This window comes from Zunongwangia mangrovi (assembly GCF_900112105.1).
GTDB classification, from domain to species: domain Bacteria; phylum Bacteroidota; class Bacteroidia; order Flavobacteriales; family Flavobacteriaceae; genus Zunongwangia; species Zunongwangia mangrovi.
In genome coordinates this window covers 1-57,671 of the sequence record NZ_FOKV01000007.1, presented here as the reverse complement: position 1 = coordinate 57,671, position 57,671 = coordinate 1, and the positions used below count along the sequence as shown (strand labels likewise).

General features: G+C 34.7%; 45 protein-coding genes and 1 tRNA gene (1 of these 46 running past the window's edge). 19 read left to right on the top strand and 27 right to left on the bottom strand.

Annotated features, from left to right (window positions below; all coding sequences use genetic code 11):
* Positions 1-99: the 5' portion of a peptide-methionine (S)-S-oxide reductase MsrA gene (msrA, locus tag BM201_RS14140; protein ID WP_092543747.1), read on the bottom strand. The gene continues 438 nt to the left of window position 1, outside the view; the window shows 99 of its 537 coding nt (coding positions 1-99); its start codon is at positions 97-99; its stop codon lies beyond the left edge, outside the window.
* A gap of 179 nt (positions 100-278) precedes the next feature.
* Here msrA and BM201_RS14135 point away from each other — a divergent pair, with 179 nt between their 5' ends.
* The 9 genes from BM201_RS14135 (at position 279) to BM201_RS14095 (ending at position 10,880) form a co-directional block, all read left to right on the top strand.
* Positions 279-938, top strand: coding sequence for an ABC transporter ATP-binding protein (locus BM201_RS14135; RefSeq protein ID WP_092543745.1), 660 nt, complete (start codon positions 279-281; stop codon positions 936-938).
* A 47-nt stretch (positions 939-985) separates the two neighbouring features.
* The gene (locus tag BM201_RS14130) at positions 986-1,750 is read left to right on the top strand and encodes a TIGR02757 family protein (RefSeq protein WP_092543743.1); all 765 of its coding nucleotides are present in this window, start codon (positions 986-988) and stop codon (positions 1,748-1,750) included.
* Positions 1,751-1,846: 96 nt separating this feature from the next.
* Entirely contained in the window at positions 1,847-3,058 is a 1,212-nt protein-coding gene (locus BM201_RS14125) for a sensor histidine kinase (RefSeq protein ID WP_092543741.1), read from the top strand.
* A gap of 147 nt (positions 3,059-3,205) precedes the next feature.
* The gene (locus BM201_RS14120; RefSeq protein WP_092543739.1) at positions 3,206-5,131 is read left to right on the top strand and encodes a BatA domain-containing protein; all 1,926 of its coding nucleotides are present in this window, start codon (positions 3,206-3,208) and stop codon (positions 5,129-5,131) included.
* The gene (locus BM201_RS14115; RefSeq protein ID WP_092543737.1) at positions 5,128-6,381 is read left to right on the top strand and encodes a dihydroorotase; all 1,254 of its coding nucleotides are present in this window, start codon (positions 5,128-5,130) and stop codon (positions 6,379-6,381) included. Before BM201_RS14120 ends, BM201_RS14115 begins: the two co-directional genes overlap by 4 nt.
* Before the next feature lie 10 nt (positions 6,382-6,391).
* Positions 6,392-6,727, top strand: coding sequence for a hypothetical protein (locus BM201_RS14110; protein WP_245758648.1), 336 nt, complete (start codon positions 6,392-6,394; stop codon positions 6,725-6,727).
* Entirely contained in the window at positions 6,727-7,386 is a 660-nt protein-coding gene (locus tag BM201_RS14105; protein WP_092543733.1) for an alpha/beta hydrolase, read from the top strand. Before BM201_RS14110 ends, BM201_RS14105 begins: the two co-directional genes overlap by 1 nt.
* Before the next feature lie 205 nt (positions 7,387-7,591).
* Complete coding sequence (pta, locus tag BM201_RS14100) at positions 7,592-9,685, top strand: phosphate acetyltransferase (RefSeq protein ID WP_092543731.1); 2,094 nt, start codon at positions 7,592-7,594, stop codon at positions 9,683-9,685.
* Between the two features lies 1 nt (position 9,686).
* Complete coding sequence (locus BM201_RS14095; protein WP_092543729.1) at positions 9,687-10,880, top strand: acetate/propionate family kinase; 1,194 nt, start codon at positions 9,687-9,689, stop codon at positions 10,878-10,880.
* A 74-nt stretch (positions 10,881-10,954) separates the two neighbouring features.
* Here BM201_RS14095 and BM201_RS14090 read toward each other — a convergent pair whose 3' ends face one another.
* From BM201_RS14090 to BM201_RS14070, 5 genes are read right to left on the bottom strand one after another with little or no spacing between them, the layout of a single operon-like run.
* The gene (locus BM201_RS14090; RefSeq protein WP_092543727.1) at positions 10,955-11,371 is read right to left on the bottom strand and encodes a DUF6624 domain-containing protein; all 417 of its coding nucleotides are present in this window, start codon (positions 11,369-11,371) and stop codon (positions 10,955-10,957) included.
* Complete coding sequence (locus BM201_RS14085) at positions 11,368-11,595, bottom strand: hypothetical protein (protein WP_092543725.1); 228 nt, start codon at positions 11,593-11,595, stop codon at positions 11,368-11,370. Before BM201_RS14085 ends, BM201_RS14090 begins: the two co-directional genes overlap by 4 nt.
* A gap of 60 nt (positions 11,596-11,655) precedes the next feature.
* Entirely contained in the window at positions 11,656-12,882 is a 1,227-nt protein-coding gene (locus BM201_RS14080) for a hypothetical protein (protein ID WP_092543723.1), read from the bottom strand.
* Positions 12,883-12,923: 41 nt separating this feature from the next.
* Positions 12,924-13,424: a hypothetical protein gene (locus tag BM201_RS14075; protein WP_245758647.1), complete on the bottom strand. Its 501-nt coding sequence runs from the start codon at positions 13,422-13,424 to the stop codon at positions 12,924-12,926.
* The gene (locus BM201_RS14070) at positions 13,414-14,184 is read right to left on the bottom strand and encodes an MBL fold metallo-hydrolase (protein ID WP_092543721.1); all 771 of its coding nucleotides are present in this window, start codon (positions 14,182-14,184) and stop codon (positions 13,414-13,416) included. Before BM201_RS14070 ends, BM201_RS14075 begins: the two co-directional genes overlap by 11 nt.
* Before the next feature lie 102 nt (positions 14,185-14,286).
* Here BM201_RS14070 and BM201_RS14065 point away from each other — a divergent pair, with 102 nt between their 5' ends.
* From BM201_RS14065 to BM201_RS14055, 3 genes are all read left to right on the top strand, one after another.
* On the top strand, positions 14,287-15,744 hold the full coding sequence (locus BM201_RS14065) for a nicotinate-nucleotide adenylyltransferase (protein ID WP_092543719.1): 1,458 nt from the start codon (positions 14,287-14,289) through the stop codon (positions 15,742-15,744).
* Between the two features lie 274 nt (positions 15,745-16,018).
* A complete protein-coding gene (locus tag BM201_RS14060) occupies positions 16,019-18,343 on the top strand; it encodes a TonB-dependent receptor (RefSeq protein ID WP_092543717.1) in 2,325 nt (774 codons plus the stop codon).
* 54 nt (positions 18,344-18,397) lie between these two features.
* A complete protein-coding gene (locus tag BM201_RS14055) occupies positions 18,398-19,114 on the top strand; it encodes a DUF4198 domain-containing protein (protein ID WP_092543715.1) in 717 nt (238 codons plus the stop codon).
* A 228-nt stretch (positions 19,115-19,342) separates the two neighbouring features.
* Here BM201_RS14055 and murA read toward each other — a convergent pair whose 3' ends face one another.
* The 3 genes from murA to BM201_RS14040 all read right to left on the bottom strand — a co-directional run bounded on the left by murA (position 19,343) and on the right by BM201_RS14040 (position 21,751).
* Entirely contained in the window at positions 19,343-20,656 is a 1,314-nt protein-coding gene (gene murA / locus BM201_RS14050; RefSeq protein ID WP_092543713.1) for a UDP-N-acetylglucosamine 1-carboxyvinyltransferase, read from the bottom strand.
* 15 nt (positions 20,657-20,671) lie between these two features.
* Positions 20,672-21,310: a DUF4290 domain-containing protein gene (locus tag BM201_RS14045; protein ID WP_092543711.1), complete on the bottom strand. Its 639-nt coding sequence runs from the start codon at positions 21,308-21,310 to the stop codon at positions 20,672-20,674.
* A 147-nt stretch (positions 21,311-21,457) separates the two neighbouring features.
* Positions 21,458-21,751: a DUF493 family protein gene (locus BM201_RS14040; protein ID WP_092543708.1), complete on the bottom strand. Its 294-nt coding sequence runs from the start codon at positions 21,749-21,751 to the stop codon at positions 21,458-21,460.
* 88 nt (positions 21,752-21,839) lie between these two features.
* Between BM201_RS14040 and BM201_RS14035 the strand changes: the two genes are divergently transcribed.
* The 5 genes from BM201_RS14035 to BM201_RS14015 all read left to right on the top strand — a co-directional run bounded on the left by BM201_RS14035 (position 21,840) and on the right by BM201_RS14015 (position 26,372).
* Positions 21,840-22,379, top strand: coding sequence for an AAA family ATPase (locus tag BM201_RS14035; RefSeq protein ID WP_092543706.1), 540 nt, complete (start codon positions 21,840-21,842; stop codon positions 22,377-22,379).
* Between the two features lie 2 nt (positions 22,380-22,381).
* Positions 22,382-24,283 (top strand): RecQ family ATP-dependent DNA helicase, encoded by a 1,902-nt coding sequence (locus BM201_RS14030; RefSeq protein WP_092543704.1) that lies wholly within the window; start codon positions 22,382-22,384, stop codon positions 24,281-24,283.
* Position 24,284: 1 nt separating this feature from the next.
* Positions 24,285-25,229 carry a methionyl-tRNA formyltransferase gene (gene fmt / locus BM201_RS14025; RefSeq protein ID WP_175487050.1) on the top strand — a complete coding sequence of 315 codons (945 nt, stop codon included), beginning with the start codon at positions 24,285-24,287 and terminating at the stop codon, positions 25,227-25,229.
* Between the two features lie 184 nt (positions 25,230-25,413).
* Positions 25,414-25,686: an HU family DNA-binding protein gene (locus tag BM201_RS14020; RefSeq protein WP_084842084.1), complete on the top strand. Its 273-nt coding sequence runs from the start codon at positions 25,414-25,416 to the stop codon at positions 25,684-25,686.
* A 125-nt stretch (positions 25,687-25,811) separates the two neighbouring features.
* Positions 25,812-26,372: a YqgE/AlgH family protein gene (locus BM201_RS14015; protein ID WP_092543938.1), complete on the top strand. Its 561-nt coding sequence runs from the start codon at positions 25,812-25,814 to the stop codon at positions 26,370-26,372.
* Positions 26,373-26,407: 35 nt separating this feature from the next.
* Here the strand turns inward: BM201_RS14015 and BM201_RS14010 are convergent, their stop codons facing one another.
* Together BM201_RS14010 and BM201_RS14005 are read right to left on the bottom strand one after the other, a co-directional pair.
* Positions 26,408-27,253, bottom strand: coding sequence for an aminotransferase class IV (locus BM201_RS14010; protein WP_092543700.1), 846 nt, complete (start codon positions 27,251-27,253; stop codon positions 26,408-26,410).
* Between the two features lie 52 nt (positions 27,254-27,305).
* Positions 27,306-27,695 (bottom strand): START-like domain-containing protein, encoded by a 390-nt coding sequence (locus tag BM201_RS14005; RefSeq protein ID WP_013071941.1) that lies wholly within the window; start codon positions 27,693-27,695, stop codon positions 27,306-27,308.
* 172 nt (positions 27,696-27,867) lie between these two features.
* Here BM201_RS14005 and BM201_RS14000 point away from each other — a divergent pair.
* A tRNA-Met gene (locus BM201_RS14000) sits at positions 27,868-27,941 on the top strand.
* Between the two features lie 628 nt (positions 27,942-28,569).
* Here the strand turns inward: BM201_RS14000 and BM201_RS13995 are convergent.
* The 13 genes from BM201_RS13995 to BM201_RS13930 all read right to left on the bottom strand — a co-directional run bounded on the left by BM201_RS13995 (position 28,570) and on the right by BM201_RS13930 (position 48,702).
* Positions 28,570-28,851, bottom strand: coding sequence for a hypothetical protein (locus BM201_RS13995; protein WP_092543698.1), 282 nt, complete (start codon positions 28,849-28,851; stop codon positions 28,570-28,572).
* Positions 28,852-29,366: 515 nt separating this feature from the next.
* Entirely contained in the window at positions 29,367-31,769 is a 2,403-nt protein-coding gene (locus BM201_RS13990) for a phosphocholine-specific phospholipase C (protein WP_175487049.1), read from the bottom strand.
* Positions 31,770-31,891: 122 nt separating this feature from the next.
* On the bottom strand, positions 31,892-33,367 hold the full coding sequence (locus BM201_RS13985; protein ID WP_092543694.1) for a SusD/RagB family nutrient-binding outer membrane lipoprotein: 1,476 nt from the start codon (positions 33,365-33,367) through the stop codon (positions 31,892-31,894).
* Positions 33,368-33,390: 23 nt separating this feature from the next.
* Positions 33,391-36,546 (bottom strand): SusC/RagA family TonB-linked outer membrane protein, encoded by a 3,156-nt coding sequence (locus BM201_RS13980; protein ID WP_092543692.1) that lies wholly within the window; start codon positions 36,544-36,546, stop codon positions 33,391-33,393.
* A gap of 1,077 nt (positions 36,547-37,623) precedes the next feature.
* Entirely contained in the window at positions 37,624-39,057 is a 1,434-nt protein-coding gene (locus tag BM201_RS13975; RefSeq protein ID WP_092543690.1) for a DUF1593 domain-containing protein, read from the bottom strand.
* A gap of 314 nt (positions 39,058-39,371) precedes the next feature.
* The gene (locus BM201_RS13970; protein ID WP_092543688.1) at positions 39,372-40,247 is read right to left on the bottom strand and encodes a hypothetical protein; all 876 of its coding nucleotides are present in this window, start codon (positions 40,245-40,247) and stop codon (positions 39,372-39,374) included.
* Between the two features lie 324 nt (positions 40,248-40,571).
* Entirely contained in the window at positions 40,572-41,450 is an 879-nt protein-coding gene (locus tag BM201_RS13965) for a hypothetical protein (RefSeq protein WP_139219242.1), read from the bottom strand.
* Positions 41,419-41,784, bottom strand: coding sequence for a hypothetical protein (locus BM201_RS13960; protein WP_092543684.1), 366 nt, complete (start codon positions 41,782-41,784; stop codon positions 41,419-41,421). Before BM201_RS13960 ends, BM201_RS13965 begins: the two co-directional genes overlap by 32 nt.
* A gap of 21 nt (positions 41,785-41,805) precedes the next feature.
* Positions 41,806-42,138 (bottom strand): hypothetical protein, encoded by a 333-nt coding sequence (locus tag BM201_RS13955; protein ID WP_092543682.1) that lies wholly within the window; start codon positions 42,136-42,138, stop codon positions 41,806-41,808.
* Between the two features lie 253 nt (positions 42,139-42,391).
* Positions 42,392-43,411: a hypothetical protein gene (locus BM201_RS13945; RefSeq protein WP_092543678.1), complete on the bottom strand. Its 1,020-nt coding sequence runs from the start codon at positions 43,409-43,411 to the stop codon at positions 42,392-42,394.
* Between the two features lie 7 nt (positions 43,412-43,418).
* Positions 43,419-44,060, bottom strand: a complete 642-nt coding sequence (locus BM201_RS13940) for a hypothetical protein (RefSeq protein ID WP_139219240.1) — start codon at positions 44,058-44,060, stop codon at positions 43,419-43,421.
* Between the two features lie 24 nt (positions 44,061-44,084).
* Positions 44,085-45,584, bottom strand: a complete 1,500-nt coding sequence (locus BM201_RS13935) for a RagB/SusD family nutrient uptake outer membrane protein (RefSeq protein ID WP_092543674.1) — start codon at positions 45,582-45,584, stop codon at positions 44,085-44,087.
* A 10-nt stretch (positions 45,585-45,594) separates the two neighbouring features.
* A complete protein-coding gene (locus BM201_RS13930) occupies positions 45,595-48,702 on the bottom strand; it encodes a SusC/RagA family TonB-linked outer membrane protein (protein WP_092543672.1) in 3,108 nt (1,035 codons plus the stop codon).
* Between the two features lie 617 nt (positions 48,703-49,319).
* On the opposite strand from BM201_RS13930, the gene BM201_RS13925 reads away from it, so the two are divergent.
* Positions 49,320-50,168: an AraC family transcriptional regulator gene (locus tag BM201_RS13925; RefSeq protein WP_092543670.1), complete on the top strand. Its 849-nt coding sequence runs from the start codon at positions 49,320-49,322 to the stop codon at positions 50,166-50,168.
* Between the two features lie 195 nt (positions 50,169-50,363).
* Here BM201_RS13925 and BM201_RS13920 read toward each other — a convergent pair whose 3' ends face one another.
* From BM201_RS13920 to BM201_RS13910, 3 genes are all read right to left on the bottom strand, one after another.
* Positions 50,364-52,442 carry a family 43 glycosylhydrolase gene (locus tag BM201_RS13920; protein WP_245758646.1) on the bottom strand — a complete coding sequence of 693 codons (2,079 nt, stop codon included), beginning with the start codon at positions 52,440-52,442 and terminating at the stop codon, positions 50,364-50,366.
* A 157-nt stretch (positions 52,443-52,599) separates the two neighbouring features.
* Positions 52,600-54,591, bottom strand: coding sequence for a glycoside hydrolase family 97 protein (locus BM201_RS13915; RefSeq protein ID WP_245758645.1), 1,992 nt, complete (start codon positions 54,589-54,591; stop codon positions 52,600-52,602).
* Between the two features lie 183 nt (positions 54,592-54,774).
* Positions 54,775-57,468 (bottom strand): DUF5695 domain-containing protein, encoded by a 2,694-nt coding sequence (locus tag BM201_RS13910; RefSeq protein ID WP_175487047.1) that lies wholly within the window; start codon positions 57,466-57,468, stop codon positions 54,775-54,777.
* Between the last annotated feature and the right edge of the window lie 203 nt (positions 57,469-57,671).

The following is a 57,671-nucleotide window of genomic DNA, read 5'->3' as shown; positions in this document are numbered from 1 at the left end:
AAAGCCAGAAATCACATTACTTACACCTTCTAATCGCTGAAAAACAGCTTCTGTACACCAAAAACATCCTGCAGCTAATGTTGCTACTTTCTCTTTCATAACAAAAATGATTTTTTCAAATGTAAGGCATCGCTTAAAAAACGCATAGGCTATTTGGCTAATTTTAGCAAATGTTACGATAAATATTTATTACTGAAATTGCACAATTTCAATTAAAAATATTTTAAGCTTGGGGGTGGCGATTTATTTGGCTAATTTTCGGGCACTTTACAGAGCTTATGATAACTATTGAAAATATTCATAAATATTATGGCGATTTACATGTTTTAAAAGGTGTAGATCTTCATATTGAAAAAGGCGAAATTGTCTCGGTTGTAGGGGCTTCAGGTGCCGGGAAAACCACTTTACTTCAAATTTTGGGAACTTTAGATTTGCCTGAAAAAAATAAAGCTTCAAAATTAATTATTAATGAAACCGATATTTATGGCTTAAACCGAAAAAACCTGGCTAAGTTTAGGAATGATCATATTGGTTTTATCTTTCAATTTCATCAATTATTACCAGAATTTACTGCGATAGAGAATATTTGTATCCCGGCTTTTATAAAAAACACACCAAAAGCTGAAGCTGAAAAGCGAGCAATGGAACTTTTGGGGTTTTTGGGTTTACAAAATAGAGCGCATCATAAACCTTCCGCCTTAAGTGGTGGTGAGCAGCAAAGAATTGCAGTTGCCAGGGCACTTATGAATAATCCTGCCGTAATCTTTGCCGATGAACCTTCTGGAAATTTAGATAGTGAATCTGCAGAGAATTTGCACCAATTGTTTTTTAAACTAAGGGATGAATTTGGGCAAACTTTCGTAATTGTAACGCACAATGAAGAGTTAGCCGATATGGCCGATAGAAAACTTACCATGGTAGATGGTGAAATTGTGTAATTTTCGCATCAATTTTCGACTGAACATTGCATTAAAAAGATAAGTTTTTGAAGAAAAGCGAGTTAAAAGAATTTCTGGATTTTAAGGTAGATCAATATAACAATCCGCAATTTATTGGTACAGACCCTATTCAGATTCCGCATCAATTCAGTAAAAAAGAAGATATCGAAATTGCAGGATTTTTAGCGGCAACCATTGCCTGGGGAAATCGAAAAAGCATCCTGAAAAACGCCAATGATCTTATGCAGCGTATGGAAAATGCTCCGCATGATTTTATTCTGAATTTCAGTAAAAAAGACATAGAAGGTATGGAAGGTTTTGTACACAGAACCTTTAATAGCATCGATCTTTGCTATTTTATGCTGGCGCTTCAAAATATTTATAAAAATCATAATGGTTTAGAAGCGATCTTCAATACCCATGCTTCGGCAAATTCGCTTCAACCAGCGATTCACGAATTCAAAAAGATCTTTTTTGAACTTCCGCATGAAAAACGCACGCAAAAACACGTAAGCGATCCACTAAAAAATTCCGCAGCAAAACGTATAAACATGTATTTGCGATGGATGGTAAGAAAGGATAATTGCGGTGTCGATTTTGGGATCTGGGAATCGCTATCTCCTTCACAACTTAGCTGTCCGCTCGACGTACATTCGGGTAACATCGCCAGAAAATTAAAGCTGCTTAAAAGAAAACAAAATGACGCAAAAGCTTTGGCCGAATTAGATACAGCTTTGCGAAAGCTAGACCATCAGGATCCTGTAAAGTATGACTTTGCTTTATTTGGTTTAGGAGCTTTTGAAAAATATTGATCCTAAAGTGACAATATCAATTCCAAAATAATTGTTAATTTTGCCTTAACAATTGATATTGTTTCAGTTTTTCACATTAAAAATTGATAAATCCCAATGATTCAGCCAGCTAAGCCAATAAATGAAAAAGAGCGGTTAAATGCACTTAACTCAATCGAGCTTCTTAAAGGAATCTCTGAAGAGGAATTTGACAATATCACCAAACTGGCTTCTTACATTTGTAAAACACCTATTTCGTTGATCACGCTTGTGGAAGACGAAACAAACTGGTTTAAATCGAATCACGGTGGCCCACCAATTGCAGATACTGAACGAAAATTTTCTCATTGTGGTCATGCGATCTTAGAACCGCAAGATCTTATGGAGGTCGAGGATATGCGTAAAGATCTTAGATTTAGAGACAATCCCTTTACTACAAATCCAGATCTGCCCATACTTTACTACGCCGGGATGCCTTTAATTGATAACGAAGGCTTTGCCCTGGGAACCTTATGCGTTTTAGACACCAAAATAAATAAGCTTAGTGAAGAGCAAAAAGCAGCTCTAAAAACTTTGGCAAAACAGGTTGAAAAACTTTTCGAATTACGCCGAAAAAACCTGTATTTAGAGCAAATAAAACAGCAGCTAGACGACCACAACTCGTTACTAAAAGATTTTGCCGGTGTTGTTTCTCACGACATGAAAATGCCTTTGGCTAATATGATCATTACAGCAGATCTTCTTAAAGCCAGGTATAAAGAAACTGTAGATGAGAAAGGCCAGGAATTACTGGCTAATCTTAAAAAATCGGCTTTAAAACTAAGCGATTATATCAACGGAATTTTAAATCACTACGAAAGCGATCGTATCGTCGCATCAGAAGAAGAAGAATTCGATTTGCATCATTTGCTGGAAGATATTATCGATTTGCTGAATATTAATGACAATTGCGAAATCAACTTTCCGCCAGAAAATATGTTCCTAAAATGTAATAGATCGGCTTTGGAACAAATTTTCATTAATTTGATAAACAACAGTATTAAATACAACAACAAGGATAAAATTGTAATTGATATTGAAAGTTCGATGGACGACAACTATTATCATTTCACGGTAACTGATAACGGAATTGGTATTCCTGAAGATCAATTATCTAATATCTTTAAACTTTTTAAAACGCTTTATATTACCGATAGACAGGGTAATCAAGGAAACGGCATCGGGCTCTCCACGGTTAAAAAACTGGTGGAATCTCTTAACGGAAAGATTAGCGTATCTTCTGTACTGGGTGAAAACACAAGTTTTAAATTCGACATCAAACGCGCTTAATTTTAGTTAAATTCACTAGAAATTTTACTGAAAAGAGATGCATAAACTCTCGATTATCGCATAAATTAACTGCGCCACATTTAATCTCGATTATCAAGTTTTCCTGCAACACAATTTCTTTATATTTGAAGAATATTAAAAACCGGTATGCAGTTTAAACATCCAGAACTTCTATATGCGCTAATTTTACTGGTTATTCCCTTTATCGTTCATTTATTTAAGCTTCGTAGATTCCAAAAAGAGGCTTTTACCAACGTTAAATTCCTTAAAAAAGTAGTTCAGGAAAATCGCAGAAGCAATCAGCTTAAAAAATGGCTAATTCTTGCAGCGCGTACTTTAGCCTTGGCCTTTTTAATTCTTGCCTTTGCTCAGCCATTTATTCCCTCGGGGAAAACGGCCAAGCAAAGTACTTCTACCCTGCTCTATCTGGATAATTCGTTTAGCATGCAGCTGCGTGGCGAACACGGGCCAATGCTGCAGCATAATATTCAGCAACTTTTAGAAAATAATCAGGAAAACCAGGCTTTTGGATTGTTTACCAATTCTAATGACTTCGGAATAATTTCTCCTGCAGAAAATCAATCTGAACTTCAGGACATCGATTACAGCTCAAATTCGATGAATTTCGACTTAATTAATTTAAAAGCGCGACAGTTTTTTAATGAGCATCCGGCAGATGTGCAAAAGCTGGTTTTAATTTCAGATTTTCAGCAAAACTTTGGCGATCTAAATAAGCTTGAAAACGTAGAATATCACTTTGTAAAAAATGAAGCCCAAAATATCGCGAATATCAGTATAGATTCGGCCTTTGTAATCGATAAAAACCTAAATCAGATTACATTAAAAACCAAATTTAGCACTACTGAAAAATTAGATCGCGATATTCCTATAAGTCTGAAAAACGGCGAGCAGATTTTAGCAAAAAAGAGCATCAATTTTAAAGAAAATAAGCAACAGGAAATCGAATTTCGATTGCAGGCCGAAGAAATTGAAAACGGAATAATCTCCATTGAAGACAACGGACTTTATTACGATAATGAACTATTTTTCAGTTATGCTGAAACGCCAAAAATCAATGTTTTAAGCGTTTCTGGAAGTGATGCCGACTTTCTCAGCCGAATTTTTACTGAAGACCAATTCATCTACACCAATTTTGTCGAAAATAAGGTTGATTTTAGTGCTTTTAGCGCAGCAGATTTGATCATTCTAAACGAAGTAGATCAAATAAATACCGCTTTACAAAACCAGGTGCTGGAAAAAGCGAAACAAGGAACTTTGGTTTGCATTATCCCGGCTTCTACTCTTCAGCTTCAAAATTATAATCCTTTTTTATCGAATCTTGGCTTACCAACGATTCAGAGTAAACAAAACAGGGAATTATTAATTACTGAAATTGCTTTTGAACATCCACTTTTTGAGGATACTTTTGAAAAAGAGATTAGTAACTTTCAATATCCTGAAGTACAAAGTTTTTTTAATTTTAACCGGGATGCTTCAGCGGCCTTACGATTTCAAAATAGGAACGCCTTTTTAATGAATTCTGGCAATAGCTATTTATTTTCAGCAGGCATAAATCAGGATAACTCCAACTTTCAAAATTCGCCATTAATTGTTCCTGTTTTTTATAATTTAGGAATTTCAGCCTTAAAAACACCAAGCTTATATTTTGAAGTTGGCAAAGAAAACACCTTCGATGTAAACATTGCAGGAAGTGGTGATCAGGTAGTCGAAATTCAGCAAAATTCAGAAGAAAGTTTTATTCCGCTTCAACAAAATACTGCAGATAAGATTACGGTAACTACCACAGATCTGCCCGAAAATGCAGGAAATTACAGGATAACATATCAGCAAAACAGAATTTTGCCAATTAGTTATAATTATCCAAGAAGCGAAAGTGATCTTAATTATCTGGATATTAACGAATTTGAAAATATCGAAAAACAAACCGATCTAAATATGTATTTCGAAAGTGCAAAAGCTGCCCAACAAATCGATGTGCTTTGGAAATGGTTTATTATTTTTGCATTGATCTTTTTAAGCATAGAAATGCTCCTCTTAAAATTCTTTAAATGAAGCTACTTATAAAATCTGCCACAATCGTAGACCAGCAAAGCGATTATCATTTAAAACAAGCCGATATTCTTATGGAAGATGGCATTATTAAAAAAATTGGAACTGCTATTGAAGCTAAGGCCGATAAAGTAATTGACATCGACGGATTGCATGTTTCGCAAGGATGGTTTGATACCAGTGTGAGTTTTGGGGAACCGGGTTACGAAGAACGTGAAACCATAGAAAACGGACTAAAAACGGCTGCACTTAGCGGTTTTACAGACGTTGTTTTAAATGCGCAAAGTAATCCTACGATCGATAATAGTGCGGCATTATACTCGGTAAAAGCAAAAGCCCATGCAAATGCTGTAAATCTATTGCCAACCGGTGCATTAACGGTAAAAGCCGAAGGTATAGATCTAGCCGAACTTTACGATATGAGCAATGCCGGTGCAGTGAGTTTTGCAGATTATAAGAAACCGGTAAGCAATCCCAATCTTCTAAAAATTGCCCTGCAATACGCACAAAATTTTGACGGATTGGTGCAATCTTTTCCGTTAGAAAAGAAAATTTCCGGTAAAGGAATTGTAAACGAGCATCATAACAGCACACTTTTAGGTTTAAAAGGAATCCCTAATCTTGCTGAAGATTTACAAATTGCACGTGATCTTTATCTTTTAGAATATACCGGCGGGAAACTTCATATCCCAACCGTTTCTACAGAAAAATCTGTTGCGCTAATTAAAGAAGCTAAGAAAAAAGGCCTGGATGTCTCCTGTAGCGTTGCCATTCACAATCTGGTATTAACCGATGATTTACTTAGCGAATTTGATACTCGAGCAAAAGTATTACCTCCGCTAAGGACAAAAAGTGATACAAAAGCTTTAATTGAAGGATTAAAAGAAGGAACGATCGACTTTGTAACCAGCGATCACGATCCAATTGATATCGAAAATAAAAAAGTAGAATTTGATAATGCCAGCTACGGAAGTATTGGTTTAGAAAGCGCTTTTGGAGCTTTACAAACTATTTTTTCTACGGAAGAAACTATCGAGATCTTAACCCGTGGAAGAGCTCGTTTTAAAGCTGAAAGTTCTAAAATTGCTGAAGAAGAATCGGCTAAACTGAGTTTCTTTTTACCTGAAGAGAAATATACTTTCGAGAAATCTGATATTCTTTCTACCTCACAAAACAGTATATTTTTAGGTCAGTCTTTAAAAGGAAAAGCGATTGGGATCTTCAATAATAATCAATTAATTATTAAAGAGTAATTCTGAAATAATGGATCAAACCCAAGATACTTCCAGTAAAGGAAAAACTCCTGCTATCGTAGCATATTTAACGATCATAGGTTTTATCATAGCTATATTTATGAATATGGATGATAAAAATAAACTGGCTAGTTTTCATATTCGACAGGCCTTTGGAGCTCATATTATTTTTTATTTATTAGGTGCAGTAGCTTCTACATTTAGTAATTTATTTGTTCCAACTGCATTCTATTTAGTTTCAGTAATAATCTGGTTATATGGTCTTATTGGAGCAATTCAGGGAGAATTTAAAATGATCCCCTATATCGGAGTTTATTTTCAAAAATGGTTTAAATCGATCACTTAATGCAAACTGCAAATCTTTCTTTAGAACATCTTATTAAACAACCAAAAGGACAAACTGAAAAAGCTCCCGTTGTATTTATGTTTCATGGCTACGGAAGCAATGAACAGGACCTTTTTAGTTTTGCCGGAGAATTACCTGAAGAGTTTTTTGTGATCTCGGTAAAAGCGCCTTACCCAATGCAACCTAGTGGAAACGCATGGTACGCAATTTATTTTGATGATGTAAACGGGAAATTTAGTGATGATGATCAAGCAATCGAATCCAGAGATCTAATCGCGAAATTTATAGATGAAGCAATCGAAGCTTATCCCATAAACAAAAATAAAGTTACGCTCCTAGGTTTTAGTCAGGGAAGTATTTTAAGTTATGCTGTTGCCCTTTCTTATCCAGAGAAAGTGAAAAATGTTATTGCACTAAGCGGCTACGTGAATAAAGCAATCATAAAAAATGGCTTCGAAAATAACGATTTTGAGCATTTAAATTTTTACTGTTCTCACGGAACGGTAGACCAGGTAATCCCAATAGAATGGGCTAGAGAAACCAAACCTTTCCTGGATCAATTAACCATCAAAAACACCTATTCTGAATTTCCCGTAGGTCACGGTGTCGCTCCACAAAACTTCTTTGAGCTCAAGGAATGGTTGGAGAAGAATGGGTAGTTAATTTTTGAACTTTTCCCTCTCTATTAAAGTTATTTTAACTTTATAATATGACATTTATTAGGTTTCATGCTTCAAATTACTGGTAAATTTGTATCACTTCTAATAAAATAGGAGTGTTTTGAAACTAATTTAATTGTTAAATATCCCCACTAAACAGGGAATTAGCATCAAAATCTCACTAATGTGAGAAAAAATAATCACTATGAATAAAGGTATCTACATTGCTACCATGGAGGAAGACAGCGGAAAGTCTTTAATCTCCCTGGGGTTAATGCAAACACTTTTGGGAAAAACCGATAAAGTAGGATATTTTAGACCCATCATCGACGATTTCCCCGAAGGTCAAAAAGACAACCACATTGAAACCATTCTTTCCCATTTTGATATCGAAATCCCTTATGAAAAGGCATACGGAGTTACCCGTAAAGAGTTAGTCGATAAAAGAAACGAAGGCAAAGCTGGTGAAATTATCGACGTTATTATTCAGAAATACAAGGATCTGGAAGAACAGTTTAATTTTGTTTTGGTTGAAGGAACCGATTTTTCTGTGAAGGGAAATGTATTTGAGTTCGACACCAACGTAACGGTTGCAAAAAACCTGGGATTACCAACAATCATTATTTCCAGCGGAAAAGGTAAAAGTCAGCAAGAACTGGTTGATGCGCTAAACTTCGCGTATAGTTCTTTCAATAATCGTGACGTAAAAGTTATTGGCGTTGTTGCCAATAAAATTCAGGAAGAAAATATAGAAAAGGTCAAGGTAGATCTGGACAAATTTTTCCCTAAAGAGGTCGAAGTTTCTATCGTACCTATGATCAATACTCTTTTACATCCAACTATAAAGGAAATCGTAGAAGAGTTAGATGGTAGAGTTCTTTTTGGCGAAACACACCTAAATAACCAAACCGGAAGTTTTGGCGTTGGAGCCATGCAGCTTAGAAATTATATTACCAAACTTAAGGAAAATAGTCTCGTGATCACGCCTGGTGATCGTGCCGATATTATTCTTGGTGCTTTGCAGGCTCATATTTCGGCTAATTATCCACCAATTTCTGGAATCATTCTAACGGGTGGTTTAATTCCTGAAGACAGTATTTTAAAGCTTATCGAAGGACTTTCTCAAATTGTACCCATCGTTTCAGTAAAAGGAGGAACCTTTAATGTAACCAACCAGATTGGAAGCATAAAATCTCAAATTTATAAAGACAGTAAGCAAAAGATCATGACATCCCTGGCGGTGTCTGATAAATACCTGAATCTTGATAGCCTTACCGAAAAACTATTCAATTTTCAGCCAAAAGCGCTTACGCCAAAAATGTTTCAGTATAGCCTTTATAAGCGTGCGCAGCAATCTAGAAAACGCATTGTACTTCCCGAGGGAACAGACGAGCGAATTCTTATTGCAACTATGCGTCTAATTGCTTTGGACATTGTAGATATCACGCTTCTTGGAAATATCGATAAGATTAAAAATAAGATTGCAGATCTTGGTTTAAATATCGATCTAAGTAAAGTTAGCGTGATCGATCCCGTACATTCCGATAAATATGAAGACTATTCTGAAACCTTCTACGAGCTTAGAAAACATAAGAATGTAAATATGGATATGGCTCGCGATATGATGGCAGATGTGTCTTATTTTGGAACCATGATGATCCATAAAGGTGATGCCGATGGGATGGTTTCAGGAGCTGCACATACCACTCAGCATACCATTAGACCGGCCCTTCAGTTTATCAAAACAAAACCAGGTGTATCTGTAGTTTCTTCAGTATTCTTTATGTGTTTAGAAGATCGCGTTTCAGTATTTGGTGATTGTGCAATTAATCCAAATCCTAATGCTGCAGAGCTTGCTGAAATCGCTATTTCTTCCGCAGAAAGTAGTAAAGCCTTTGGTATCGAACCAAAAATTGCGATGCTGTCTTACTCTTCGGGAACTTCTGGAAAAGGTGAAGATGTAGATCGCGTTCGTGAAGCTACAGAAATTGTAAGAAGTAAACGCCCAGATCTTAAGATTGAAGGTCCTATTCAGTACGACGCTGCAGTAGATGCTACGGTAGGAAAAAGTAAACTACCAGATTCTGAAGTTGCAGGACAGGCCAGTGTACTTATTTTCCCAGATCTTAACACCGGGAATAACACTTACAAGGCTGTACAACGTGAAACCGGAGCTTTGGCTATTGGCCCAATGTTACAGGGGCTTAACAAACCTGTAAACGATCTTAGTAGAGGCTGCACCGTAGACGACGTATTTAACACCGTAATAATAACTGCGATCCAGGCACAAGGAATTTAATATGAATATTTTAGTAATCAACTCAGGGAGTTCTTCCATAAAATACCAACTTATAAAAATGCCAGAAGAAACTGTGGCAGCAAGCGGACTCGTAGAACGTATTGGTCTAGAGGGTTCTTTGCTTCACTACAAAGCTGGCGAAACTAAACTCACTAAAGAAATAAACATCCCTAATCACGAAACTGGTTTAAAACAAATTACCCAATTTTTAATGGATAAAGAAGTGGGTGTTGTTGAAGATGAAAAACATATCCAGGTTGTGGGACATCGTGTGGTGCACGGCGGAAAAAGTTTTTCTAAAACCGTTGAAGTTACCGAAGATGTAAAAGCAAAAATTAGAAATCTTTTTCCTTTAGCTCCCTTGCACAATCCTCACAATTTAAGAGGAATCGAGGTTGCTGAAAGTGTTTTTCCTGAAGCAAAACAAGTGGTAGTTTTCGATACGGCTTATTTTCAAACCATGCCTCAAAAAGCTTATCAATATGCAATTCCGAAGAAATTTTTAGAGGATCATGATGTTAGAGCCTATGGATTTCATGGAACCAGCCATAAATATGTTTCTGAAAAAGCAATTGAATATTTAAACGAAAAAGGACTTCCTTCAGAAAAGATCATAAGCGTTCACCTTGGTAACGGTTGTAGTATTACCGCTATCAAAAACGGAAAAGCCATCGATCACTCTTTAGGAATGGGACCTGCAAACGGATTGATAATGGGAACTCGTGCAGGTGATATCGACCAATCGGTTATCTTTTATCTAATCGATAAACTTGGTTATACTGCTGAAGAGGTTAATAATATTTTACTTAAGGAAAGTGGAATGTTAGGCCTTACCGGCTATAGTGATATGCGAGATATCGAAGAACGATCTGCTGAAGGTGACGAAGATTGCAGACTTGCACTGTACATCAACGGTTATAAGATCAAAAAATATATTGGCTCTTATATCGCGGCCATGAATGGTGTAGATGCTGTTATTTTTACCGCCGGAATTGGCGAAAACAGTAGCGTGATTAGAAAAATAGCTTTAGAGGATATGGAATATTTAGGGCTTCACCTGGATCATCGCAAAAATGATGTTCGTGGAAAAACGATTCGTCCAATAAATTCCCCTGATGCAGAGAAACAAATTTTAATTGTGCCTACCAACGAAGAATTAGAGATTGCCAAGCAGTCTTATGCTTTGGTGAACTAATATATTTATCTGTTAAGTTGAATAAGCTCAGATTCGTTAAAATCTGAGCTTATTTTTTAGATAAATTTTTATTATTATTTCTTCGGAAGTAATTCTTGCAACTTTGGAAGATCCTTATAATATTTCTCCAGGCTCCAATTCATCTGAAAAGCCTGTTGAAGGTAAGTTTTCATATCTGGAAGACCGACTTCTGCTCGTAAACTATCCACTTTTTCAGGATTTTCAATAGGCTGAACATAGTTTTTACCGGTTTTTGCATAATACCACACTTGGCTACCATAAATTTGCTTCCCTCCTTCCCTTAAAGCTATTCGATCTTTAAGCAAAGCCAGATTAGAAGCTAAGGTTTTACCATTTTTAACCGCAGATTCGATAATAGGTAGATACTTTTTTTGCGTATCTACATCGGCATGCTGAATTACTAAAAATATGGTTTGATTTTGCTGCAAATTCAGGTTTTCTGGCCATCCATTTTGTAAGATTTCAATCACTTTTTTTGATTGATCGAATCCTGAGTTTTCATTTCACCGATAAGGTCCTTAAATTCTAAAGTATTCGACTTTCCCTGTTGCTGAAGTTGGATGAGTTCCATTCTAATGCCCTGATCGGTTTTCCAAATAGAATCCAATTCTGCTGAAATTTGTTGATTTTGGGCAAAAACAGATTGAAAAATAAATAATAAAGAAACTAAAATAACTGATGATAATCTTTTCATGATTGATGTCTTTCTTTGAAGACGAATCAGATAAAGATTTGTTACTTTATTTTTTTAGTTTTAAAACAAAGTATATCCTAAAATGAGTGATAAATTTTTATAATCTGCATCAAACGATAATCGACTTCTCATTAAATCACGATTAGTAAAATATTTAATCTCTGCCTGAAGTTTATTATATCTATATCCAACTCCAAGAGAAAAATTAATTTGCGAATCTAATTCATCAGAATTTACAACTTCATTTGCATAATTCCTATAAGTAAACTCTCCCGAAGCCATATCAATAATTGTTGCTCCTGTTAAAAATATGCTGGAATTATCATTCAAGTAAAAGTAATGACGAATGCCAATCGGTAACTCAAAAGATTGATATTCTAAATCAATCAGTAATGGTCCATTTTCAGATCCGTAAGTAGATCTGGTAGTATTAGGCTCATATTTCTGATAAAAAGTGGGTTCTAACACTAAACTCCATTTATTCTGAAAAAAAGGAAGTATGAATTCTGCTTCTAAACCTAGACCAAAACCTACTTTTTCATCTAGCTCTACATCGTAAGCATTATAATCATTGTTGCTTACAGAAACCGAGTTGTAATTAACTCTCGGTCTTATATTTAATTGGAAGGATTTTCTGGTTTCACCAGATGATTCTGAAATTTCTTCTGGATTTTTATTGCAGTTATTATACGCTGTGATAATTTTTACAAGTGGACTTTGACGATACTGTAATTTTGTAATTGAAGTTGGATCTATACAATTACCCGAAAAACGGTCCAATAATTGTTGCTGATATCGCTTATTTTCTCCTACAGAATTATTCGAGTTTCGAAATTTTTTATAGATAAGAAGCTCGAAATCTCTATCTGAACCTTCTTTAATATAATAATTACGAATACCTTCATTTAAATATTGAAACAAGCTAACTCTTCCTTCTACTAAGGAGTAAAGAAAGATCTTTTTTTCAACCAAATTTGGTCTACGATCAGCAACGAGATTGTTAACTTGTATAGAAGAAATATTTACAGGCACAATCGCTCTTATGTATTTTGCCCTATTTCTAATAACTACTTCAGAAACATCATCAATACTCAAAATCTGTTCACTAGATGATTTTGAAGGTTTAAATTTAAAATTTTCGGGATTATTGCTCTTATTTGTAAATTCTATATAACCACTTATTCTCTCTCCTTCATTTGTAATATAATAAGCTTCCTCAAAACTTACTTGACCTAAGCACACGACATTAAATAATAAAATAGAAATAATTAGAACTATTTTTCTCATAATTATAATATATCAGGAATAATTATGGAAATATAATAAAATTATTCGGTTGCGTATAAAAAAGAATTTAAAGCTTCAAATTCTACACTCCCATCTTCGTTGATGTAATACTTCAATAAAATTTCTCCCCAGTGTTCGCCATCGGTGAAGTTTGCGATAAGCCATTTGTGATTTAGCAGCTTTACTTTATTGATGCGCATTGGGCCACTCATCCCTTCAAAAGGCACCATTTTATTGTCCTCACTGCTTTTATTCATGTCGATCAAAACATCCTGAACTTTACGTTCAATTTCAGCTGCTTCAAAACCATTATTTTCAAAATAAGTGATCGCAGGTTCGTTTCTTTTTAAGCTAAAGTCATAAAAATCTTCAGATCCCATCGTCTTTGCATTTTCTTTTTCAGCTTCTAACTCATCTAATTGTTTTTGTAAACTCACGATCCTCTGAGTTTGATCGTCTAGAATTTTTTTGTCATTTACATAAATAAAAATGGCAAACAATGCAGCGAAAATGAATAAATATAGTAGGATCTTATTTTTCATCGATAGTAATTTTCAAATTATCATAAGCTAAATGCACATTTTCAGGTAAAGATTGTTCTACCTCTTCATGAAATCCCAGCAAATGACTAATATGCGTTAAATAAGTTTTTTTTGGTTGAATTTTCTCAATAAACGCTAGTGCTTCAGCAAGATTAAAGTGTGAATGATGTGGTTCTATTCGCAGCGCACTTACCACTACAACTTCAAGATTCATTAATTTTTCGGCTTCTTTTTCAGAAATAGATTTTATATCCGTTAAATAGGCAAAATCACCCATTCGGTAACCGTAAACCTGCAACCTATTGTGCATATAACTTACCGGAGTAATGATTTTCCCTTCAATTTCAAAGTCATTATCGGTAACAATATGCTCTTTGACTCCGGGCGCCCCGGGATATTTATTTTCAGTAACAAAAATATAATCAAAGCGTTTTTTCAAAGAATTTAAAACACGTTGGTGCGCATAAATTGGGATGTCACCCTGTCTGAAAAAAAAGGGTCTAATATCATCTAAACCTGCTACATGGTCGTTATGCTCGTGGGTAAAAAGTATCGCGTCCAACCTAGAAAAATTGTTTGCAAGCATTTGCATTCTAAAGTCGGGCCCACAATCGATTAAAATATTTAGCCCATCCCACTCTACCATAACCGATACCCTAAGACGTTTATCTTTGGGGTTTTCACTTAAGCAAACCGGGTGATTACTACCTATAATGGGGATTCCTTGCGATGTTCCTGTGCCTAAAAATGTAACTTTCAAGAATGTTATATTTGTTACAAAGTTAGGTATTATTTTTTGTTTACTTTACTGTTTTAGTACCTTTGGCTGCGTAAAAAAGGAAATTCATCTAAAAGGAAAAATATGCCAATCACCATAATGGGCGACAAGGAATTTGAGAATGTTCCTTCGATAAAGAGTAAAGCACTCCGCATCAATCTAAATGAAAATATTTATGGTACCTTTTCTGAAATTGGCGCAGGACAGGAAACTGTAAGAAATTTTTTTAGAGCAGGCGGTGCTTCAGGTACGATTGCAAAGGCAATGAGTGCTTACGATAAAGACTTTAGTGATGCTATCTACGGTGTTGAAGATGACAGAAGATACGTTACAGAAGCCCGACTAAAGAAAATGCTTTCTCATGAAATTAAATTGATTGAAGAAAGGATTTCCAGAGAAAAGCACCCCAATAAACTTTTCTTTAGCTACGCCAACACAGTTGCTACTATAGATTTTGCAAAAAAATATAAAGGTCACGGCTGGGTAGGAATTCGTTACCAGGTAAGTCCAGATGAAGATTATAACGAGATTAGTCTTCATATTCGTTTTAAAGAAAACGATGCCCGTCACCAACAGAATACCTTGGGAATTTTAGGAGTTAATCTTATTTATGGTGCTTACTATAAATATGATAATCCTAAAAAATTACTTCGATATTTATACGATCATATTGACAAAGATCAAATTGAGATCGACACCATAAACTTTTCTGGGCCAAGATTTGAACGCGTTGATAACCGATTAATGAGCCTACAGCTAGTTAAAAACGGAATGACCGATGCGGTAATGTTTAGCCCAGATGGAAACAACGTTCTGCCTGCAAAAATTCTTTACAAAAAGAACATTCTGGCACTTCGTGGTAGTTTTAGACCTGTTACGAAAGTAAATATGGATATGTTCGAGAAGTCTCGAGAATTATTTTTTAGTGAAAATCGAGTTTCTGAAGAAGATACTGAAGTTATTTTCGAGATCACACTTTCCAACTTAAGAGCTGAAGGCGAGATCAATGAAAAAGACTTTATGGATCGTGCAAAACTGCTTTGTTCTTTAGGTCAAACGGTAATGATTTCTAACTTCCAGGAATATTATAAAGTGGTAGAATATTTCAGTAAATATTCTAAAATGAGAATGGGTCTTGCCATGGGGGTAAACAACCTGGTAGATGTATTTGATGAAAAATACTATCGACATTTAAGTGGTGGTATTCTTGAGGCCTTTGGTAAGTTGTTCTTTAAAGATCTTAAAGTTTACTTATATCCCCTTAAAGATTCTGAAACCGGTGAAATTACAACAAGTGAAAACTTAATGGTACACCCACGTATGAAAGAATTGTATAAATTCTTTAAATACAATGGTCGTGTAGAAGATATTGAGAATTACAACCCTGAAATTCTGGATATTTATTCTAGAGAAGTATTACAAATGATCACCGATGGTAAAGAAGGTTGGGAAGATATGCTACCAGAAAAAACCACAAGTATGATCAAAGAACAAAACTTATTTCATTACAAAGAAAATAAAGAAAAGGCTCAAAAAGTCTAATATCTTTAAGGAAAAATTTGAAAGAAAGCGATCAGGTAACCTGATCGCTTTTTTTGTTTCAGACTTAATCCCAAAAACTTCAATTGCTTAAAAATTTTATTCCAATTTTATCGCATATCAAAACACTATAACTCAATAATTTACTTCCGTAGAATTTTTATTTGCACAAACACTATCTAGAATCATTAAAAATAATGATCCATTCTTTTGTGATTCTTCATTCTACTTTTATACATTTGTTTTATTATTTATAATAAATCTAAATAAAAATAAAATGAAGAGAACGCTACTTTTACTTCTTCTTATACTAAGTAGATTCTACGTCAGTTATGCGCAAAATAATAACGTAGAACTAAATGGATATGTTTTTGATGAACAAGAAAATCCCATTAGCAATGCCAATGTATATTTAAAAAATTCAACCTACGGCACCTACACCAATCAGGATGGTTCTTTTAAACTCGAAAACATCAAAAAAGGAGAATACACGATTGTAATTTCTGAAATCGGATTTATCAAAAAAGAATTGAAGATCAATATTCAATCCAATGAAAACATTGAGATTAAGCTTCAAAAAGAGATCAATTCACTGTCTGACGTTTTGATTTCAGGAGAAAAAGAAACTTCATACACCACTCGTAAAGTTTCCCCTTCTCTTAAATTAGATGAAGAAATTATTAATATTCCACAAAATATCCAGATCATTACCAACGATGTTTTAAAAGATCAGGCCACTATTTCTATCATGGAAAATGTTACACGAAATGTAAGTGGAGCACAAATGATAGAACACTGGGGTAATTTTGCCAGAATCAATATGCGTGGATTTAGAATTCCGCCTTTTAGAAACGGAATGAATGTTCTTTCTACCTGGGGTCCAATGGCCGAGGATCTTGCTTTGGTAGATCGAATTGAAGTGGTTAAAGGACCATCTGCATTTATGCTTTCTAGCGGTGAACCTGGCGGACTTTATAATGTGGTTACCAAAAAACCAACCGGAAATACCGGCGGTGAAATTGGTATTCTTACCGGCAGTTTCAGTACGCTGCGTGCTACCGCAGATATCGAAGGAAATTTATCTGAAGATAATAAACTCCAATATCGATTTGTAGGTGCGGCTTCCACCAAAGAATCTCATAGAGATTACGAGCCAGAAAACCGTTATACCATTGCACCAAGTATTAAATACAATTTCAACGATAAAACATCGGTAACTGCTCAGTATACTTATCAATACTACAAGACCAAACTTATAGGATCTGCCTACGTTTTTGCTCCAAACGAGTATGCCGATGTAGATCGTGATTTCACATTATCAGATCCAAGACTTGGCCCAGCGGTTATGAAAGAGCATTATGGATTTATCAATTTTAAACATCAGTTAAATCAGAATTGGAATTTAACCGCGCAGCTTAGTTATATTAATTATGAACACGAAGGTTCTAGTCTTTGGTTAGACAGCGCATTTGGAGTTAAAGAAAATGGTGATCTATTACGAAGTATCAGTATCTGGGACGCTAAGGAAGAGCAAAAACTAGGACAAGTATTTATTAATGGTAAAGAATTAACTGGCGATGTTTCCCACACGATCCTAGGTGGTTTAGACTACGGAAATAAAAATTATATCGCAGATTGGGCACAAGCCGTAAATATAGATACAGAAGATAATCCATTTAATATCTACGATCCTCAACCTGCTGCTATTTTACCAGAATTCGATAGAAGCACATCGCTGCAACAACGTGCCAGCGGAATTATCACATCTAATTATCTTTCCTATTACATTCAGAATCAATTAGGATTTTTAGATGATGATCTTCGCCTTACCCTGGCAGGAAGATATACCGAATTTGAAAGCAGTGCTTACGGTGTACCTTCAGATGATAAAGTATTTACTCCACGTGTTGCGGTTTCCTATTCAATCTTAGATAATTTAATTGTCTACGGAATGTACGACCAGACTTTCTTACCAGAACAGGGAACTAATAGAATCGGTGAGCCATTTGATCCTGTAACTGCTGAAGATATTGAAGGTGGATTAAAATTTGAATTTTTCGATGGTAATTGGAATGCTACCGCTACTTATTTTGATATCCATAAAGATAAATTTTTGGTTACAGATCCAGAGGATGCTAACTATTCTATACAGGTAGATACCGATATTACTTCGCGTGGTTTCGAATTTGATACCCGTGGCGAAATTACCAAAGGCTTAAACCTTATTTTAAATTACGCCTATACCAATGTAGAAGATGCTGACGGAAACCCAATTGCCGGCTTTTCTAAACACGTTACTAATGGATGGTTAGATTATACATTTCAAACAGAAAATTTAAAAGGAGTTGGAGTATCACTGGGCTACCAGTATTTAGTAGATCGTTCTTCGTGGGTATGGGGAGCAGATGGTCAAACCGATTTACCTGATTATTTTAGAATGGACGGTGCACTAAGCTGGGAAAACGACAACTTCCGCGTATCTCTTAACCTAAATAATCTTTTAAACGAATATTTATACTCTGGTGCAGATTATGGTACCTACGTTTACTGGCAAAGTGAACCGGGGAGAAATTTCAGGTTAAGCCTGAATTACAAATTTTAAGACTAATTATTAAATTCAAAACACTAAAAACAAACACTTTAAATATCTATTTTAATGAAAAAATTAAGCCTAATTTTACTATTCTTACTTTGCTATACCTCCTCTTTTGCCCATTATTTATGGATCGAGACCAACCCTACAGGTAAACTGAATAAAGAGCAGGAAGTAAAAATTCATTATGGCGAATATACGTACGGAGTTATTGAAAAAACCGATGGCGATCCTTTTAAAAGCGTTTCAGAATTTGAAGTTTGGGTAATTAATCCAGACGGAACTTCTACTCAGCTGAAATTGGATAAAAAGGCAGATCATTATTTAGGCTATTTCACTCCTACAAAGGAAGGTATATTTACCGTTCAGCTTAAAAATGATAATATCGATGTGATCGATTATACTGAATATGACTTCGGAATTTTTAAAACTTATTATCAATCTTTCGCTAAAGTAAATGTGGGAAATGCTACAAAAGCTTCAGAAATAACTGAAGAAGGATTGAGCATCAAAGAACTCCCGACTAAAAATGAGGAAAAAACGCTTCAGGTTTATTATCATGGCAAACCAGTTAGTGAACAGGAAGTAAAAATCTACGTTTCAGATCTTTGGTCGAAAACTCTAAGTACCGATGCTGAGGGAAAAATTTCTTTTAAACTTCCGTGGAATACAAAATATACGGTAGAAACCACCAAAAACGAAAATGTACCCGGTACTTATAAAGGTGAAGACTATGAATTTATTTGGCATTGCGCCACGTATTGTTTTCCAAAGAAATAAATAAAAAATTGACGGAAATCCTTTAAAACCTGATTTGATTTAGCCAACCTAGCTAAGAATGGCTGCCCTTAGTAAGAAAAAAGATGTGAAAAACATCGAATTTGGGTTCAATATCGTTTGCTCACAAAGAATCCCATAACCTATCCTTCTTCTTATAACGGGCAGCCTATTTTAAACAAAAAACCTCGAGAAGATATGTTCCCGAGGTTTTTTTGTGGATATTATTAATTAATCTACACGCTCTATTTTAGCTCCAATACTTTTTAAACGCGCTTCGATATCTTCGTAACCTCTATCAATTTGCTCGATATTATGAATTGTAGACGTTCCTTTTGCAGAAAGCGCTGCGATTAACAACGAAATACCGGCTCTAATATCTGGAGACGTCATTGTAGTCGCTTTTAATGTCGAATGGAAATCGTGCCCAATAACGGTTGCTCTGTGTGGATCACAAAGGATGATCTTTGCTCCCATATCGATTAGTTTATCTACAAAGAATAAACGACTTTCAAACATCTTTTGATGTATTAGCACACTACCTCGTGCTTGCGTTGCTACCACCAAAATAATACTTAATAAATCTGGTGTAAAACCTGGCCAGGGAGCATCGCTAATATTCATGATCGAGCCATCTATAAAACTCTGCACTTCGTAACCATCATTATGCGCCGGGATAAAAATATCATCTCCTCTGCGCTCTATAGTGATTCCCAGTTTCTTGAATGTGGTAGGAATTAATCCCAGCATTTCCCAATTCACATTTGTGATGGTAATTTCACTTTTGGTCATGGCGGCAAGACCAATCCACGATCCAATTTCAATCATATCTGGTAAAATGGTATGCTCACAACCACCTAATTCTTTAACACCTTCGATAACAAGCAAGTTAGAACCTACTCCGCTTATCTTAGCTCCCATCGAATTAAGCATTTTACAAAGTTGCTGTAAATATGGCTCACAAGCGGCATTGTAAATTGTTGTAGTACCTTCAGCCATTACAGCAGCCATAACGATATTGGCGGTACCGGTAACAGATGCTTCTTCTAAAAGCATATATTTACCTTTAAGTCCGTTTGGTGCTTCTACACCATAAAAACGTTCTTCTTTATTGTATCTAAAACTGGCTCCAAGATTTATAAAACCTTCAAAATGCGTATCTAAACGACGGCGTCCTATTTTATCACCACCTGGTTTTGGAATATAACCTTTACCAAATCTTGCCAAAAGTGGCCCAACGATCATGATAGATCCACGCAAACCACTACCATCTTTTTTAAACTGTTCGCTTTGCAGGTAATCTAAGTTCAGCTCGTCGCTCTGAAAAGAATAACTTCCTTTCCCTAATTTCTGAATTTTAACACCAAGATTCTCTAATAAGCTTATCAGTTTATTTACATCGATAATATCTGGGATATTATTGATAATTACTTCTTCTGAAGTTAATAAAACGGCACAAAGAATCTGCAGGGCTTCGTTTTTTGCTCCCTGAGGCTGTATTTTCCCCTGAAGCTGATGCCCTCCTTCAATCTGAAAAGTTCCCATGAAATTGGTTAAATTTTAGTAGCGTTTACGGCTTTTACGGCCGCTTGTTCTTTTAGGATTATTGTTTTTGATGTATTTCTTTTTACCACGCATAAGATTAGAAGAATCGCTTAGATCTTCATCAGAGTTTTTAAGATTTAAAGCGCCGTCGCTTAATTCTTTTAAATGCTCAAAGATCACATTATCATCTACCGTATCGCGATTCCAGTTAAGGAAAGATTTCTTCATATGGTTAGCGATCGCTAAAACCAAAGCATCCTTAAACTCACCCTCATCATACTTCTTAGCCTCGTCGATCATTCGCTTAATATTATTTCCGTAGAAACGATATTTTGGATGATTTTGAGGATAATTTAAAGGATCTGGACGCTCTTCTAATATTTCCCTACTTGGTTTAGGAAATGGAGATTCTACATCTAGTTTAAAATCACTAATTATAAATAATTGATCCCAAAGTTTATGCTGAAAATCTGGCACATCACGCAAATGCGGATTCATATTCCCCATTACCGCGATTATAGAATTAGCTACACGGTTTCGCTCTTCATCATCCTCAATACTTACAGCATGCTCTACCATTTTTTGTATATGCCTACCATATTCAGGAATTATCAACGTACTCCTCTCAGAGTTATATTCTAATGCGTTTGTCAAAAAAAATTGATTTAAATTAGGTAATATTAAATTGCAGAAGTTTATTCTGCCTGCAAAATAAGAAATATTAACTAATGTGTATAAAAGATCGCTGGTTTTTAATACAGAATTAAAAATTTAATTCCAAAAAACACCAATATCGGCTTATTATAGTGAAATAACGCCTTCTACCTTCTCTCCTACTTCTTTATATTTTTCTATTACGGAATCAGGGTTTTTCATCCTAACATTTACAGATACACTGGTATAGGTTCCTTTTTTAGATTTCTTGGTAGTGATCACAGCGCCCATATTATCAAAAATATCTTCTACGCTTTTAATCTTCTCTTCTTTTGAAGGAACAATAAATTTATATAGATATTCTGAAGGCCACATTGCCGTATCCTGAAGCTGTGTTTTCAGTTTTGCGTAAAATTCGTCTGGATTATTAGATGCACTCATATTGTTTTTCTTCATCAAATTTAAAGGATACAAAGATACAAGCTTTATACCATTTTTATAATCAAAATCAAATGTCGAAATTTGTGGCGTGAAAGCAAAGAAAATTGTAATTACCGGTGGCCCCGGAACAGGAAAATCTTCGATTATTTTCGAACTAGAAAAACGTGGCTATACCTGCCTGCACGAAATTTCAAGACAAGTAACGCTAGATGCTCAAAAAGAAGGTATAGACCAGCTTTTTTTAGAACAACCATTGTTGTTTAGCGAAAAACTTTTAGAAGGCAGAGATGCCCAATTTATCGAAGCTGAAAAATCTAAAGAAAATATTATCTTTATAGATCGGGGCGTGCACGATGTGGTAGCCTATATGGATTATTTTGACACCAAATATGGCGAGCCGTTTATATCTACCTGTAAAGATCGAAAATACGATCAGGTTTTTATGCTGCCCCCATGGGAAGAGATTTACCAGAGTGACAACGAACGTTACGAAAGTTTTGCTGAAGCTGAAAAAATCTCGAAATACCTCTCTAACACTTATATCGATTACGGTTACAAACCTTTAATTGTGCCAACGGGTACAGTTGAAGAAAGAGCTGATTTTATTTTACAAAATATTGAGGTATAATATTGCAGGAAGCTTTACAAATACTAACTAAATACTGGGGACACAAAGAATTTAGACCTTTACAGTGGCCCATTATTGCTTCGGTTTTAGAAGGCGAAAACGTATTGGCTTTACTACCAACTGGTGGTGGAAAGTCCGTTTGTTTTCAAGTGCCTGCTTTAATGCGCAGCGGTATTTGTATTGTGGTTTCTCCGCTTATCGCTTTAATGGAAGACCAGGTAAGTAATTTGCAGGCTAAAGGCATAAAAGCTATGGCTATTACCGGTGGCATTTCTTATACCGATCTTGATAAGAAACTGGACAACTGTATCTACGGAAATTATAAATTCTTATACCTCTCTCCTGAAAGGCTTCAAATGGAATTGGTGCAGGAACGCATCAGACTAATGAATGTAAATCTAATCGCGGTAGATGAAGCGCATTGCATCTCACAATGGGGGCACGACTTTAGACCAGCTTATAGAAATATATCTATTTTTAATGAATTAAAGCCAGAAGTTCCGCTTATCGCCTTAACGGCAACTGCTACCCCCCCTGTTATCGAAGATATAAAAGAGCAGCTAAAATTGCCCAATCTTAAGTTGCATAAAAAATCGTTTTACAGGCCCAATATTGCCTATAATGTTATTTATGCTGAAGACAAATTCTTTGAAGTTTCTAAGCTGCTAAAATCTTTTGAAGAAACTGCCATTATTTATGTAAGAAGCCGAAATGCAACCACTGAAATTGCCAATTATCTACAATCTAAGGATTATAAAGCTGAAGCATTTCATGGCGGAATGAAAATGGGCGATAAAAAACGAAAACTGGAAGATTGGCTTCAGAATAAATTCAGGATCATGGTGGCGACTACTGCATTTGGGATGGGAATCGATAAACCAGATGTTAGACATGTAATTCACCTCAATTTACCCGAGAATCTGGAAAGTTATTTTCAGGAAGCAGGCCGTGCCGGGCGAGATGGCAAATATGCCGAAGCTAGCGTAATCACCAATAAAAGTGATATTCCGGTTTTAGAGAATCAATTTTTAGCAAAATTACCTTCTATTCTAGAAATTAAAGAGGTCTACAAAAAAGTCCTCGCTTATTTTAGAATCGCTTATGGAGAAGGCGAACAGGAAGCTTTCAATTTTAATTTTAATCTGTTTTGCAAGCAATACAACTTCAATATTCATAAAGCTTACGCAGCATTGCAAATTTTAGAACGTTGTTCTATACTGAAGTTGAGTGAAGAATTTCATAAACGCACTTTGGTGAAATTCGAGGTTTTTCCGGGTACTTTAAATACCTATTTAAATAATCAAGCTGAAGTTTCAGAATTTACCAAAAGCATTTTAAGAACTTACGGTGGCATTTTTGAAAATCTTACTGCTATTAATTTGTCTTCTTTAGCTGAAAAATCCAATATTTCAGATGCTGAAGCATTGCATATCCTTCAGAAATTAGAAAAAGATGAAATTATTGAATTTGAATATGCGCAACACGATGCCTCGGTCACCTTTTTAGTACCACGTGAAGATGAGCGAACGCTAATTCCGCATACTAAATTTATCGAGCAATATCTTCAAAATAAAAAAGAAAAAATAGAACAGGTTTTAACCTATATCGATACAAACGAAACCTGTCGTAGCAAGCAACTTTTAACTTATTTTGGCGAAAAAGAGATTGATGACTGCGGAATTTGCTCGGTTTGTACGAAAAAGCAATCCGGAAAATTAACTCGGGATTTAATGAATATCATCTATTTTGAAATTATCAAACTATTAAAAACCACAGAAAGAAATTCTAGAGAATTGGTGGCACAATTACCTTTTGCTGAAGAACATATTCTTGAAGTTTTACGCCTTTTAGTAGAAAAAAACCGAATAAAAAGAACACCAACCAATACCTACAAAGCACATTAAAATGAAAGATTTACGAATATTATTTATGGGAACGCCAGACTTTGCTGTAGAAGGTCTTGCGAAAATTCTAGAAGCCGGCTATAATGTTGTTGGTGTAGTTACCGCGCCAGATCGCCCTGCGGGTCGTGGTAGAAAATTAAACCAAAGCGCAGTAAAAAAATTCGCTTTAACCAAAGGTTTGCCCATTTTACAGCCAACCAATTTAAAATCTGAGGAATTTGAAGCTCAGCTTAAAGAATTAAACCCTAATCTTCAGGTTGTAGTTGCTTTTAGAATGTTACCAGAAAAAGTATGGAAGTTTCCTGAATACGGAACCTTTAACCTACATGCTTCAATATTGCCAGAATATCGCGGTGCTGCACCGATAAATTGGGCGGTGATTAATGGTGAAAAAACAACTGGGGCAACTACCTTTTTTATAGATGAGAAGATCGATACCGGGAATATAATTCAGTCTAAAGAAATCGAAATTGTAGCTACAGAAAACGTGGGATCTGTTCACGATCGCTTAATGAAACTTGGCGGGGAACTTATTGTAGATACCTTAAAACTTATTGAAAGTGGCGAGGTGAAAACTATTCCACAAAATAAGGAAGAAGATCCCAAACCCGCGCCAAAATTAACCCGTGAAAACACCAAAATCGATTGGACGCAAAGTACAAGTACGATTTTTAACCTTATACGTGGTTTAAACCCTTATCCAGCTGCATGGTGCTTTTTGCAAAACGGAGATAAATTGAACGTTAAGGTTTTTGATAGTGAAATGATTTTAAAAGAGCACGCAGAAAAACCAGGAAAAATAAGTATTGAAAATCATCAAATTAAAGCCGCCACTAAAGACGGTTATGTTCTTATTAATGAAATTCAGCTTCCCGGAAAGCGAAAAATGAAAGTAAAAGATTTGCTAAACGGTTTAAGGCTAGAACATGATGCTTATATGCTCTAAGGCCTTGTAAATACTGAAATCATAAAAAATCAATAAATTTAAGCTCCAATTATTAACATTTTGCCAAAGTTATCAACAAACATCGCGTTTTCCCTTGCCATTACTTGCATAGGCGATAAATCCATATAAATTTGTAAGAGCAATTGAACAGAATGTTTAACCAACAATTATTTAAATTCAAATTATGAACAAAACAGATTTAATCGACGCAATGGCTGAGGACGCAGGTATTTCTAAAGCTGCGGCTAAAAAAGCATTAGAATCATTTTTAGGAGGAATCGAGTCATCTCTTAAAAAAGGAGACAGAGTTTCTCTAGTAGGATTTGGATCTTGGTCTGTGTCAAAAAGAGCAGCAAGAGAAGGAAGAAACCCACAAACTGGAAAAACTATCAAGATTGCTGCTAAAAATGTAGTGAAATTTAAAGCTGGTGCAGATTTACAAAAAGCTGTAAACTAATAATTATCACTATTTTAGTTAAAGTATTAAAGCTTTCCTACGAGGAAAGCTTTTTTTATGCATATTTTTTTAATATTTATTGTAGAGTTAAGAATAATTAGTTAGATTAGTTAAAAAGTATGCCTATGATTGCACTTAAACCCTCTAAAGGCCACCTTTTAATCGCAGAACCTTCAATCATTGGAGATATTTCCTTCAACAGGTCTGTTGTACTTTTGGCCGAACATTCTGAACGTGGCTCTGTAGGATTTATCTTAAATAAAGTTCTGGACTTCACTCTTAAGGATTTAATTCCTGGATTAAACGTAGATTTCCAGATTTATAATGGAGGGCCCGTAGAACAGGACAATCTTTATTTTATTCATCGAATCCCAGATCTAATTCCGGATAGCGTAGAGATCGCAGACGGTATTTACTGGGGAGGAAATTTTGATGCCGTAACCACACTCATTTCTCAAAATTTGATCGATAAGGACCAAATTAGATTTTTCCTTGGTTATTCTGGTTGGGATGCCGAACAATTGAATAGTGAATTAGATGCTAATTCCTGGATCGTTGTCACTAACGAAGACCAAAAAAATATTATTGAACGCCCTTACGATTCATTCTGGAAAGACCAGATGATGCAATTAGGCGGTGAATATGTTCTATGGTCTAACGCACCAGAAAATCCTAGTTACAACTAGAAACACATTCTCTTTCCTAGCCTAACCACTAGCTTCTAACCTAATCTTGCCTTTGCATTTAATTTGGCAAGCAAGTCTTTAGCCACCACATTTTTAAATTCCTTTTTACGATATTTTGATATCGGCTGTATTCCTACGATTACATTTGTGATAAAAAGTTCATCAGCTTTTTGTAATTCAAATGGAGAAACAGAAGCCTCTTGAAAAGTATATTCCTGTAGCTTTTTAATAATATTGATTAGTTGCTTACGGGTAATCCCATTTAAGGCACCATCGGTAAGCGGCGGAGTTTTAATTTTGTTTCCTTTTACAACAAATAGGTTTCCATTTAAGGCTTCTACAACAGACTTTTTCTCGTTTACAAGTAAGCAGTTGTCATAGTCATTTTCCTTTGCGAAAATACCTCCTAAGACATTAACTGCTTTATTATTGGTCTTGATCGTAGAAAGTAAACCGGGGTTGATATAGTGGTCTTTAAAAAGTTCGACTTCATAAAAAGCTTCACTTAATGTATAAAAAGGATCTTTGATTTCTGAAGTAAGAATAAAATATTCAATATCTCTTACCTCTGGAGTGTACAAACCTCCTTCTTTTCTAAAAACTGAAAATTTTACACGCGCCGGTTTATCCTGAAGATTATTTTCTTTAATAAGATCAATAATTTGTTCTTCCAAAAACTCCGGTGAGAACTCATGCGGAATTTCCATGCGCATAATACGCATAGATGCCATTAGTCTAAAATAATGGTCTTCCCAAAACATTGCTTTACCGTTAATTACTCGTATGGTTTCAAAAACTGAATCTCCGTACGCATAACCACGATTGGTTATCGATAAATTTGCTTCGTTCTCCTGTAGTAAACTTCCGTTAAAATTGATCATAAAAAAGCCCCGATTAATAAGCGGGGCAAAGGTAAGTTTTAAATATCGAATATTAAACCGATCCCAATACCTGTTTTAAGTCTGAGATCATATTTTCCCAAAGCATTTTACCTTCTTCTACCTCATCTTCATCTTCAGCAAAATCGGTAATCATTATAGAAACATCTTTGGTAATATCGTCTACCTGAATACGAATTTCAAAATAGTAAGGCGTACCTTCTTCTTCTGCCCATCTAAATTTTACACGTTCATCACTTTTTTTGCTTACAAGCTTTGCCTGCTCTTCGCTACCTTCCCAGATAAAAGTAAATAATTCTCCGCGTGAATTCACATTATCAGCATACCACTCACTTAATCCTGAGGGAGTTGAAATGTATTGATATAATAATGAAGGAGAAGCGTGAATTGGAAATTCCATTTCGTACTTTATCTTATCTTCCATTTTTTGATTTATTAGTTTTGAGCAATATATATATTAATTGGTAACATTAAAAGAAAACATTTTAAATATTTTCGAAAAAATTATTTGCGGCATTTGAAATTGTTATTATATTTGCACCCGCATTTGCAATACAGCGCGAATGCTTCCTTAAGGCAGTAATACTGCACAATACGGCGAGGTAGCTCAGTTGGTTAGAGCGTCGGATTCATAACCCGGAGGTCCCGAGTTCAAATCTCGGTCTCGCTACAGTAATAACAAGGCTTTCGAGAAATCGAAAGCCTTCTGTTTTTTAATGGGTACAGAATAGGTACAGAATTTTATCTATTTCAAATAAATTAAAATGAGTGACTTAGAATGATCTCATTTGATAGCAATTGAAACCAAATTCTAAGTTTTTTTCGAAAATTTAATTGAGAAAATAACTCTTACTTCATTTTCTAAGTTTAAAATTTGATATCATTTTTAATTTTTCACCAATGAAAGGTGCGATATTTCTGATTTTTTTCAAATAATTAGCAGGTATGAATGTTCCATGATCTGATGTAATTTTCAAAAGCAAGAATAATCTCCTGGAAATTCAAACAAAATTTATCAAAGAAATCTAAAAATTAGGCAATTTACGGCTGAGATTGGTAGATGGTATAACCAGAATTATTATATAATACAATTACCCCATAGCTAATGCTATAGTTAAGTAGAAGTCCAATCGGAATGGTAATATTGGTTAAAAATTTTCAATCCGCTCTAAAATGTTTATAAAAAAGAATACTATGATCTCAGATCAGATCTTTTAATATAAAATAAACTAACAGTGTTCTAAAAAATAAAATATCATTCAGTAGTAGATTGTCTTCCTCTACAAAGAAAGTATATTTTATTTCTTAATTCTAATAATTATCCGTTTATAGCTGCTAAGTGGCGGTTCACCTGAATCGGAAACTTCGCAGATTATATGAATTGTATCTCCATATTTGGCATCTAAAGGAATAGTGATTGTAGTTCGAGCTAAATCTGATTTCGGAATGGTTTTTCCGTTGTAAGAATCTGCTTCGTTATAATGCCACCAACTGAAAAATAAATCATCGTCATCAGGATCTTTTGATTTTCCTGCATCCAGAGTAATTTGGTCTCCAGGGCTGGCTTCAATATTTAGCATTTTTAATGATCTATAAGGGACACGCTTTCCGTCACCTCAAGAGGAACTGACAGCGGCGGAATCGATAAGCATTGAATCTGCTGAAGCTGTATCCATAAGGGCCCTGTTTATTTTGACTTCCCGACATAATTCTAACAGTGATGACTTTTGCTATAATTCGAATTTAAGAGTCGATCTGCGATATTAAAGGTGTCGCTACTCATACCATCACTTATCATAAATATGATATTTTTAGTTTATTTGAACTATATAATCAAGCCATAAATTAGAATGAAGATTACTTACTAAACCTCCAAAAGCAAAAAGACTACCATTCTTAAAAAAACTCTTTTTTATTTAAAGCGTATTATTTGCATTAGAAATTAATTTAATTATAAATTTTCACATTATTTAGATGTTAACTTTTTAAATAATGAAAATTAATACTTAGTAAATACTGAATCAGCCAGTTATATAAATTCAGAATCATTCGGATTCTATTAAAAATTGACTGAAGTTAAGCTATATTTCAAATTTCAACTTATCATGTTTCCCATAAATGGATCGGTAATACTAGTTTTACCATTTTCAACATGACCAGCAAAACGCTGTTCAAAATCATCAAATTCATTTACAAAAATACTATAATCGTACCATCCAAATGAGTCTTTTACATCTAAAACCTGTTGATGAGTTCCTTTTTCTAAAACTAAACTTACAAGTTTTCTATTATATGACTTGTCTGTGATGGCAACATTAATCCTTTGCTTAGTAACTATTTTAAAAATTGCCCACACCCCTTCTTCATCACCTCTTATTTTTAATGTTATAGTAGTGGCTGCAAGCTGATTTTTATGTCCTCGGAATTCCCTATAAAAACCATTTGAAGCATAAGCTTTGATAAAGAATTCATCGGAATGGAAAGGAAAATCATATTTTATATGTTCACCTTCACTTACAGTAAAATCATAACAGGACTTTTTTGCATCCTGAAGTAAAGAAATCATATCATATACCTGAAACGGTGCTGCTACTTTTTTAGATTTAGAGAATATATTGTCATTGGACATGGTAAGTTCCAACTTATCTTTTGATGCCATATACCCGCAATCTAATGACAAATTATAAGGTAAAGCACAAGCAGGTTTGGTACCCGGCTCCTGCGCCGGCAATAATTTATTAAGTTGATCTTTATTTCTTAAATCCCTCAAATCGGTATCACTTAACATTTTATAATCCGAAGGCAATTTCTTTTCTTTCGCATCATAAATTTGTTGGATATAGGCGTCCCTTTTTACCGTCATTTCTTTTGGTACTGAGCTATCAGCATCCCTGAATACCGAAGTAAGGTTACCACAAATAGCCCGTCTCCAATCCCCAATATTCTCTTCAATAACTTTTTTACCTGTTTTCTTTTCTATAAAATGTTCCAGGAACTGTAACGAGGAAGTATGATCAAAAACTTCACTGTTTACATACCCTCCCCTACTCCATGGTGAGGCAACTATCATAGGTACCCGATAACCTAAACCTAAATTATGTTTTCCGTCTACAAACTCTTCTTCTGTAGGGATATTGTTACTCGCACCATTTCCCGGTTTAGGCGCTATAAAGGGAGGTACATGATCAAAATAACCGTCATTTTCATCATAGGTAACGATAAAAATTGTCTTTTTCCATTGCTCCGGATTTTTCGTTAAAATATCCAATACTTCAGATACGTACCAGGCGCCATACCATGGCGAACCGGGATGATCTGAAAAAGCACATGGGGCTACCAACCAGGATACCATAGGTAATTCCCCATTATCTACATCATTTCGAAATTGATGAAGCACGTCTCCCTTTGGAACTTTAAGTTCCTTATCTTCAAACTTCAAGTGTTCGAGTTTTCGATATTCCAGATAATTTTTATTGGTGATAAAGGCTTTATTATGGATTGCCTTTTGATGATCGCTTAGCTTATTAAAATTAACTTCGCTATACACCTCAAGATCTTTACTAAGATTAGCGATTTTAGCCGTTAATTCTTTTTGTTCATTTTCTGAATGCTTTTCTGACTTTTCAATTTTTAATAGTTTTTCTAATTCTGACTGCATCCATGCCCTGTGCTGGGGATGAAAACGAACATTATATTGTTTTATAAATTCTAAATCATTATCAGTAAAGTTAGCAAGCCAAAACTCTTCTTCTCCAGACAGACCTGTGGGAATACTAAGTTCGTTTTGATATACTCCCCAGGATATACCGGCTTCTTCAAGGCGTTCTGGATATGTTTTCCAGCTCACATTTTTAAAATCGATCATTCCATTATCTACATGGGCTTTTGAAGAAGGATTATGTGCATCTTCACGAACAGTTCCCGCCCAGAAGTAATTTCTATTGGGACTGGTACCCGTTAATGTAGAACAAAAGCTTTGGTCACAAACCGTAAAAGCATCTGCAAAAGAGTAATAAAAGGGAAGATCTTCCCGGTCGTAATATCCCATCGTTAACGGCATTCTGGCATAATCGGGATTCCCTGATTTTTTGGCTTCAAGCCATTTATCCATCTTACCATTATTTCTTGCAGCCACCATATCTTCCCAACCATGAGGAAGTGATCCCATCCATGTGGATTTGGTATTTTTTATATCCAGACGAAATGGCGTTGCAGTTTTACCAGCATTATTACGCTGATACCACACTGGTAACCCAGTAGGAGTGTCTATAGCCCTTGGGTCATTAAATCCACGTACACCACGCAAACGCCCAAAACAGTGATCAAAAGATCTGTTTTCCTGCATAAGAAACACGATGTTTTCTGCATTTAAGTAAGTGGTTCCGGGATCAGCACTTATCGCTAAAGCCCGAGCTATCGATTGTGGCATCGAATTAAAAAGTGCTGTGGATCCAGCTAATAAAGAAGCTTTTTTCAAAAATGATCTTCTTGACTCCATAATTTATATTTTATGAGATCTAAGTAGCAAAAAATGATAATTGATTTTTTGAATAACGTTTAATTTCGGCCTATAATTATAAAATAGCAGCATTGTAAAACATATGCTGCTATTTCTATAAATTAATCAAGCCACCATGGAAGTTGTCTAATCCCATCGTTTCCCCCAAATTGAGCGTTTATTGCGGCCTCGAGGTTTTTCGTATTATTATTATACTCTTCTACCGGGTAAACAAACCTGTACGGTGGTGTTTGTCCTGTAGGATAATCAAATTCAGGATAACCGGTTCTAAGATAATCGTAATACTGTGACCACCCCGCCTGTAAAAAGGTCGCTATATACTTCTGCGAGATTATGCTTTCCAGTTGTTCTTCCTCAGTACCCTCGAGACCTAAAGCAGCCTGGCTGATGTATTCTTCCACTTCTTCTACGCTTAAATATTCTGAGTATGCGCTCGCATTCGATCTATAAAACTCAAAATTTGCACGAATAGCATTTTCAAAATGTGCAGCTGGCTGATCATTTATCCAGCCTCTCAACGAAGCTTCTGCAAGTATGAACTCGACCTCCCAATAACTTAAAATGTTATGCGGTTCGGTCGTAGGATTGGTATAATATCTCGCATTAACTTTTGATATGTTCCCACTGGCAACTAGGGTTTCATTGATTACCGAGTAGTTTTCCGAAGGACTCCCTCCGTTATAGGAATCAAAATTATTGATATCTAATCCCTGCGATGCAGCACTTGAAGTTTGTTCGGCTACGATAAATAAACGCGGGTCTTTTAATTGCTTTAATAAATCAATATAGGTAGCTGACATATACATACTTGATCCATAACTACTCGAATTAAATTCGGTATAACGACTATCCTGCTGATCCTGAAAAACTAATTGAGCATTATCCTCTAAGGAACTAATGATAATCCCACGGGAATAAACTTCTTGAAATTTGCTTACGATATTTATTGATCCGGCAGTAGTTTTATTGGAAAGACTTATTAATAGTTTTAATTCGTAAGCATTAATAAGTTTTAGCCACTTTCTGGCATCGCCATTAAAAATGATATCACCTTCAATTGCCACATCTTCCTCTATCATAGATGCCGCTTCATCCAGTTCAGTAATGATTCCTTCAAAAACGATCTCCTGTGAATCATATGAAGGCTGAAAGTCATCTTCAGATTCGCCCTTTAAAGCTTCAGAATAGGGAATATCCCCAAATCGAAGGCTTAATTGATAAAAATAGTAAGCTCTAAAAAATTTACCTATAGCGATATAATTAGGACTACCAATGCGTTCAGCTTCTTCAATCATTTTGGTAATCTGTCTTAGATCGTTAAACTCTCCAAAGCTACCATTCCCCCATTTAAAATATTGATAATCGTTCTCTTCTCCCGTTTGTATAAGCATTCTTGAAGCATAAAGCGGACTGGTACCAGTAACCTGAAAAGCTTCAACCGAAATTTCTGTAAGTAGTAACTGGGGATGAGTTTGGCTTACGTTGTTAGGATTTTCATTAAGCTCATCTAAATCCTGACAGCTTTTTGTAATAAAACCTAAAAGAATAATTAAGGTATATATGACTAATTTTTTCATGAAATTAATTTTTAAGTTAAGGTTTAGAATTTAAAGTTCACTCCTAAACCAAGATATCTAGAAGAAGGATCCTGAATATTATTATTGTCACTCGTTTTATAGTCGGGATCTGTATAATAGTCTCCCTTTTTTAAAACAAATAGGTTATAGCCATTAAAGCTCACATTGGCATCTTTAATGGTTTTACTATTTAAAAGATCAGTAAAATTATAGCTAAGGCTAATGCTTCTCAATTTTAAATAAGAACGATCAAAAACATTCGCAAAGGTTTCACTTTCATCCTCGGTCACTCTGGCACGATATGGATAATTTTGCGACCAGGTTTGCCAGCTAATAGGAGCGGTATGCTCTTCAAAAACACGATTATCTGAAACAATATTACCACTTACGTCCCGTACCAACTCACCACTCACAAGATTTACACCCTTAGGCACATAGATAGCTTCTCCTGCGGCATATTCTTCATCACGATATTGAACAGATTTAGGATGTTTTCCTCCCCACCACATTTTTTCAACAACCTGAGACCGCAAGACACCTCCCCAAACGCCATCCATAGCTATATTTAAGTTCCAGTTTTTATATTTAAAATCATTTACAAAACCAAAAGTCCAGTCAGGATCAAAATGCCCTAAATAAGATAAGTACGTGTCTCTGGTAGGTAAGCCCGTGGAAGCATTCAAAATAACTTCTCCCTCTGGAGATTTCATCCATTCCTGATCGTAATAACTATCGATACGATCATTTAAAGAAAGGTTTCCAAACTTATCTTCTCCACTGGTAATTTTTGTTAGTTTGGTTACTTTTTTCGACCAGTTTAATAGTGCCGACCATTTAAGACCCTCATTAACCATGGGTTTGAATCTTAAGGAAAGCTCCAGTCCGTTAGTTGTATATTCATTTCCGTTAATTTTTCTGGAAGAGAATCCAGAAGCAAGAGAGATAGGCTGGTTAATAATTTGATCGGTATCTACCGTATTGTAATAAGTAGCATCAAAAGCAAAACGATTATCTAAGAACGAAGTATTCACACCTATCTCAAAAGAGGTTGAAGTTTCTGGAGAGATATTTGGATTAACAATTCCTGAAGGATATACAAGACGTTGAACATTTGCAAAGTTCCCTGAACTATTATAATAAGCTGAAAGTTGATAAGGATCCAGATCACTGGAAACCCTGGCCCAGGAACTAAATAATTTTACATATTCGATATCCTCTGGCATTTCAAAAATATTACTTATTAAAGCACTTCCCGATAATGAAGGGTAAAAATAGGATCGGTTCTCTTTAGGTAAAGTTGAAGACCAGTCATTTCTGGCAGACATCGTAATGAAATAGGTGTTTAAAAATTCTAAATCCAGAGTACCATACACACTATTAATCGCTTTTTTCCATAAATTATTTTCAGCTCTTACTGGTCCGGTAGAATTTCCCATATTATAAACTCCCGGTACCGTTAATCCATCGGTTGCCGCAAATTCTTGTTGGTACCTTCTAAAAAATGTTGATGCACCGGCATTCACTACGATTTTAAAATCTTCTGAAATGGAATTATCATAAGTAGCCAGTACATCATAATCGATATTTAACCTTCTTGAATTCCAGGTTTGATAAGATCCCTCTCTTGGCGCACTATAATTAAAATAAGATTTTGGACTTTCTAAATCTTCAAAATTTGATTTTAACACTCCAGATCCTCTTAATTGTAACCTGAAGTGTTCATCAAATTCATAAGCTAATTTTAATTGGACATTCAATAAATCTGAATTATATTCTTTTTGATAATGATTGGCTCCAAACCACGGATTGTTATACCATGCATAATTCCAGTTTGCCTGCCGGTATCCTTCCATTCCCGGTACCCATTGATGATTTTTAAGATCCTGCCCATTCACATCTTCTCCCATCCAAATCAAAAGGGTATACATATGTCCGCTAGGATTATACCCATAATTTGGATAATTAGGAGAATAAACTTTGTTGTAAGAAAGCTTACTGGTTAAACTCATCTTATCAGATAGCTGCGTTAAAGACTTATAACTTAGTCCTCCTTGTGATAAACTAGAGTTTGGTACGCGATCTCTATTATGCGAAAAATTTCCATTAATCCGATAATAGCCTTTTTCACTCTTTTGGCTTACAGTGAAATTAGTACTGGAAATTATACTTGTTCTTAAAAAATCGTCTAAATTGTCATGTCTAACCCATGGTAAAGGCTGTCTTGAATACCTGGATCTGTTATCATATTGCGTACCGGTCACGCTACCATACCATGGAATAACTTTTCCGGTTTGGCTATCTACAATCGGACTGTTCCACTGCGGAATCAATAAATTTTCATCAAATTTTGGTCCCCATATCATATCACCATCGGCAATACCGCCGTCGGCACCATCCCAGAATTCATACTGCCCGTTAGAGCCATTTCCATATTCATGCTGAGTTTCCGGAAAAATAGCATAGCCTGCTGAAACCATAACATTTTGAGATATTTCTATGCTTAACCCATCTTGCGTAGCGCTCTTGGTTGTAACCAGGATAGCCCCGTTTCGTCCTCTGGATCCATATAGTGCAGAAGCAGCAGTTCCTTTAAGAACATTTATAGCTGCAATATTATTTTGAGGAACATCAAAAAAATCAGTTTCTACCGGGATTCCGTCAATTACAATTAAAGGTGTCTTTCCCCGTAACGAGAATGAAGGTGATTGAAACATCCCAGGAGGACTACTTACCTGAAGTCCCGCAACTTTACCAGAAAACAAATTAGCGACATTAGGCACCGGTAAATTCTCCAAATTATTGGTTTCTATTTCCTGTGTGGCATAACCAATTTTCTTTTCTGCTTTTGTAATTCCCAGTGCAGTTACTACAACCTGGTCTAATGATTCGGTATTCACCTGAAGAGTTACTGTAAAATTATTCTCGTTTCCTACTGCAACTTCCTGGGTTTTAAAACCGATATAGGAAAATATAAGCGTATCATTTTGTACCGCGTTAATTAAAAAATCACCATCAATATCAGTAACTGCTCCAATCTGATTACTGTTTTTAACACTTATATTTACTCCTCCCAAGGGAAGACCATCAGGATCGGTAACTACTCCCGATATTTCCTGCTGACCGTAACTTGTCCAGACAAGATTAATAAATACAATTAATAATAAATAAAAATGCTTCATTGAAATCGTTTTTAAGTGAGCCTCAAACTTATTACATAGGATTGGAGTACTCATTAACAATCTTTAAAGTCATTGTTATTAAAAAATAAATCGGTTAAATTTCCTTAACATAGTAAATGAAACCATAAGATTATACTCTCATTTGGTTATTAGAATTTATATTTGAATCCACTTGTTTTCGCTAATAATTAATTAATAAAACTGATTGATAAGATTCTAAATAATTAATAATGATTTTCATCGAACGCGAAACAAAAGTCTATTCTTCCCTTGATGGTTTTCATTATGCAAAGTTTGGAATGTAGCAATCACCACTTTAGGTAATTAGAATTTTTTAGTATTCTGAGACAATACTCAATTTCAATCATATATTTATTCAAATTTGACCTCATAAAATTCGAGGAAAAAATGATATATGTAATTAAATCCGTCTGATAGTTGATGTATAGGAATTCTATTATCCAGGGACTAGCACCTATAAAAAAAAAGGAGCTGTTAATGCTCCCTTTTTTTATTCCCATTGTCTCGTCTAAAGGCTAATTCAGACCTAGAAATTTTGTGGCTACATTACAAATCTATAAATCTCAATCTCGAATCAAGTAAAATATGGGTTAAGTAATCTTAAATGATGTGAGGTAATAATTATGAAATGTAACCTAACTTCAAAATCCTATTGGTTGATTTTTTCACCAATAAATGGTACGATATTTCTGATTATTCAAATAATTAGCAGGTTTAAATGTTCCACGATCTAATGTAATTTGCAAAAGCAAGAATAATCTCCTGGAAATTCCAACATAAATTAATTAAAGAAATCTAAAAATTAGGCAATATACGGGTGAGATCGGTAGATGGTATAAACAGAATTATTATATAATACAATCCATAGCTAATGCTATAGTTAAGTAGAAATCCAATCGGAATGTATTGGTTCAAAATTTTCAATCTACTCTAAAATGGTTATAGAAAAGAATACTATGATCTCAGATCAGATCTTTTAATATAAAATAAACTACAGTGTTCTAAAAAATAAAATATCATTTAGTAGATTGTCTTCCTCTACAGAGAAAGTATATTTTATTTCTTAATTCTAATAATAATCCGTTTATAGCTGCTAAGTGACAGTTCACCCGAATCGGAAACTTCGCAGATCATATGAATTGTATCTCCATATTTGGCGTCTAAGGGAATAGTAATTGTAGTTCGAGCTAAATCTGATTTCGGAATGGTTTTTCCGTTGTAAGAATCAGCTTCGTTATAATGCCACCAACTGAAGAATAAATCATCATTATCAGGATCTATTGATTTTCCTGCATCCAAAGTAATTTGGTCTCCAGGGCTGGCTTCAATATTTAGCATTTTTCTCTTCAATATGATCTCTGGATGATGATTGGCTGAAGAATAATCTTTCACACACCAATCTGCACGAGCCGCAAATTCATTTTGAACATCATCTAACCAACGCCATATGGGTTTAAAATAATTTCTTCTTATAGCCACTTTTTTGCTTAAAGTATCATTTTCCATTTGTTTAGACCAACTGTTATGAATACTTCGTTGTCCGTTTGGATATGCATAAGTTGAGTCTGGAAGAGGATCCATCCAGACATTATTACGAATCTTTTTATATCTGCCACCCCATCCACCATAGCCAGGTGAATCCATACTTCGCAACCCATTAGGGATATTATAAAGGAAAGAGGGAGTATCGCCTTCTGCGTTAAAAGCTCCCTGATTGTTTTCGTAAACTGAACATAATGCACCGTGTCCCTTGATAATATTTTTCGTCATCCATTCCGCTTTAAAAAAAACCTGGATATCTTCAGGTAAAACTTTGTGCCATATATAAGCCATACTATCAAATTGATCTGAAATTATAATGGGAATATTATAATGTTCCCAGTTAGGTCGAATGTAATTTTGATAGGTTTCATCCTGTTCCCATATCAAAAATAAACGCATTTTACCTGCAACTTCCTTCATCCTTTCAGGATGTTCTTCCTGGATTATTTTAAGCGCTCTAGAGATTGTATTTACTCCTCCCCAAGCCTGAATCCAAACAGGTCGGGAGTCACTTTTATCTAGCAATACATTTGCGATTAATTCAGCACCTTCAGTTCTTATATTATCCTCTCCATTTCCTTTGATATTACCTACCTTCCATTTGCTTTTGAGAAATTCCGGGCTGGGATAATCTGAATCATGTAATAGGAGATTTTGATAGACTTCTCCATAAAGATTAATGTATTCTTCAATCCATGAAACCGGATGAAATGCATTCCAACCTTTCCCGCCTTCCCAATGAAATTGGGAACTACTATTTATTATGCCTTCTATATCAAATTCATTTGCAGTTAAAAGGAATCTTACCATCGAAGCTCTATCATCAGCCTCGCCGTCAGTTGTAACAATGACACGTGGTTTATCTTCTATATTGCGGGCGTTTAACTCTTTGGCAGAAAATAAGATTATAAAAACCAAAAAGAGTAATTTGTTGCACATCACCTTCATTAAAGTTTGTTTTAGATAAATTTACTAAGGAATAATCTTGATGGTAAAATAGGTTTTAACTTTTCATGTTTTTAATTAACTCTCGAAGTAAATCATTTTGTTCTTGTTTCAATGAAAGAAACTTTTTAATTGATTTATATAGAAAAAATATAATCAATAATATTAGTACTACGTAACCGACTTTCAGTAATAAAAATAAAGAGGGAAGATTAAACATATGATAATAATTAATAGTTTGAAATTTTTAAACTTTTCTGAAAAATGAAACTAGTAAATCAAATAATGAATAGATCCTAAAATCACTTTAAATAAATCTAATTGCCTAATTCTCTTTCATATTGAGCAGCTGCTTCCTGAATATTTAATTCCCACCAGGTTTTTCGGTTTACTTCCTTTCTTTTATCGGGAAAATCAAATTTTTCCAACTTAACGGGTTCTTGCTTTAACAGATCAATCTCATAATTAAGATAACCATCTTTTAAATTCTTTCCATTTCCCGATATCGGAAGACTTATAGCAAAAACGTTATATGGGAAATTTACCGATATAAAATTGTTAAGCGGAGAGATAGGACGCGATTTATTTTCTGAATACCAAAAACGAATTTTTTTAACATTGGCTATATTCTTCTCGCTATTCAAATTAAACCATCCCATTTTGCATCTCCTGCCCGCAATTATTCTAGAGCTGTTCTGTTCAAAATGAATTAAGCTTTTTTTCCAATTAAATTCTTTATAAAAAATGTTTTCTTTATTAACCTTAATATTTTCCCGATAAAAAAAAGCCGTGTCTCTAATTACTTGAATCACGAAAACTTCAGCTCCTTTTAAATCTATTATATACTTTGGCTGAATGACTTTTGCGGAAAAAGAAAATTTAATATTAACGTCTTCCCGAGTCTCATCTTGGATTATTTTTTGACTATTTTCAGACGGAAAATTCGTCTCTTCATATGGCTCTCTTAGAACCAAAGAATCCTTTATATAAAAGTTATATTCAATGGGCGGCGGTTCAGTATTATTTACCGGGGTAAAAGGCTGGTAAGAAGTGTAAGTTTTTACCATAATATGTCCCTCTCCCTGATTCCCGAATTCCTGAGCATAATTTTTTTGTGAAGATGCAAGTAGGCAGCATAGAGTAAAAACTTCTATTAATTTATGACCGATTAAAATTAAAATAAATTGCTTCATTCTTATTTTATAAATATTTTACCATAAAGCGGTAACGAGTTCAGAAGTTTCATTATAAGTATCGAAATATAGTGATAGCAATTCTTTCCTGGTTTCCTGATTAGAATAGGTTTTTTATTCATTTTTTAATGTCGAAACCTCAGATAGCTTTTGTTTACAATTTAATTTCGGATTGTTTTGTGTTGATTCGATTTCATAAGAAATCAAAATTGCTAAAAGTATAACTTTAACTCTCCTATTCTTATATCATAAATTCTAAAAATCCAACATAATTTTAAGATCTTACCTGGCACCCAAACTCCGATGATGTTAGATAGCTTTCGCCTAATGCCACATCTCCTGCCATGTTTTACGATCTACCTCCATCTTTTTTTTAGGTAAATCAAATTTTTCTACTTTGACAGGTTCTTCCTCGAACAAATCAACCATAAAATTAAGGTATCCTTTTTTCACAGTATCTATAGGCAAACTAACCGCAAAAACCTGAAAAGGGAAATCTGATTTAAATAAATGATTTAGTGGTGATATAAGTTGGGATGTTTCTTTTGAATACCAAAAACGTACCTTTTTATTGCTGTTCCCATTTTCTTCTGTCCTGTTCAAATAGAACCATCCCTTTTTACAAAGTCTGCCTGCAATTAGACGGGTGGAATCTTCTTGATATTGAATTGTGTTTTTATTTTCTTTATGATAAAAATATCTATAAAAAAAGTCTTCTTTATTTTCTTTAAGGTCTTCGCGATAAAACAATACGCTATCTTTCTTATTTTTAATTACAGAGACCTCAGATTTTTTTAAATTTATAATATATTTTGGCTGAACAACTTTTGCAGTAAATGAAAATTTTATTTGAACGTCTTCCGCAGCATCAGCTTCATTATATCCCCGGTGCATAGTTACCGTTTCAGGAGGATCATGAACTTCTTCCTTCTCAAAAGGTGCTCTTAGAACCTGGTATTCTTTTATGTAAAAGTCGTAGTTAACAGATGGTTCTTTATTATTTATAGGGGTAAAAGGCTGGAAAGACATATAGGTTTTTATCATGACATGCCCTTCTCCCTGATTCCCGAATTCCTGAGCGTAATTTTTTTGCGAAATTAAAAGTATGCCACATAGTATAAAAAGCCCTAAAAATTTATGTTTTACTAAAAAATGGATCATCTGTTTCATTCTATAAAAATGTTGCCATAAAGCTATAAGCAATATTTACCTGAGGCCTGTTTGTAGTAGGAAATTCAGAAGCTATATAAATCATATAATCACTTCTTACATTGACAGGTTGTGTATATTCAATTCCCTTTATACCTACAGTCTGGGTATAATGTTTAATCCAGTAATTAAAACCTTCTGAATATCCCGTCTCTACAATATTAAGTAACCCTGAGTACGAAACAGTTATATTTGAGATAGTTGGAATATGTAAGTTACCATTTGAATAGGTTTGAATGCGTGTAATTGGATTAAAGTAAGTAAAAAATGTTCCGGCAACCTGAACATTATAGAAAATATAGACACTACCAATTATAGCTCCCTGCACAGAAGTGCTACCATTAACTATTTAGTAAAGAGTAGTGTTGTCATTACTTTTTAACTGATTAGCTAACGAGTTCACAGGTTCCATTCTTGACACCAGAGTATCGGAATAAAAAGTTTTATTTTCTTTAAAGTAATCATAAGCTTCTTTATAAGTATCAAAATTTAGTGGTGGCAATTCATTTCTAGTTTCTTGTTTGGAATAAGCTTCATCAACCGGATTTAACGTTATAATCTCCGATAACTTTTGTTTATAATTTATTTCCTGATCTTGTTCTATTAATTCCTCGCTTTCACAGGATACTAAAATCACTAAAAGCAAAAAGAGAGATAGAGACTTTTCAATTAAATTTTTCATAAGTAACGGTTTTATATATTAATTAAAGTTAAATAAATGTACCATAGAAACTTAGAAAGAACTAATAGTATTTTAACTAAAATTTCTGGAAACGAAACAAATATTTTTATACAAAAATTGATGTCAAAAGTGATTTATGATCAATTCTTAATAAAAAAATACAGTCCACTGAATGCTCAACAATGGACTGTTGTTTCAATTGTAAAAGATATGCCTAAAAATCTTAGCTAATTCAAACTCATATTTTAAACAACTATTCTCCTTCTACTTCAGATTCTTCTACAATTGGGTCCGGAGCATTAGGGTCTCTTCTTTCTATATCATTGCATTTTATAATAAATGTATATGTTCCATCTTTGTACACTCTAATATCGTGCAATCTGGTATTGAAATCCATATCTGCGAACCATTCTTCTCCATATTCGCTAATAAACTGTGAGGGAATTCTATAAGAATAAACCCAGGCTTGAGGATTTGATGGAAATGGAGGGTAAGGAAATTCAAAAATCATTGCTTCGTCGGTTAATTCGTATCCCCATGGTGTATTTTCTTGAAAGTAATGTCTCCATCCTTCGGTCCAACCATTAATAACTTCACCCTCACTCGGATTGAAAAAATCACCATTTTTATCCATCCATTTTAAAATGATCTTATTGGATCCTGATGGATCAAAATTTACCTCAACCTCTAAAGGGCGCCATATCCAACCCTGCGGTTGATTAACAGACGTAAAAAAAGATTCCTGGAAACCTAAACGATAATCCTGTCCTTGCTCCACTATTATGGTAGTAGCGTCTTCTACAACCCTACTACCTGCAGAATTACTTACTCTTACATCTATAGTATATTCTCCGGGTTCAACATTCCAGGTTTGACTACTAATCATTATACGTCCTCCAATTTCTTCTATTCTAAACACTGGAAGGTCTCTGGTTTCAATTTTATTTTCTAATATCGCTGCCAAGGTTGTATCAACTTCTGGATCCATGGCCCCCACCCATATAGGAGTGGGATAATCTTGCAACCAAGCTTCCGCCGTTTCTTCGCTTCCTACTCTTCTTATATCTAGTAATTCCACTTCAACAGGAGCCGTAGAACCATATACTGATAATGGTGGACTTGATCTTATTTCTCCTTGTCTTACCACAAATGGATTAGTTTCATAACGAATATCATTGCTTAAATATCCATCTGTAATTCCTTCTTCCTGACAACTGTATAGAGCGATAAACACAATTACAGTTAACCATTGATATAATTTTATTTTTTTCATCTTTTTATTAATTAAAACCAAAACTGTGAGTATTACTTATTACATGCATCATATTACCATCGGGATCAATAATTCCCTGAGTTTGCATTCTAACACTAATATCCCTTTCTTCAAATGGAATTGTTATAGGGTCTACTCCGATAGGATCTATATTTTCTCCAATGATTTTAGTTAAATACAAAAAATCAGGTTCTACACTACTCCATCTTTCCCCCGCAAAAAAGTCATTATCAGTTCTTGTAAAAACCTGAAATTCTTTTCCCGAAGCACTGTTCAAAGTAAGTGGGGATCCACGCTCTGCCAATTCTTCAAGCATAATCCGCTCATTAAATATATAATCTCTAATTGTATCCGCAGGGTATCTGCTATAAATGGAATCTAAAGGCTGATTGTTAAATGCAAAAGCATAATCTGTCGCTGCAAAAAATGTAGCCGCGTTATTTACTTCTTCCCGCATATCATAGTGATCGATCAAAAGTACGAGCGTATCAAACAACTCCCAATCATTTTGTTCTAGATATTCAACTTTACTCACCTCAATATTTGGATCATGAACACCTTCATCAGTTAAATAAGGGGAATCGTCACAACTAATTAATAATCCTCCTAAAAATACTATAACAGCTATATTTAAAAAGTAATTTTTCATAATTTTATTCATTATTAAAATGTGCTATATTCTACTTCTCCAAAATTCAGTTTGCTCTAATTCTGGATCATTTGTTCGTAATAATGGTTCTATGGGCCAGTAATATTTTTCGGCTTGAAAATCATCATCATTGATAAATGAAAATTGGAATGTTGGAACCTCTCTTTTCATTCGAATCATATCATAAAAACGATGCCCTTCAGCCCATAATTCTCGAGCTCTTTCTTCCATTACTGCCGTAAACAGCTCTTGTTCTCCATTATAGGGTTCTAAACCAACTCTCGCACGAACCTGATCAAGAAGTTCAATCGAACCACTTGTTTGTCCCATGGCGGCTAAGGCTTCTGCTCTTAATAACATTATACCTGCCAAGCGAAAAATAATTATATTATTATCTACATAGAAGCCCCTTGTTTCATCAGGAAATTCGAAACCTGTATTATCATACTTAGTCGTTATTGGCATGAAACTTCCAATATCTTCGAACACTTGCTGGAGTCGTAAGTCAGGTATAGAATCATTAGTTTCTCCATCCTGAACGTTAAATAGAGTTCTAAACCTATTAACATCAAAACGCCATTCCGGTTCAACCTGAAATTCTCTAACCGTATAAGGAAATTTCAACAGTTTTCTACCAATTGTAAATTCACCATCTTCCTGAAATTCTTCTTCATCTTCTAACTGACTAGAGATTTCGAAAATATTTTCAGTGGTGGGATTATCAAACATTGTTTCATATTGATTCCCTGGTATTAGTGCATATCCGCCATTCTCTAATAAGGTTTGCGTAACATTTGCAACTTGGTCATAATTACCCTGCCAGGCATGCAAATGTGCTAAAGTGGCTAAGGTAGCTCCTTTACTTCCTCTAATTGCATTATTTACACCGCGGTTATAACCCCAGGTTAATAAATCTGAAGCCATAGTTAAATCTGAATTTATCTGATCCCATATCTCTTCTTTAGGAGAACGAGCCACATAAGGTTGATTTACCGGATCTCTTATATATTCGGTAAGCAGTGGAAGATCTCCCCAAATTCGAGTCATATAGAAATACGTAAAACCACGTAGAAAATAAGCTTCACCTATTTTATTATTTTTATCTTGTTCAGAATCAAATTCATTTACAGATATTTCTTGGGTTTTAGCAATAATTGTGTTCACATGATTAATCACCTTGTAGAAATTGGTCCAGTCCCTCATGTGCACCATTGTCCTGTAACTACTATTTTCATTTAAACGTTCCCCTAGATTATACATTCTAATGTTATCGTAATCTTCATAACCCGTATAGGAAAACTGATCTGAAGGAACATCACCATAAGTATAATAAGCTACCTTATCATTAAATGCCACCCGCAATAATGCGTAAGCACCATTTAAACCGGATTCAACATCCTCTGAGGTCTGCCAAAAATTTTGCTGCACTGGTTGATGAAATGGTTCTTTTTCCAAAAAGTCCTCACAGGAGGTAAATAATATCAATGCTACAACTATATATATGTACTTCTTTCTAATCTTCATGTTCTAATTTTTAAAATGCAACTTCAATACCTAATGAAAATTTATTCGGAACAGGGTAAGCCTGGGCAGATGCATAACCATTAGGTGCTACTGCTTCAGGATCCAATAAAGTGGAATCTGAATATGTCCAAACATTGTTCACACTTCCCCATAATCTCGCTCTATCCAAACCTAGGTTCTCACTAAGGGCACGGGGTATGGAGTATCCAAGATTTATGAATTTCACTCTGAAAAAACTTCCATCTTCAATAAAAGAAGAACTTTGAATATTCCACTGATCTATATTGTTAGGAATAATTCTAGGATACTCTGTGTCATCGCCGGGATTTATCCAAAATGAATAATCTCCAAGATCTGAGGCAGGACCTGAAATGCTCCCCCACATATTATTGGCATTATTAGATGCCCCATTCAACTTATCAGAAAGATATCCGTTTAGAATATTTCTTCCATAAACAAAATTGCATTGTACTGATAAACTAAATCCTTTATAATTGAATGTATTATTCCATCCACCATATAAATCGGGATCAGAACTTCCATAAGATACCAGATCATTACCATCTATAATATAGTCATTGTTCTGATCTATCCTTCTTGGATCACCACCTTCATACTGATTCCCTCCTGACCAGCCTTGCCTCATCCTCTCTCCTGTCAAGGGATCTACCGGAACATCTGAAGTTCTAGGATATACACCATCTGTTTCCCATACTTTATAATTATAGAGAGGACCTCCTTGAGATACGCTGAACCAGGCACTAGTGATATCTCTGCCCCCAGGTGTCTTGGCGACAATATTTTCGTTATGCGCGATAGTCAGATCTGATCTCCATCTAAATTTTTCATTCTGAACTATGGAAGCCCCTAATGTTAATTCCCAACCCTGATTTAAAACATCCATAGTATTATCCAAAGCATTTGAATATCCTGTAATGGCTGGAATTTGCCTGCTGAATAATAGATCGGCCGTGTATCTTTCATAAACCTCTCCTGTCAAACTGATTCTATTTTCCAAAAATCTTAATTCAATACCGAGATTGGTCTGACTTGTTTGTTCCCAACTTAATCCCGGAGAAGATACATTTTCAACATAATTAGGCACGATAAAACCAGCTCCACCATAGGATTGCGTATATATATTGTTATAATAATTAATATCACTTCTCAAACCCTGGTAAGACTGATATAATCCTCCTGGCTCTCTACCTGTTATTCCATAACTTCCTCTTAGTTTCACAAAAGAAAATGCTTTGGATTCAGGAAAGAAATTCTCGTTAGTTATTATCCATCCACCCGAAATAGAAGGGAAATAGGCCCAGCGATTGTCCCTTCCAAATCGTGAGGAACCATCAATTCTATAATTAGCAGAAATCAAATACTTTTGCTTGTAATCATAGGATAAACGAGTAAAAAAAGAAGCTAGAGATCTTTCACCATTATAAGTACTCGTTGTTGTATTCTTATCAGGTAACCCTTGTATTGTTTTAATAGCAGTTACCGGTATATCTCGACCCTGTGAATAAGTATTTGCTGAATATTGCTCTTCGAAACTTTGACCTATGACTGCATTAAAATTATGAGATTCTGTATTGAATTTTGTAGTAAAATTGAAGTAATTTTCTACAGAATAATAACGATTATCACTGCTATTACTTGTAGCATTTGCTATGCCATTCCATGCCACATACCCTGGTTGAAACCGATCCTCTCTGCTATAATTCAAATTCCCAACTATATTGCTCGTAAATTTTAGATGATTATTAAAATCATACTGTAAATTAAGGTTACCATTAAAAAGGAAAAAGTCATTTTTATTTCTTACATCCTCCAAAGCTCCTGTATGATATTCTCGTTCTGTTTCAGTAATTTGCCAAAATGATGAAGGAAAATTCCATCCGGAAAAACGAAACAGGTAATCCCCATTACCTTGCTTTCTTCCCACGTGAGTAAAAGAAACATTACTGTTGATTCTAAATTTTTCAACAGGTCTAAAATTATACATCAAATTAGCCGACATTCTAGAAAATCCAGAATTTTTGATAACTCCTTCCTCATCATAATAGTTAAGACTCATTCGAAAATCTGAAGTTTCAGTTCGACCACTTATAGCAACATTTCCTTCCTTAGTAAGTGCTCCCTGTATTAACATGTCCTGCCAATCAGAATTATTATTAAAGGCTGTATTTAAACTATCTGTTAGCATCAGGGAAAGTAATCTTCTCTGTTCGGGATTTGTAAGATTATTTTTTAAATAATTCATCTTAAAACGTCTTTCAGCCGCACCTACCATAACCGGTCGAAGAGCTGGACGTGTTGACATTCCAATTTCGGTTCTTACGGTAATTTGTGGTTTATTACTACTTGCTCTTTTGGTTGTAACGATTATTACTCCATTGGCTCCTCTTGCTCCATAGATAGTAGCTGCTGCTGCATCCTTTAGCACATCTATGGATTTTATATCGTTAGGGTTTAATAATGCAAGCGGGTTCAATCCAGCTTGTGCAGCACCACTCACCTCAGGATCCATAATTACTCCGTCAATAACATATAAAGGTTGACTTCTTGTATCTGGATTCATAGAAGTATTTCCACGAAGTGTTATGATACCCTGTGCTCCTGGTGCTCCGCTGGTTCCTAAAACGTTTAAACCGGCTATTCTACCTTGTAAAGCCTCTACAACGGTTGTTGTGGGCAAATCTTGAAGATCCTCACCACTTATAGAAGCAACTGATCCGGTCGTCATATCCTTTTTCATCTGCCCATAGCCTGCATTAATCACTACTTCCTTAAGCTGACCTAACTCTTCATTTAATTCTATTTTCATATAATCCTGGTTAGCTATTGGAACTGTATCCCTTTTATAACCTATAAATGAGAAAATTAAAGCTCCTCCTTTTTTGTCTCGAACCCTTAATGAAAATCTACCATCCATATCTGTAGTAGTTCCATTAGAAGAACCCTTTTCTATAACGGTTACACCTAATAATGGTTCTCCCAATTTTGCATCTGAAACTACACCACTAACTTGTTGAGCGGAAATAGTATCACAAAACAATGAAGTAGTAATTATTACAAATAAAATTTTTAAAATCCTGAAATTGTATTTTTTTTCCATACACTGAAATTAAAATTCATATCTAGTATTGTTTTACAAACTGACTTCATAATGAAGTCTTCATTAGCCCTTAGGGCTAACCCTTAATAAAATAGGTGGGGTATACTTAAGTATTCGAATACAGTTTGACTTTGCGCTTTTCGAAACTGTAAATTTTGTTTTATAAATATAAATTTATTCTTAAGAAAAAAATTAACACCAATTACCCATTATTGATATTTTCTTAACATAACCATTAATTAGTTATATATAATCCGATTTTTAACTTCAAACATTAAATTATCCTTACTGCTAAAACCTTTTAAACCTCGTAAAAGGAGTACTTTTCAATTTTTAAAAATAATACGAACGATGAAATCATATCCAATCATGATAAGTCATGATCTACTAGATAATAATTTACATATACTTAATTATAAAGTCACTTTAAACTGATGGTTACTCCTTTAATAAAACTTATCATTTATTAAGATTAGGGGATATTTGAGAAATAAATAAAACGTTTCAGCAATTAAATAATTATCTAAAATTACCGGAGTTTAATATCATATTAACAATGACATTGATTATAATTATTTTTTTTTCAATATTTACTAGAAATCAATGCCATTTAATTTATGAAAGTGCTACCATTTAAAATTCCTAAACCGCAAAAAGAAGCCTTGGTATATCAAGAAGATCATGAATTTCATTTTTATGATCAATTACATCAACATGAAGAAATACAAATAAGCTTTATTTCAAAAGGAAGCGGATCAATAATTGTTGGAGATAGTATAACTGAATATCAAGCTAATGACATCCTTATAATAGGTGAGAATATTCCTCACGTATTTAAAAGCGATAGTCTTAGTTATAAATCTGTGATGTATACGCTTTTTTTTACTACAGACTCATTCGGAAGAGAATTCTTCAGACTAACTGATTTGCAAGAACTACAAGCTTTTTTTAAAAGTTCAGAATACGGTATTAAAATTAGTTCCAACCATACAACAATACTTAATCATTTTAAGGTATTAAAAAATAAGAACCCTATAGAACGTTTAGCCTCACTTCTCTACATTCTGGACAGCATAATCAAATCAGATAAAAAGCTAGCGCTATCAAATTTTGTTTACAGCAAAGATTATACTGAAGAGGAGGGTAACCGCATGAATAATGTATTTCAATATGCGATGGATAATTTTCAAAATCCAATATCTCTGGACGATATTGCAAATCAGGCCCATATGAGTAAAAATGGGTTTTGTCGGTACTTTAAGAAAAGAACAAATAAAACCTTTCTTCAGTTTTTAATTGAAATACGAATTGAGCATGCATGTAAAACACTCAGAAGGGAAAAAGAACTTTCTATTTCCGCTGTTTCATATTCCTGTGGGTTTAATAATATTGCAAATTTTAACCGGAAATTTAAAGAATTAAAGGGTTTTACACCTACAGAATATCGCCAACTGTTTCAACGCTAAAATTACTACCTTAAAGCTTTAATTCGCTTTAAATTTAAATAAGTAGCTATATTTCTATAAAACTAAGTCAATTTAATTTAGGCCAAACTATCTTAAGGTATCCTGAGTTAAAAAACCCGGCTACCAAAAAATTTAGTCCCGGGTTTTCTTCAATCCAATTATAAAGCTTAGAATAGGTATTTACGATCAGCTGATTTATTTATCTGAAATTAATTCGTTTGGACGATATTTATTCATGCTTTTTAAAATTTCATGATTGTTTAATGCATAATCATACATTCCAAAGGAAGCCATCTGTCCAGTAAAATTTTCGCCTATATCAGAAGCACCAATTATAATCTTTGCATCTTCTATTGCCGAGGAAAGTAGCATAACTTGTGAATTATCAAGTTTACCATCTACATACATTTTCTCAACTACTCCATCGAATGTTAATACCAAATAATGCCATTCATTGGCTTCGGGAACTTCATTAAAAGACATATCAAAATGTCCATCTAAATGCGCTGCAGCCCCATAAGGTCCACTATTATATACCATAGCGTTATAAGTATTTGCAAGTCCTATCTTGTTCCTATTACACCAAGAAGCTAAAAACTCTCCCTGATTAGAAACCTTAGGATTTTTTACCCATGTAGCAACTGTAAATGAACCATTCCAGTTTAAAACCTCAGGTACCGGTTCACTAAAAACAAGTTTACCTCCATTGAAATCAAAGAATCTTTCTCCTTTTAATTCCTTTAATTTAACATTATCTTCGACTTTAAAAAAGCCTCCTAAACTTCCAGAATTTTTAATACTTCGTTTAGAATCATTTAGTTCAATATTACCAAAATTGATGTCAATAAGCTTTTTTCTTTGACTAATAGGTGCTGGAGAATTTTCCGATGCTCTATTTTCCAATTGCAATGGGATATCAAACTTGGAATTAAACACCTGAAAATTCCAAACAGAAGCTAATAAACCAGTCTTTTCTGTACCTAGTATTTCTAATTTCAAATATCTGGCTTCGATATCATTATCATCAATCATAGGACTACCAGGTACTCTATTGGATGAACGATCTGCAAATATTTTCCATTTTTCTCCATCCAATGAATATTTGATTACATATTGATAGTAATAACTTGCAAATTCAAAATTTGTCATAATTCGCTCAATATGTTTTTCTTCTCCCAAATCAACTTCTAAATACTGCGGATACTGATTATTCTCTGCTTTCCACATCGTGGCATTGTTTTTATCAGTAGCAAATTCAGGACGATATTCGTAATCATACTCTAAAGAGTTTAAATAATAATGCGAAGAAGCAGTTGTTTTTGTATTGAAAGCGAGATCATCTGGTACATCTGAAACTTTAATTAAATCTTTCATTTTGCCATGACCGGGGTTTACTTTTTTTATTGTTGAATCATTTTCGAATATCATTTTATCAATAGCAACTTGTCTGGCCATACCACCTCTGGTCATCGGATAATCGTGCCTATGGTACACTATATAATAATCACCATCCTCCTCCAAAATGGAGTGGTGTCCCGGACCATGAACACTCCCATCACTATTCGTACTCAGCACAGGATTATTGTCTCCTTCTGTAAAAGGTCCATAAGGACTCTCAGCAAACGAATAGCGAACATTATAACTTTCATCATGACAAGAGCCTCCAGAGTACATTAAAATATATTTTTCACCTTTTTTCATCATATAAGGTGCCTCGAAAGGTGCTGGTGTTTGATCTAAAGGTATTTTAGCCGGATCGAACATTTGATCCATTCTAGTATTATCCAACTGTCCTACTGCATATCCTTTATTATAATGAACCCAAGTTCCCCAATGGGCATATATTTGACCATCATCATCCGTAAAAAACTGAGCATCCAAAGATGGAAATCCTTCAGTAGGATAACCATGTTTGATTACAGGGGTATCATCTTCATGCAATTTTTCCCAAGGTCCAGTCGGATTTTCAGAAACATATCCATAAATATTACAACCCGCCTGACAATTCCCAAAGTACAAATAATATTTCCCATCTTTAGCATGAATAATATCAGGCGCCCAAAAGTTTCGCAGATTTACAGATTCGAGAGATGGAATCTCCATGGTATAATTATACCAATTAGAAAAATCTTTACTATACCATACCGTTGGTGCACCCGATGCCAACATTTCATTATCTGTTGTAGCATATATGTAATAAATACCATTATATTTTTTAATCGTTGGATCTGCAAACCATCCAGGTAAAAGTGGATTTCCAGTGTTTTGATCCATACGATCAATTTTTTGAGCAAATGAAGCTCTCTGTGAAAAACAAATGGTAAATACGAAAAATAACAAGAAACTATGAGTTGGTAGTTTTAAATTCATTTTGATGTTTTTATAGCGTAATTTTATCTTAATTATAACTTAGATACTATTTTCAATTGGATTAAAGGGAATATATTACACATCCCCCGCCTTTTATCATTGAGACATCCAAGACTCCTTTTTTATTAACATTTCTAATTTTTAATGCTGCAGTACCATTTTCATTATCAACTATTAAAGCCACCTTTTTACCCGCTAACATTGGTATATCTAGTTTAAGATTCATAGGTCCATTTTGACCATTTGCAACTCCTACATACCATCTTTGATTTTTTCTTCTGGCAATGGCAACGTGATCACCTGGCTCCCCACTAATATATTTAGTTTCATCCCAAACAGTTGGTACTTTTCTAATAAAGTCAATTATAAATTTAGGCTGACTATCAAGTATTTCAGGTGTTATACCAAAATGCTGAACGGGAGAAACAAACAGAACAGCTGTAGCAGCCTCAAATGCATTACTGGTTTTTCTTATATTTCCCTGATTATAATCCCGGTGGTATCTTTCCTTGAAAAAGACTGGACCAAAATCCATAGCACCAACCGTATTTCGGATGAAGGGGAATATAGTGGCATTTCTAGCATAATTGTCTGCATAATTCTGATCAAATATTAACATTTCCGAAGCTTTTACAGCTTCAGAAGTTATATAATTTGGATACATTCTTTCCCAGCCTCTTGGCAAGGTACAGCCATGGAAAGTAACGGTTAACCCATAGTTATTTGCATCAGTAAGGATATCTTCGTATAATTTCATCGTTACCTGTTTATCTCCTCCAAAAAAGTCGACTTTAATTCCTTTAACTCCTACATCTTTCATCCACTGCATTTCTTTTTGTCTGGCCGGAGCTTCATGCATTAAGTCCTGTGGTGTCTGCGGTGCATCATTCCAATATCCATTTGAGTTATACCATAAAAGAATTTTTACATCTTTACTTGAAGCATAGGCTACTAACTCTTTAATTTTTTCTTTACCGATAGCCGTATCCCACCAATTATCTATTAAAACATATTCAAAATCAAGGCTTGCAGCCAAGTCTATATATTTGATCTGATCTTCATAATTTATACTGCCATCCTGCCATACTATCCAACTCCAGGTAGCCCTTCCAAGCTCATAATCAGCACCAGGTTCGTATTTAGGATCAACATGATCGAATGCCACAGTGGATTCTACAATGGGTTTTAAAGTCTCTCCCAAGCTAATTGTTCTCCACGGCGCATAAAATGGAATTGAACCAAATGCGTTTGAATTCCCTATACCGGAATTTTCTTCAGATTGAGGAAATTCCAGCTGATATATACCATTAGCATCGCTATCGCTTAATCTAGATCCAGGATAGTTGCTATCTACTCCTGTTTCTGATAAAAGTAGCCAACCAAAATCACCAATTTTGAATAAAGCTGGAAAAGTATACCCTCTTTCATACATTGATGGTTCGGTTAGCTTTGCATCTAATTTATATTCCTCTTCATACGATGGTTTAGTTTGTTCCCATCCTATCATTGGTAAAGACTGAGGTGTTAAATATGTAGTTGAAATATCAGGTAGATTAAAACTAGTGATTTCATCTGTAATAGATATTCGTGTTTTTCTTGAACTTGTATGTATACTATATCTAAATGCTATATCATTATCTCCAACTCGAAAGGTGTATCGAAGGGTATCTTTGTTATTATTTAAAACATCTACTGTTAATTGATTAGCCTTAACTTTAATTTCACTGGCTTTACCTTTGTTAAAATGATAATTTTTAATGAATACTTCTTCTTTTGAAGTATCCCATTTTAATTTTGAAGTAAAATCTCCTATAGATGTCATTACCCCAAGAGAAGATTCTTCAAGAAAGATCTTATTACTTCTAAAAACGGTATATTTCAAGGCCCCTGATTTCATAAAAACTCTTACACTAGTTTTATTGTCTGGACTTTTCACAACACTCTCTTGAGCTAACATATGGTGAAAACAAAATAAAGCTGTTATTAGAATGAAAAAGATTTTTTTCAACATAGTTATTTTAATAATTTCATTAATATTTGCTGATCTAACCAATACAATTATAATGGTTTACCAAATATTTCTATTCTATTATATTAACTGAACTTTATAATATTGCACAAAGTTTAGTCATCCTATTTTAATAAGTTCGCTTAAAAAAAGAGAGGTATAAAAACCTCTCTTTTTGATGTAAAAACACACTCAAAAACCATTTTGAATAATTAACTCACACAACTATTATTTCAAAATTACAGTTTTTGGTTCCTTAGTTAACGGAATTTTATAAGCACCGTTCATTTTATCGAATTTCAGATCTAATTCTTTATTCGATCTTAAATAAGCTTCCGGACTATCCTTGGTTTTCTCATTTAAAACCAATTCTATTTCTCCTGAAGAGGTATCGTAGATCAATTCTTTAAAAGAACCTGCATCTAGCGTTAGCCATAATCCTTTTGGTTCAAAATAGATCTTACTTTTTGCAGCAGTGGTTAGGCTTACGATAATTTTATCATCATCTTTTTCGATATTTCCACCAAAAGAAAGCCATCCCAGATCTTCATTATCGGTAATATAAGTAGCCGAATTAATCGCATAACCAAAGAAGTTAGATCCATAATCTCCAGATAGATAATCGATTCTCATCGTCGATGGATACGAGTGGAAAGCTGCAGATCCAAATCCATCTTTTGTGATGTTAGAGATCGCTCCTAAAGTTCCACCATAACCAACTTTTAATAAATAGAAATCTGGATTGTTTCTATAAGCTTTTAAAACAGGGATCGCGTTTAAACCAGATCCATAATGATGAATTTGACGTTCTACTCTGGATAATTTACCTCCGTAAAGGAAATCCCAGTATCTACGTGCGTTACCGTTATACGCCCAGTGCGGCATTGTTGGCATATAAGCCAAAATCGCATTCAAAGTAACATTTGCTTTTTGCTGATACCCAAAATAGTCACTCCACATAAATACTTCTTCCTGCCCGGTAGAATCCCAAGGCATTTCACTACCAAATGGATAGTTTAAAGATTTCCAGTGATCTGCTCTTTTCTTCATTGAAGCTTCTAAGCTGGTCGCCATCTCGGTTAATCCTTCTGCTTGTAGATCTTTTAAAATGTTTAAGAATACGGTTCCTTCCATTTGTCCAAAAACAGCATACCAGGGTGCTAATTCTGGCATTGTAACAGAGGTGTGATATGCCTGTTCTAAATACCATTTCCAATCGTGATTGTCTACCAATCCTTCGTGATATCTCGATAAACGATACATTACCCAGTAAGCGGCGGCAACGTGAGGATAATTATACGATCTTCCTGGATCACCGGCATGCTCTTTATTCCATGCTGCCCAAGTGTTGTAGTTTATATCATCACGATACGTTCCTTTTGGCAAAGAATCTGGCTCGTAATAAAAAATACTTTTCTTAACTCCATATTTTCTTTTTCCTTCATCATACTGAATACCACCCCAAAGTGTTTCATCAATAAATAATTCCAGTTTTTCGATCTCTGCTTTTTCTGGCTGAATAAGTTGCTTCATCATGGCTCCTAACCAGCTACCAGCACCACCTTCATCACTTAATCCGGCTACCCATGCTCTGGTTTCCTGAGTCATTTGTTTTTTATCTTCGTAATCGTAAGAGATCACCGAGTTTGTTCTTCCGAAGAATTCATCAGGTTGATCAAACCACTGCTCGGTCATCAAAAAATGTCCAAAATCATCAACAACTTCGATTTCGGGCTTAATCACTTTATAGTTGATCGTTTGTTCTAAACCATCTTTATAAGTTACCGTTACACGGCTTCTGCCCCAAATATTTCCTTTTACCTCATATTCGGTAAATCCGGCACCTTTTTTTCCAATTTCAGTAATGCTAATCGCTCCTTCTGGTTCTACCAAAATCTCTTCTACAGCTTCTGGATAGTTAAGGAATAATTTTCCATCTACATCCATTGGCAACACATAACCTGGCACGCCCACGGCTACCGGTCTTTGCTCTTCGATTAATTTATCCTGAATTTCTTTGATGCTAGGCGCCAATACAAACTTCAATGCGAAATTCTGCGTTTCCCCTGCTCCAAGGCTTAAAGAAGTTGGTTTATTCCATTGGTCTTTATCTTTCCACTCTTTTTCAGCATAAGCTTTACTAAGCGCCATCCATTCGTGAACACCTTCAAAAACAATACTTCTATTGGTAGGATCGTCATTTAATGGGCGATAGGCTTCAAATGGCATATTGTTTTCTGGTAATACCAATAAAGCTTCGCCTTCTCCTGTAAGATGTTTTACTTCTAAATACCCGGCATCGTTCCCAATATATGGATCAAAAAATACATTATCGGCATGCGTTTCATCTAAATGCTTTCCTTCTAAAATGTTATTGAAAGCCATTGGAGTTCCTAAAGCACCAATTTCAACAGATTTGCTTGTTGGGTTTGTAATTTCAAAACGTAATACCAAACCACCGTCTTTTTTCTCGTAGTATCTTTTAATACTAAGTGGATTTTCTTCACCTAATGTATTACTTAGATCTGCGGCTGCTAAAACATTACCAGACACCGATAAAGCTTCTACTTTTTTACGATGCTTAGCCGTAGAAAAAGATTTCCATTCGCCATCTTCTCCTTTTATTCTGAAGTTTAAATCGCCAATGTAATAAATGCCATCTTTATCACGAATTTCGATACGCTCACCCGGAGTAAAATCGAAATCTGGATCTGAATTTGGGTATAAGCCCGCTACGGTTTGTGAGGCATTTACCAGTTTTAGTGTAAATTCATCGGTTTTTACCTCAGTAAAACCTCCTTCGATCCCAAGTGTAGATTCCCGGTCTTTAAGGTTGTCCCAATAAGGAGAAACTTCTTGCCCATATGTATTAAAAATACCTAACAATATGAGGATTGAAAAAACCTGTAATATATTCTTCATATTTTACCTATATATTTCATTTTTAATTATTCAAGATCTACATCCAGATATACTGAATGTTTACCATAAGTTTCGTAAAATGGTTTGTAGGTAATCCCGTTGATCTCGAACGTAAGCTCCTCTGGATTTCCTTTAATTGATGCTCCAATATCTTCAGCATCAAAATTCACTTTACGCCATTCTGTTCTTGGTTCGTCTTCCTG

Coding starts and splice junctions, on each gene's coding strand:
- BM201_RS14135 (WP_092543745.1), top strand. CDS start 279: ATGATAACTATTGAAAATATTCATAAATATTATGGCGATTTACATGTT.
- BM201_RS14125 (WP_092543741.1), top strand. CDS start 1,847: ATGATTCAGCCAGCTAAGCCAATAAATGAAAAAGAGCGGTTAAATGCA.
- BM201_RS14120 (WP_092543739.1), top strand. CDS start 3,206: ATGCAGTTTAAACATCCAGAACTTCTATATGCGCTAATTTTACTGGTT.
- BM201_RS14115 (WP_092543737.1), top strand. CDS start 5,128: ATGAAGCTACTTATAAAATCTGCCACAATCGTAGACCAGCAAAGCGAT.
- BM201_RS14110 (WP_245758648.1), top strand. CDS start 6,392: ATGGATCAAACCCAAGATACTTCCAGTAAAGGAAAAACTCCTGCTATC.
- BM201_RS14105 (WP_092543733.1), top strand. CDS start 6,727: ATGCAAACTGCAAATCTTTCTTTAGAACATCTTATTAAACAACCAAAA.
- pta (WP_092543731.1), top strand. CDS start 7,592: ATGAATAAAGGTATCTACATTGCTACCATGGAGGAAGACAGCGGAAAG.
- BM201_RS14095 (WP_092543729.1), top strand. CDS start 9,687: ATGAATATTTTAGTAATCAACTCAGGGAGTTCTTCCATAAAATACCAA.
- BM201_RS14085 (WP_092543725.1), bottom strand. CDS start 11,595: ATGAAAAGATTATCATCAGTTATTTTAGTTTCTTTATTATTTATTTTT.
- BM201_RS14080 (WP_092543723.1), bottom strand. CDS start 12,882: ATGAGAAAAATAGTTCTAATTATTTCTATTTTATTATTTAATGTCGTG.
- BM201_RS14075 (WP_245758647.1), bottom strand. CDS start 13,424: ATGAAAAATAAGATCCTACTATATTTATTCATTTTCGCTGCATTGTTT.
- BM201_RS14065 (WP_092543719.1), top strand. CDS start 14,287: ATGCCAATCACCATAATGGGCGACAAGGAATTTGAGAATGTTCCTTCG.
- BM201_RS14060 (WP_092543717.1), top strand. CDS start 16,019: ATGAAGAGAACGCTACTTTTACTTCTTCTTATACTAAGTAGATTCTAC.
- BM201_RS14055 (WP_092543715.1), top strand. CDS start 18,398: ATGAAAAAATTAAGCCTAATTTTACTATTCTTACTTTGCTATACCTCC.
- murA (WP_092543713.1), bottom strand. CDS start 20,656: ATGGGAACTTTTCAGATTGAAGGAGGGCATCAGCTTCAGGGGAAAATA.
- BM201_RS14040 (WP_092543708.1), bottom strand. CDS start 21,751: ATGAGTGCATCTAATAATCCAGACGAATTTTACGCAAAACTGAAAACA.
- fmt (WP_175487050.1), top strand. CDS start 24,285: ATGAAAGATTTACGAATATTATTTATGGGAACGCCAGACTTTGCTGTA.
- BM201_RS14020 (WP_084842084.1), top strand. CDS start 25,414: ATGAACAAAACAGATTTAATCGACGCAATGGCTGAGGACGCAGGTATT.
- BM201_RS14015 (WP_092543938.1), top strand. CDS start 25,812: ATGATTGCACTTAAACCCTCTAAAGGCCACCTTTTAATCGCAGAACCT.
- BM201_RS14010 (WP_092543700.1), bottom strand. CDS start 27,253: ATGATCAATTTTAACGGAAGTTTACTACAGGAGAACGAAGCAAATTTA.
- BM201_RS14005 (WP_013071941.1), bottom strand. CDS start 27,695: ATGGAAGATAAGATAAAGTACGAAATGGAATTTCCAATTCACGCTTCT.
- BM201_RS13995 (WP_092543698.1), bottom strand. CDS start 28,851: ATGCTAAATATTGAAGCCAGCCCTGGAGACCAAATTACTCTGGATGCA.
- BM201_RS13990 (WP_175487049.1), bottom strand. CDS start 31,769: ATGGAGTCAAGAAGATCATTTTTGAAAAAAGCTTCTTTATTAGCTGGA.
- BM201_RS13985 (WP_092543694.1), bottom strand. CDS start 33,367: ATGAAAAAATTAGTCATATATACCTTAATTATTCTTTTAGGTTTTATT.
- BM201_RS13980 (WP_092543692.1), bottom strand. CDS start 36,546: ATGAAGCATTTTTATTTATTATTAATTGTATTTATTAATCTTGTCTGG.
- BM201_RS13975 (WP_092543690.1), bottom strand. CDS start 39,057: ATGAAGGTGATGTGCAACAAATTACTCTTTTTGGTTTTTATAATCTTA.
- BM201_RS13970 (WP_092543688.1), bottom strand. CDS start 40,247: ATGAAGCAATTTATTTTAATTTTAATCGGTCATAAATTAATAGAAGTT.
- BM201_RS13955 (WP_092543682.1), bottom strand. CDS start 42,138: ATGAAAAATTTAATTGAAAAGTCTCTATCTCTCTTTTTGCTTTTAGTG.
- BM201_RS13945 (WP_092543678.1), bottom strand. CDS start 43,411: ATGAAAAAAATAAAATTATATCAATGGTTAACTGTAATTGTGTTTATC.
- BM201_RS13940 (WP_139219240.1), bottom strand. CDS start 44,060: ATGAAAAATTACTTTTTAAATATAGCTGTTATAGTATTTTTAGGAGGA.
- BM201_RS13935 (WP_092543674.1), bottom strand. CDS start 45,584: ATGAAGATTAGAAAGAAGTACATATATATAGTTGTAGCATTGATATTA.
- BM201_RS13930 (WP_092543672.1), bottom strand. CDS start 48,702: ATGGAAAAAAAATACAATTTCAGGATTTTAAAAATTTTATTTGTAATA.
- BM201_RS13925 (WP_092543670.1), top strand. CDS start 49,320: ATGAAAGTGCTACCATTTAAAATTCCTAAACCGCAAAAAGAAGCCTTG.
- BM201_RS13920 (WP_245758646.1), bottom strand. CDS start 52,442: ATGGATCAAAACACTGGAAATCCACTTTTACCTGGATGGTTTGCAGAT.
- BM201_RS13910 (WP_175487047.1), bottom strand. CDS start 57,468: ATGAAGAATATATTACAGGTTTTTTCAATCCTCATATTGTTAGGTATT.